Origin of the sequence: Streptomyces sp. NPDC058335 (genome assembly GCF_042723915.1) — a bacterium.
GTDB lineage: Bacteria > Actinomycetota > Actinomycetes > Streptomycetales > Streptomycetaceae > Streptomyces.
Window position 1 is genome coordinate 278521 of the sequence record NZ_JBHXHX010000009.1, and the last position, 55061, is coordinate 333581.

Below are 55061 nucleotides of genomic sequence, written 5' to 3' on the forward strand. Positions count from 1 at the left end.
ATAACACCACCACCCCTTTTTTCACCTTTAGTCGGGTTTGGCGGCGGGTGTTGAGGGGCGGTGGGGGTCGGTGGGGGCCCCCCGTCCCGCTCCGGGGGCCGCCCCCCGACGGCACCGGGTCACTTCCCGGAGAACTTCTCGTACTCCCGCAGGACCTCTTCGGTCGGTCCGTCCATGCGCAGCTCGCCGCGTTCCAGCCACAGCACGCGGTCGCAGGTGTCGCGGATCGACTTGTTGCTGTGGCTGACCAGGAACACCGTCCCGGCCTGCCCGCGCAGTTCCCGGATGCGTTCCTCGGAGCGCTTGCGGAACTTCGCGTCGCCGGTGGCCAGCGCCTCGTCGATCATCAGGACGTCGTGGTCCTTGGCGGCGGCGATGGAGAACCGCAGGCGGGCCTGCATGCCGGAGGAGTAGGTGCGCATGGGGAGGGTGACGAAGTCGCCCTTCTCGTTGATGCCGGAGAAGTCGACGATCTCCTGGTAGCGCTCCTTGATCTGCTCCCGGGACATGCCCATGGCCAGACCGCCGAGGACGATGTTGCGCTCGCCGGTGAGGTCGTTCATGAGGGCGGCGTTCACGCCGAGCAGGGAGGGCTGGCCGTCGGTGTAGACCTTGCCGCTCTCCGGCGGCAGCAGGCCGGCGATGGCCCGCAGCAGCGTGGACTTGCCGGAGCCGTTGGAGCCGATCAGGCCGATGGCCTCGCCGCGGTGGGCGACGAAGGAGACGCCGCGCACCGCGTGCACCTTGCGCACGCCCCGCTCCTCGCCGCCGCGCTTGACGATACGGCTGAGGGCGGCGGTCGCGCTGCCCTTGCCCGTCCGGGCGCCGTTGACGCGGTAGACGATGTGGACGTCCTCGGCGATGACGGTGGGGACCCGGGTGCCCGGCGCCTGCTCAGCCACGGCCGTACCTCTCCTCCGCCTGCCAGAAGTAGACGAAGCCGCCGATCGCGAACAGCGCGGCCCAGCCGCCGGCGACGGCCCACACGTGCTGGGGCAGGTTCTCGGAGCCATACTCGTCGATGAGGGCGAAGCGCACCAGGTCCATGTAGATGGCGGCCGGGTTCCACTGCAGGACGTTCGCCATCCACTGCGGCTTGTCGGCGAGGAAGACGGGGATGGAGAACATGACGCCGGAGGCGTACATCCAGGTCCGCATCACGAACGGCATCAGCTGCGCCAGGTCCGGGGTCTTCGCGCCGGCCCGCGCGAACACCAGCGCCAGACCGGTGTTGAAGCAGAACTGGAGCACCAGCGCCGGGACGATCAGGAGCCAGGAGACGTCCGGGTAGCTGCCGAAGCCGATCACCACCAGGAACAGCACGATCATCGAGTACAGCAGCTGCTGGAGCTGCTGGAGCGCGAAGGAGATCGGCAGGGCGGCCCGCGGGAAGTGCAGGGCGCGGACCAGGCCGAGGTTGCCGGAGATCGCGCGGACACCGCTCATCACCGAGGACTGGGTGAAGGTGAAGACGAACACGCCCGTGACGAGGAACGGGATGTACACCTCCTTCTCCATGCCGCGGCTGGCGTTGAGGATCACGCCGAAGATCATGAAGTACACGGCGGCGTTCAGCAGCGGCGTGGCCACCTGCCACAGCTGCCCCAGCTTGGCCTGGCTGTACTGGGCGGTCAGCTTCGCCTGGGAGAAGGCCAGGATGAAGTGACGGCGCCCCCAGAGCCGGCCGACGTACTCCCGCAGCGGCGGCCGGGCCCCGCTCACGGCCAACCCGTACTTGGCGGCCAGCTGCGCCGCCGTGAGGCCCTCGTCGGGCGACGGCGGCGCACTCACCGCGACTGCGCCGTCATGCGTTGTCTCACTCACCAGTAGGAAACTTTCGTCTTCGGGATGCGCGGCCTGAACCGGGCCGGCACGTGCCGGGGGGCCGCGGAACGGCCCGGGGCCCTCGGGGACGAGCTTGTCAGATGACGGGAGGCCGGCCCAGTCGGGTCAGCCGCCACACCGTACGCCACTTCATGGGCCTGCGCGGTCCGCACGACGTGGTCCACCCTTCCCGGAAACCACCGAACCACGCCTTCAGGGCCGAGCGCGAGGGGCGGCGCAGCAGAGTGAGCAGCAGCCAGACCCCGAGGTAGACCGGGACGAGGGGCGCGGGGAGGTTGCGCCGGGCCAGCCAGACCCGGTTGCGGGCGACCATCCGGTGGTAGACCGCGTGCCGCGAGGGCGCGGTCGTCGGGTGGTGCAGCACCATGTCGGACCGGTAGTCGATCATCCAGCCCGCGTCGAGGGCCCGCCATGCCAGGTCGGTTTCCTCGTGGGCGTAGAAGAACTCGTCCGGGAGTCCGCCGACTTCCGCGAGGACCTGGGTGCGCACCGCGTTGGCGCCGCCGAGGAAGGTGGTGACCCGGGAGGAGCGCATCGGGTCGGCGGCGCGCAGCCGGGGCACGTGGCGGCGCTGGGTGATCCCGGTGTCGGGGTCGGCGATGCGGAAGCTGACGATACCCAGCTCGGGGTCGGCCGCGAAGGCCTCGCGGCACAGCCGTGCGGTGTCGTGCCGGGCGAGCAGTCCGTCGTCGTCGAGGAACATCAGTATGTCGACGTCGCGGCCGCTGGGGCCGAAGGCCGCGATGCCGACGTTGCGGCCGCCGGGGATGCCGAGGTTCTCGGGCAGTTCGACGGTGCGCACGTGCGGGGAGAACTCGGTGACGTCGGGGACCGGGGAGCCGTTGCCGACCACGACCACCTCGACCGGGTCGCCGTCCTGCTTGGCGATCGAGTCGAGCAGCGCGCGCAGCTCCTCGGGGCGGTTGCCCATGGTGATGACCACCGCGCCGACCTTCATGGGCGCGCTCACCGCAGCCTGCTCGACGCGAGGATGGACACCAGGTGCAGCACGGTCTGGAGCAGCGCGATGCCGGCCAGTACGGCGACACCGAGCCGGGAGAAGAAGAGGTCCCCGCGCGTCTGGTCCACGATCGCCAGGACCAGGATGAGCAGCGAGGCCTCCATCCCGAGGACCAGGCGGTGGAACTTGAGCGCGGCGGCGGCCCGGCGGGCCAGCGCCATGCCGGAGGAGCGCGGCTCGGACGCCGTCTCCTTGACCGGCGGCAGTCCGCCCTGGTGACGGGCGACGCCGACGAGGTCGGTCTCCGCCTTGATCAGGATGGCGCCGAGCGCGGCCAGGGTGCCGAGGAAGGCCCACAGCCAGTCGATACGGCCGGTGCCCCACAGGTCGGCGGCGCGCAGGCCGAAGCCCACGAGCACCGCGGCGTCGGTCAGGTAGGCGCCGACCCGGTCGAGGTAGACGCCGCCGAGCGAGTACTGCTTCTTCCAGCGGGCGATCTCGCCGTCGACGCAGTCCAGCAGCAGGTACATCTGGACGCAGACCAGGCCGAGCACGGCGCCCGTGATCCCCGGCACCAACAGGGCCGGGGCCGCGAGCACGCCGAAGACGGTCATCAGGTACGTGAGCTGGTTGGGCGTGACCCTGGTGTTGACCAGGTAGCGGTCGACCCGCAGGGACACCTCACGCATGTAGAGGCGTCCCATCCAGTGCTCACCGCTGCGCCGGTCCTTCACCCCCGCGGGGTGGACGACCGGTCTGAGTTCAGCTACCGATGGCCTTGACATAGTCGGCGTAGGTGTCCTTGATCTGTTCGGTCTTGAGGTCGAGGTGTTCGAGGATCGTGTAGCGGCCGGGGCGGGTCTGCGGGGCGAACTCCACGACCTTGACGAACTCGTCGGTCGTGAAGCCGATCTCGTCGGGCAGCACCGGCAGCCCGTGCCGGCGCAGCACCTCGGCCATGTACGCGGACTCCTCGTGGGCTCCGCGCAGGTACATCGCGAAGGCCGCGCCCAGTCCGCACTGCTCGCCGTGGGCGGCGGCGCGCTTGGGGTACAGCAGGTCGAAGGCGTGGTTGATCTCGTGGCAGGCACCGGAGGACGGGCGGGAGTCGCCGGACACCGACATCGCGATGCCGCTGAGGACGAGTGCCTCGGCGAGCACCTGGAGGAAGTCGGTGTCGCCGATGCCGCCCGGGTGCCTGAGGACCGCCTCGCCGGCCTGCCGGGCGATCGCGGCGGCGAGGCCGTCGATCTTCTCGCCCTTGACGCGGTGGGCCAGCTCCCAGTCGGCGATCGCCGAGATGTTGGAGACGGCGTCGCCGATGCCGGCCCGCACGTAGCGCACCGGCGCCTCGCGGATGACGTCCAGGTCGATCACGACCGCGATCGGGTTCGGCACGCCGTAGGAGCCGCGGCCCGCGTCGTTGTCGAGGGTGGCGACCGGGGAGCACAGGCCGTCGTGCGCGAGGTTCGTCGGTACGGCGACGAGCGGGAGACCCACCCGGGCCGCGGCGAACTTGGCGCAGTCGATGATCTTGCCGCCGCCCAGGCCCACGACCGCGTCGTAGTGGCCGGCCTTTATGTCACCGGCGAGCTGCACGGCGTCGTCGAGGGTGCCGCCGCCGACCTCGTACCAGGTGGCGCCGGGAAGGGAGGGGGTGAGGCGCTCGCGCAGCCGGGCGCCCGAGCCGCCGCTGACGGCGATCGCGAGCTTGCCCGAGTGCGAGATGCGCTCGTCGGCGAGGACGCCCACGAGGTCGTCGAGGGCACCCGGGCGGATGTCGACGACGACCGGCGAGGGGATCAGCCGGGTCAGTACTGGCACGCGATCTCCCGTCCACGGGCGAGATCGTCGTGGTTGTCGATCTCGACCCAGCTGACGTCGCCGATCGGGGCCACGTCGATCCGGAAGCCGCGGTTCACCAGTTCCTGGTAGCCGTGCTCGTAGAACTGCTGCGGGTCGGTCTCCCACACGGTCTTCAGCGCGTCGGCCAGTTCGGGGGCGGCGTCGCCCTCGATGAGGGTGACGCCGATGTACTCGCCGGTGGCCTCGGCGGGGTCCATCAGCTTGGTGATCTTCGTCATGCCCTTCGCGGGGTCGACGACGACCTTCATCTCCTCGTCCGCGAGGGACTTCACGGTGTCGAGGGCGAGGATGATCCTCCTGCCCTCGCCGCGGGCGGCGAGCAGGGTCTTCTCGACGGAGACCGGGTGCACGGTGTCGCCGTTGGCGAGGATCACACCGTCCTTGAGGGCGTCACGCCCGCACCACAGGGAGTAGGCGTTGTTCCACTCCTCGGCCTTGTCGTTGTCGATGAGGGTCAGCTTGAGGCCGTACTTCGCCTCCAGGGCCGCCTTGCGCTCGTACACGGCTTCCTTGCGGTAGCCGACGATGACCGCGACCTCGGTCAGACCGATCTCGGCGAAGTTGCCGAGGGTCAGGTCCAGCACCGTGGGCTCGCCCTCTATGCCCGCGGGCCCCACCGGCACCAGCGCCTTGGGCAGGCTGTCGGTGTAGGGGCGCAGACGCCGTCCGGCGCCGGCCGCCAGCACGAGGCCGATCATGCGGGTTCTCCTTCATCGTGTACGGACGGGGCGCCCGCCCGGTGGGCGGCGACCCAGAAGCGGATGCTCTCGGCGATCACCACGAGGGCGATGGCCACGGCGAGGACGGTGAGCGCGACCGTGAACTGCCCGGCGGTGAGCACCGCGGCCAGGACTGCCACGAGCAGCGTCCGCCCCTCCTGTCCCCCGACTGCGCGCACCAGCCAGGCCGGCGGCGCTCCGGCGTTGCCGCGGATGCGGTACACCGTGTCGTAGTGATGGTAGGCGACGGCGGCAACGAGCCCGAAAGCCGCCGGTAGCGCTCCGTTCACGTCCGCCTTCGCCGCGAGGATCAGCACCGTGCCGTACTCGGCGGCGCGGAACAGCGGCGGGACGAGCCAGTCGAGGGCGCCGTTGAGGGGGCGGGCGACGGCTTCGGCGGACAGCAGCACATAGGCGCCGGCCATCAGCACCACCCACCAGCTCGGTCCCCACAGCCAGGCGCCGAGCGTGACGAGCACGGCGCCGACGGCGGCGCTGAGGGTCGCCGTCGGACGCGCCTCGCCGGGCAGGAAACGGACCAGCAGGCCGGCCGACGGCCCGCTGTCCGCGAGGTCCGCCAGGGCCCGCGCCGCCCGGTCCGTGCGGCGCGCCTTGCGGGTCAGGGAGCGCAGGACGCGGCCCGCCGTGGTGTACGTCGCGGCGAAGCCGCAGCCGACGAGCAGGACGTAGAAGGTGATGCGCGGGGTGGTGGCCGCGGTGAGGACGGCGATCATGGCCCATCGTTCGCCGATGGGCAGGACTATCATCCGGCGCACCCAGACCGTCCAGCCGACGCTGTCCAGCTTGCCGGAGAGGGCGGCGGTGGGGCTGGTGTTGGCCGTGCTGTCGGCGTTCGCCTCGTTGAAGGAGAAGTCCACGACGTGCCGGCAGGTCTGGAGGACCATCGCGCCGAGGGCCAGCGCCCATACGTCGTCGCCGCCGCGGGCCGCTCCGAGGGCGAGGCCGGCGTAGTAGGCGTACTCCTTGGCCCGGTCGAAGGTGGCGTCCAGCCAGGCTCCGAGGGTGGAGTACTGGAGGGAGTAGCGGGCGAGCTGGCCGTCGGTGCAGTCCAGCACGAAGGAGAAGAGGAGCAGCAGTCCGGCGGCGATGTATCCGCCGCGGGTGCCGGTGGCCGCGCAGCCCGCCGCGACCAGCGCGGTGATCAGCGAGGCGGTGGTGACCTGGTTGGGGGTGAGGCCCCGGCGGGCGCACCAGCGGGCGAGGTAGCGCGAGTAGGGGCTGATGCAGAACGTGGTGAAGAAGCCGTCGCGGGCCTTCACGGCCGACTTCAGGCGTACGGCCTCGTCGTCGACGGCGCCGACGGCCTGCCGTGCCTCGTTGCGGGCCTGCGGGTCGGCCGGGACGGCGGCGACCAGGCTGCCCAGCTCGGGCCGGTGCACCTCGCCGCCGTCGGCGTCGAGGGCGGTGACCAGCCGGTCGGCGAGGCTGTCCACGGCGAGGGCGGTGCCGCCGCTCGCGGAGTTCTCGCGGGCCATCGCGCGGGTCAGGGCCTGACGGCCGGCCGGCTGCGCGGTGACGGCACCCGGGACGGCGGCCAGCGGGAAGCGGGGGTCGGTGAGGCCGAGGCGCAGCGCGTGCCGATGCCCCACGAAGCGGGTGTCGACGACGGCGACCCGCTGGTCACCCGGGACGCCGGCGAGGAGCGTCTCCGCGTCGGCGGCATCGGTGGCGGTCCGGACGTCGAAGCCGAGGGACCGCAGGTCTGCCTCGATCGACGAACCGGGGACCGGCTGACCGGTGAGGATGGCGGTCGACAACCGAACTCACTCCCTGGGTCCCGGCGCGTGCGCGCCGGTCGTCTGCATGGTGGGCTCTGCATGGCGGGCGCCCCTTGGCGGCGCCGCGGTGAGGGCACCGGGCGCGGCGTTCGGCAGAGGCTATCGGATGCCGGGAAGGCCGTGTTCACCGGCCGTTCAGGTCCGATCCACACGGTCCGAACCGGCCGTCGCCGAGATCATCATGTGTGATCGGCGGCCCCGCCCACAAACCGCGCTCCCCCGCGGCAGACATCCGGGACATTGCGCACGGACCCGGGGCCTCGGCATAGGGTGGGCGGCCATGACGTGGCTGATCACCGGCGGGGCCGGATACATAGGGGCACATGTGGCGCGGGCCATGACCGGCGCCGGCGAGCGCGTCGTCGTCCTGGACGACCTGTCGGCCGGCGTGCCCGCGCGGCTGCCGGCGGACGTGCCGCTCGTGGCGGGCTCGGCGCTCGACGCGGGCCTGCTGAAGCGGGTGCTGGCCGAGCACGCGGTGACCGGGGTGGTGCACCTGGCGGCGCGCAAGCAGGTCGCCGAGTCGGTGGCGCAGCCCACGCGCTACTACCGGGAGAACGTCGGCGGTCTGGCCACCCTGCTGGAGGCGGTCGCCGAGGCCGGTGTCCGCCGGTTCCTGTTCTCCTCGTCGGCGGCCGTCTACGGCAACCCCGATGTGGACCTCATCACGGAGGACACCCCCTGTGCCCCGGTGAACCCGTACGGCGAGACCAAGCTCGCCGGGGAGTGGCTGGTGCGGGCGGCGGGCGAGGCGCACGGCATCGCGACGACGTGCCTGCGCTACTTCAACGTGGCCGGGGCGGCCGAGCCGGAGCTGGCCGACACCGGCGTCTTCAACATCGTCCCGATGGTCTTCGACCGGCTCACCCGCGACGAGGCCCCGCGGATCTTCGGCGACGACCATCCGACGCCCGACGGCACCTGTGTACGGGACTACATCCACGTCGCCGACCTGGCCGGGGCGCATCTCGCGGCGGCCCGGCGGCTCACCGCGCCGGGCGTGCGCGGCGATCTGACGGTGAACATCGGCCGCGGCGAGGGCGTCTCGGTGCGCGAGCTGGTCACACTGATCGGCGAGGTCACCGGGGACACCCGGCCGGCCCTGGTCGAGGGCCGCCGCCCCGGGGACGCCCCGCGTGCGGTGGCCTCGGCCGCGCTGGCCGCACGGGAACTGGGCTGGACCGCCTCTCGCGGGATGCGCGAGATGGTCGCGTCGGCATGGCGGGGCTGGCAGCTTCACCACGGCGGGTGAGCTGCTGCCTGTCAGGCCGCTGACCTGCACTTCGTTTCCGCAGGTCAGGGCACATGACAACGGTGTTCAGTGCCGCGTTGCCGGATACCCCCCACCCGTAGTTCACTGGGGCCCCGGGCGGATCACAGGAGGCTGTTTCTCATGGGGGCTGGGCACGACCACGGCCACACGCACGCGCCGACCACGGGTACGGCCGCGGCGGCGTACCGCGGCAGACTGCGCGCCGCGCTCTCGATCACGCTCACCGTCATGGTGGTGGAGATCGTCGGCGGTGTGCTCGCCGACTCCCTCGCCCTGGTCGCCGACGCGGCGCACATGGCGACCGACGCGGTCGGCCTGGGCATGGCGCTGCTCGCCATCCACTTCGCGGGCCGCCCGCCGACCGGGAACCGCACCTTCGGGTACGCCCGCGCCGAGATCCTGGCCGCCCTCGCCAACTGTCTGCTGCTGCTCGGCGTGGGCGGGTACGTCGTGTACGAGGCCGTCCAGCGCTTCTTCACGCCGGCCCCGACCGAGGGCGGGCTGATGATCGTGTTCGGTGGGATCGGCCTCGTCGCCAACATGGTCTCGCTGAGCCTGCTGATGCGCGGGCAGGCGGACAGCATCAATGTGCGGGGCGCCTTCCTGGAGGTGGCGGCGGACGCGCTGGGGTCGGTCGCGGTGCTGGTCTCGGCGGTGGTGATCCTGACGACCGGCTGGCAGGCCGCCGACCCGGTCGCCTCGCTCGTCATCGGCCTGATGATCGTGCCGCGGACCGTGAAGCTGCTGCGCGAGACGCTGGACGTGCTGCTGGAGGCGGCCCCGAAGGGCGTCGACATGGCGGAGGTGCGCACCCACATGGTCGCCCTGGACGGCGTGGAGGACGTGCACGACCTGCACGCGTGGACGATCACCTCCGGAATGCCGGTGCTGTCGGCGCACGTGGTGGTGCGCTCGGACGTGCTGGACGCGATCGGCCACGAGAAGATGCTGCACGAGCTCCAGGGCTGCCTGGGCGATCACTTCGACGTGGCGCACTGCACCTTCCAGCTGGAGCCGAGCGGGCACGCGCAGCACGAGGCGCGGCTCTGCCACTGACCGTCCGGCGGCACCGGGTTCGCACATCCGTTCCGGACGGTTCCGGCAGCGCTGTGCCGGGCAAGATCACCCACCGGGCCCCGTTTCCGGTGACGGAGTGGCGGCGGCCGTGGTCGCGCCGGGCGGCGGGACATGCGGGCGTTCGCGTGGAAGTGCCGGGAGTGCCGTGCGCGTACGGCAGACTGGGGGCGCGAGGACCGATGTTAAGGATGGGTATGCCGATCACACCTGCCACCGCGACGACCGGCTCGTCGAACGGCACCGCGGACCCGATTTTGCTGGAACTGGTCGATGAGAACGGCGTGACCATCGGCACCGCGGAGAAGCTCGCGGCCCATCAGGCGCCGGGGCGGCTGCACCGGGCGTTCTCGGTGTTCCTCTTCGACGAGCTGGGCCGGCTGCTGCTCCAGCAGCGGGCGCTCGGCAAGTACCACTCGCCCGGTGTCTGGTCCAACACCTGCTGCGGTCACCCCTACCCGGGTGAGGCGCCCTTCGCAGCGGCGGCGCGGCGCACGTTCGAGGAGCTGGGGGTGTCCCCCTCACTGATGGCGGAGGCGGGCACGGTCCGCTACAACCACCCGGATCCGGCCTCGGGCCTGGTGGAGCAGGAGTACAACCATCTGTTCGTCGGGATGGTGCAGTCCGCACTGCGGCCGGACCCGGAGGAGGTCGGCGACATCGTCTTCGTCACGCCCGCCGAGCTGGCGGAGCGGCATGCGAAGGACGTGTTCTCCTCCTGGTTCATGACCGTGCTGGACGCGGCCAGGCCGGCGGTGCGGGAGCTGACGGGCCCCTCGGCCGGCTGGTGAGCCGGGTGAACTAGCGGATTCCCACGGGTTTGAGCGGCAGGGCGGCCCAGATCACCTTGCCGCCGCTCGAGGTGTGCTCGACCTCGCAGACGCCGCCGGCCTCCCGGGTGATCTCCCGCACCAGCAGCAGTCCCCGGCCGCCCGTCCGGCCGTGATCGGTCTCCAGTGCGGTCGGGCGGTAGGGGTGGTTGTCCTCCACGGACACCCGCACCCACTCGGCCCCGACGGCCACCTCCACCGCGAGCGTCGGCGACAGCAGTGCCGCGTGCCGTACGGCGTTGGTCACCAGCTCGGAGACGATCAGCAGGAGGCCCTGGACCAGGTCGTCCGAGGCCGGCACCGCCTGCCGGTACAGCAGGTCCCGCACGGCGTGTCTGGCCTGCGGGACCGAGGCGTCCTCGGCCGGTGCGGTGAACCGCCAGACGCCTTCGTACGGCAGCGGTCTGGGCATCGCCTGCGGCAGCGGTTGCGGCACTCTGCCGGCCGGGGGGGTCTCCGGGGTTTCGGAAGGTGACCCTGTTTCGCCCTCGGGGCGTGGGCCGGGCCCGCGCCCATGGTTCTCCATCGTCCGGTCGCCGCCCTTGCGCTCGATTGTCACCACACGTCGAGTGTTGGTAACGCGGCGCTTCCCGCCGGATGCCTGAACAGAAGTCAGCCGATATCGAGCATTCACGACCCCTCATGCGGCCTCTTGCCGGAATTGGGACCGCTTCTGTCGCAGACGTGCCCCCTTCGCGCACTATTCGGGTTGTACGGGTTTGGCGGTGCGCTCGCCCGGTTCGCCCCCGGCGCCGGCGTCCCCGGCCATGCGCTCGGAGACCAGGCCCACGATGCGCCGGCCGCCGAAGCCGGTGGCGACCAGCCCGAGGCCGTCGAAGAGCAGGGCGAGGGACAAGAAGCAGCCGATCACGTACTGACTGCTGCTCGGCCAGTCGATCAGCACCAGGATGCCCAGCAGCAGGTCGAAGACGCCCAGCAGGAGCGTCCAGCCGAACTGCGAGCCCCGTACGACCATGCTGCCGACCAGCCGGAAGAGGCCGCCGGTGAGGAACAGCAGGGCGGCGAACATGGTGAGCGCGGCGGCGGCCTCGTCGGGCTTGCTGATGATGACGACCCCGGCGGCGATGTTCAGGGCGGCCACGATGACGCCGAGCCAGAAGAAGCTGGTGCCGCGCGCCTGGACCGCGTGCAGCAGGCCCACCACGCCGCCGATCAGCAGCAGCCAGCCGAAAAGCAGCATCGAGGTCAGGGTGGCCACACCGGTGTAGACGAGCCCCACGAGCCCGGCCACCACCAGGATCACCCCGAGCACGGCGAGCCAGCCGAACCCCCTGCGGAGCTTGGCCGCCTCGCCCTCGGGCCGGGTGGACGTGTCCATGGGCATCTCCTCGCATCGGTTTCCCCTCGAGTCCCCTTTGCCCTCGATGACGTAACGCTCACCCGGACGGGCTCGATCAGGTGTCCGGCCGGACGGTTAGCATCCGGGCCATGGAGCCCGAACTGCTGCACGGTGTCACCGACGCTGTCGCCACCGTCGTCCTGCACCATCCGGCCAAGCGCAACGCCATGACCGCCGCGATGTGGCGGGCGCTGCCGCCGCTGCTGGAGAAACTGGCCGCCGATCCCGGCGTACGGGCGCTGGTGCTGACCGGCGCGGGCGGCACCTTCTGCGCGGGGGCCGACATCTCCACGCTCCAGGGCTCGCCGGACGAGGCCCAGTCGCTGGCCGTCAGGGCCGAGGAGGCCCTCGCCGCCTTCCCCAGGCCGACGCTGGCCGCGGTGAAGGGGCACTGCGTGGGCGGGGGCGCGCAGCTCGCGGCCGCCTGCGACCTGCGGTTCGCCGAGGAGGGCGCGCTGTTCGGGGTGACGCCGGCCAGGCTCGGGATCGTCTACTCGTCCTCCGCGACCCGGCGACTCGTGGCCCTGACGGGTCCGGCCACCGCCAAGTACCTGCTGTTCTCGGGCGAGTTGATCGACACGGAGCGGGCGCTGCGCACGGGCCTGGTCGACGAGGTGCTGCCGGCCGGCGAACTCGACGGCAGGGTCGAGGAGTTCACGCGCGTCCTGGTGTCCCGCTCACGGCTGACGCAGGCCGCGGCGAAGGAGTTCGCGGACGGCCGCACGGACCGCGACGCCCACTGGACGGCACAGGCGCGCGGCAGCGGCGACACCGCGGAGGGGGTCGCCGCCTTCCTGGAGCGCAGGGAACCGCGCTTCACCTGGACTGCGTCAGGCTGAACCGGCTGGTGGCGCGGAACTCCTCGACGAGGTGCGCCGGCGCCTTGTGCGGTGACCCGGCGTCGTAGGGCGGCTGCGGGTCGTACTCGGTCAGCAGCTGGACGGCCTGGGCGTGTTCCTCGCCGGCGATCCGGCCGAGCAGGGTGAGACCCATGTCGATGCCGGCGGAGACGCCGGCCGCGGTGACGTACTTGCCGTCGGTGACGACCCGCTCCTCCGTCGGCTCCGCGCCGAACCGCTTCAGGTGGTCCAGGGCGAGCCAGTGCGAGGTGGCCCGGCGGCCCCGGAGGAGTCCGGCGGCGGCCAGGATCAGCGAACCGGTGCACACCGAGGTCGTCCAGGTGCTGGTGGCGTCGACCGCACGGAGCCAGTCCAGCAGCACGGGGTTGTCCATCTGCGGGGTCTGGCCGGGGCCGCCGGGCACGACCACGAGGTCGGGGCTCGTCACCTCGGCGAGGGTCCGGTCGGCGGTGAGGGCGAGGTTCCCGATGTCGGTGCGCACCGGGCCGGTCCGCTCGGCGACGAAGACGGTCCGCGCGCCGGGAAGGCGGCCGAGGGTCTCGTAGGGGCCGACGGCGTCCAGGGCGGTGAAGCGGTCGAAGAGGACGATGGCGATCTGCATGTGCTGCCTTCCGGAAGTAGCCGGTGAACGTTCAGTGGACGGGGGCGGCGGGGCGGAACCGGCGGCGGTACTCGGCCGGGGAGGCGGCGAGGGCCTTGACGAAGGCGCGACGCATGGCCTCGGGGGTGCCGTAGCCGCTGGCGCGGGAGACCTCCTCGACGCCGTCGCCGGTGTCCTCCAGCAGCCGGCGGGCGTGTTCGAGGCGGACCCGGTCGACGTAGCGGCCGGGCGTCATGCCGGTCTCGGCGCGGAAGGCGCGGGCGAAGTGGCGGGGCGAGAGCAGGGCGCGGGCGGCGAGGGACTCGACGCTCAGGTCGCCGTCGGGGTGTTCGGTGATCCACTGCTGGACCTCGCGCAGCGGCTCCCGCCGGGCGGTCTGCGCGGCGAGCTGGGCGCTGAACTGGGCCTGGTTGCCGGGCCTGCGCAGGAAGACGACCAGGTGGCGGGCGACGCCGAGCGCCACGTCCCGGCCCACGTCCTCCTCGACCAGGGCGAGGGCGAGGTCGATGCCCGCGGTGACGCCGGCCGAGGTGGAGACCGGCCCGTCGCGCACGTAGATGGGGTCGGCGTCGACCTCGATCGCCGGGTGGTTGCGGGCGAGGGTGTCGGAGTACGCCCAGTGGGTCGTGGCGCGGCGGCCGTCGAGCAGGCCCGCCTCGGCGAGCAGGATCGCGCCGGTGCACACGGAGACCAGTCGCTCGGCGCGCGGGCCGTGCTCGCGCAGCCAGTCGGTCAGCCGCGGGTCGGGCGCGCGGGTGCCCTGCCCGCCCGGCACGAGCAGCGTGTGCGGGACGGGCGCGTCGGCGAGAGCCGTGTCGGGTACGAGGGTGAGGCCGCTGGAGGTGCGCACGGCAGCGCCCTCCAGGGAGGCGGTCCGGACCCGGTACGTGCCCGGGACGTGCTTGTCGGCTCCCGCGAAGACCTCCACGGGACCGGTGACGTCGAGGCTCTGGACGTCGTCGAAGAGGACGACGAGGACGGTTCGCTGGGCCATGCGGTCGATTCTTCGCGGCCCGCGCGACGGCCGCAACGACGAGTTCCCCACCTTTTCCGCCACCGCCCGACGCGCACGTGGCATGGTCCGGCGCGGTCGAGGTACCCGGGCGGCCCGGCCGAGCGGCCGGGAGACGAGAGGAGAACTCCGTGTTCCGTGCGATCGCAGACGTACTGCGGCAGATCGGTGGTGCCGTCGCCACCGTCGTGACGCTTCCCTTCCGGGCCCTGGCCCGGCTGTTCGGCGGGGCCTCCTCCACCACGCGAAACGGGAGGGCCTGAGGCCCGCCGGGACGCGCCCTGATCCCCGGGTGTCGGCGCCGCCTGCCACAATTGCCGCGCAACCTCAGTGGAGAAGGCGGTACGGGAATCGTGACGACAGAGCTGCCACCCCTCGCAGGGTCCATCGAAGGCAGGATCGCCGGGGAACTCGGCGTACGGGAGCGGCAGGTGAGGTCCGCCGTGGAGCTGCTCGACGGCGGCTCGACGGTGCCCTTCATCGCCCGCTACCGCAAGGAAGCGACCGAGATGCTCGACGATGCGCAGTTGCGCACGATCGAGGAGCGGCTGCGCTATCTGCGGGAGCTGGAGGAGCGCCGGACGGCGATCCTGGAGTCCGTGCGCGAGCAGGGCAGGCTCAGCGACGAGCTGGAGGCGCGGATCCGGGGCGCCGAGACCAAGGCGCGGCTCGAGGACATCTACCTGCCGTTCAAGCCGAAGCGGCGGACGAAGGCGCAGATCGCACGGGAGGCGGGCCTGGAGCCGCTCGCCGACGGGCTGCTCGGCGACCCCTCGGTGGAACCGCTCGCCGCGGCGGCCGCCTTCGTCGACGCCGAGAAGGGCGTCGCCGATCCGCAGGCCGCGCTGGACGGGGCGCGGGCGATCCTCACCGAGCGGTTCTCGGAGGACGCCGACCTGATCGGCGAGCTGCGCGAGCGCATGTGGGTGCGGGGCCGGCTGGCGGCGAAGGTACGGGAGGGCAAGGAGGAGACGGGCGCGAAGTTCGCCGACTACTTCGACTTCGCCGAGCCGTTCACCGCGCTGCCCTCGCACCGGATCCTGGCGATGCTGCGCGGCGAGAAGGAGGAGGTCCTCGACCTCGTCCTGGAGCCGGAGGAGCCGACGGACGGGCCGTCCTCGTACGAGGGGATCGTGGCGCACCGGTTCGGCATCGCGGACCGCGGGCGGCCGGGCGACAAGTGGCTGAAGGACACGGTCCGCTGGGCCTGGCGAACCCGCCTCCTGGTGCACCTCGGTATCGATCTGCGGCTCAGGCTGCGCACGGCCGCCGAGGACGAGGCGGTGAACGTCTTCGCGGCGAACCTGCGCGATCTGCTGCTCGCCGCCCCGGCGGGCACGCGCGCGACGCTCGGCCTGGACCCCGGCTTCCGTACGGGCGTGAAGGTCGCCGTCGTCGACGCGACCGGCAAGGTCGTCGCCACCGACGTCATCCATCCGCACGTCCCCGCGAACCGGTGGGACGAGGCGATCGCCAGGCTGGCCCGGCTGGCGAAGGAGCACGCGGTCGAGCTGATCGCGATCGGCAACGGCACCGCTTCCCGCGAGACCGACAAGCTCGCCGGTGAACTCATCGACAAGCACCCGGAGTTGAAGGTCACCAAGGTGATGGTGTCCGAGGCCGGCGCGTCCGTGTACTCGGCGTCCGCGTTCGCCTCGCAGGAGCTGCCCGACATGGACGTGTCGCTGCGCGGCGCGGTCTCGATCGCGCGCAGGCTCCAGGACCCGCTGGCCGAGCTGGTGAAGATCGACCCGAAGTCGATCGGGGTCGGCCAGTACCAGCACGACCTGTCCGAGCTGAAGCTGTCGCGTTCGCTGGACGCGGTGGTGGAGGACTGTGTGAACGGCGTCGGTGTCGACGTGAACACCGCCTCGGCCCCGCTGCTCGCCCGGGTCTCAGGCATCACCTCCGGTCTCGCCGAGAACATCGTGGCGCACCGGGACTCCAACGGGCCGTTCACGTCCCGGCAGTCGCTGAAGAAGGTGCCCCGGCTCGGCCCGAAGGCGTACGAGCAGTGCGCGGGCTTCCTGCGGATCCGTGGCGGCGACGACCCGCTGGACGCCTCCAGCGTGCACCCGGAGGCGTACCCGGTGGTGCGGCGGATGGTGAAGTCGTCCGGGCAGGAGGTCGCTTCGCTGGTGGGCAACACGGCGGTGCTGCGTTCGTTGCGGCCGACCGACTTCGTGGACGAGAAGTTCGGTCTGCCGACCGTCTCCGACATCTTGAAGGAGCTGGAGAAGCCCGGCCGCGACCCGCGGCCGGCCTTCAGGACGGCCACGTTCAAGGAGGGTGTGGAGAAGATCTCCGACCTGGCGTCCGGGATGGTCCTGGAGGGTGTCGTCACGAACGTGGCGGCCTTCGGGGCGTTCATCGACATCGGCGTCCACCAGGACGGGCTGGCGCATGTCTCCGCGCTGTCCAGGACGTTCGTCAAGGACCCGCGGGACGTGGTCAAGCCCGGTGACATCGTCAAGGTGAAGGTCCTCGACATCGACATCCCGCGCAAGCGGATCTCGCTGACGCTCCGGCTGGACGACGAGGCGGCCCCGAAGGGCGACCCCTCGGGCGAGGGCCGGCCGCAGCGCGGCGGGCGTCCGCCGCAGCAGCGGCAGCAGGGCGGCGGGCAGCGTCAGCAGGGCGGGCAGCGTGGCGGGGGCGGCGGTCAGCGGGCCGCCGGCGGGCGTCAGGCTCCGCCGCCGGCCAACAGCGCGATGGCGGACGCCCTGCGCCGGGCCGGCCTGGCCGACCCGAAGGGCAAGCGGTGACACGCGCGCATGGGCCCGGTTGCCGCACGCCGCGGGGACCGGGCCCGTCTCGTACAGTGCCGGTATGAGCACCTCGCGTGTACTCACCTGGGACGTACCGGCGAGCCGGGGCTACGAGACCGCCTGGGCCGAACTCGACGGCGGCGTCCTGCGGGCCCGGGGGCGGGCGGTGGGGACCGTGCCGGAGACGTACTGGATCACGTACGAGCTTCAGACGTCGGACGGCTGTGTCACGCGCCTGCTGCGGGTGACGGCCGAGACCGCCGCCCGCGGCCGCAGCCTCGATCTGCGGCACGACGGGCGGGGCGGCTGGACGGCCGACGGCGAGCGGCTGCCCGCCTTCGAGGGCGCGCTCGACTGCGACCTGGGCCTGTGTCCGCTGACCAACACCTGCCGGTGCTGCGGCACGGGCTGCACCGGGCGGCGGGCGAGCGGCGGATGCTGATGGCCTGGGTGTCCGTGCCGGACCTGACCGTACGGCCGTCGTGCCAGACGTACACCCATCTGGCGCGCACGCGTGGCGGCGGGGGCCGGGTGCGGTTCGCCTCCGGAACCTTCCGCAGCGACCTGGACCTCGACGCGGACGGCTTCGTCGTCGACTGTCCGGGGCTGGCCACGCGTATCGCGGGGTGACCGGCTAGCGCTCCGTCACCTTTCCGTCGGCGACCTCCAGGCGGCGGGTGACGTGGACCGCGTCCAGCATGCGGCGGTCGTGGGTGACCAGCAGGAGGGTGCCCTCGTAGGCGTCGAGGGCCGATTCCAGCTGCTCGATCGCCGGGAGGTCCAGGTGGTTGGTGGGCTCGTCGAGGACGAGGAGGTTCACTCCCCTGCCCTGGAGGAGCGCGAGAGCGGCGCGGGTGCGCTCGCCGGGTGACAGGGTGGCCGCCGGGCGCAGCACATGGTCCGCCTTGAGGCCGAACTTGGCCAGCAGGGTGCGCACCTCCGCCGGTTCGGTGTCGGGGACGGCCGCGCCGAACGCGTCCAGCAGCGCCTCGGGGCCGTGGAACAGCTTGCGGGCCTGGTCGACCTCTCCGACCAGGACGCCCGAGCCGAGGGTGGCGTGTCCCGCGTCCAGCGGGACCCGGCCGAGGAGCGCGCCGAGCAGAGTGGACTTGCCCGCTCCGTTGGCGCCGGTCACCGCGACCCGGTCGGCCCAGTCGATCTGGAGGGTCACCGGGCCGAGGGCGAAGCCGCCGCGCCGCACCTCGGCGTCACGGAGGGTCGCCACGACGGCGCCGGAGCGCGGGGCGGACGCGATCTCCATGCGCAGGTCCCACTCCTTGCGCGGCTCGTCGACCACCTCCAGGCGTTCGATCATGCGCTGCGTCTGGCGGGCCTTCGCGGCCTGCTTCTCGCTGGCCTCGCTGCGGAACTTGCGGCCGATCTTGTCGTTGTCGTTGGCCGCCTTGCGGCGCGCGTTCTTCACGCCCTTGTCCATCCAGGAGCGCTGGGTCTGCGCGCGGTCCTGGAGCGCGGCCTTCTTGTCGGCGAACTCCTCGTAGTCGTCACGGGCGTGCCGTCGGGCCACGTCCCGCTCCTCCAGGTAGGCGTCGTAGCCGCCGCCGTAGAGCCTGATCTGCTGCTGGGCGAGGTCGAGTTCGAGGACCTTGGTGACCGTGCGGGTGAGGAACTCGCGGTCGTGGCTGACGACTACGGTGCCGGCGCGCAGGCCGGTCACGAAGCGTTCGAGGCGCTCCAGGCCGTCCAGGTCGAGGTCGTTGGTCGGCTCGTCGAGGAGGAAGACGTCGTAGCGGGACAGGAGGAGGGAGGCGAGGCCCACGCGGGCCGCCTGGCCGCCGGACAGGGAGGTCATCGGCTGGTCCAGGCCGACGCCGAGGCCGAGGGAGCCGGCGACCTCCTCGGCGCGCTCGTCGAGGTCGGCGCCGCCGAGGTCGAGCCAGCGCTCCAGGCTCGTCGCGTACGCGTCGTCGGAACCCGGCGCCCCGTCGACGAGGGCCTGGGTGGCCTCGTCCATGGTCCGCTGGGCCTCGGCGACACCGGTGCGGCGGGCGAGGAAGTCCCGCACGCTCTCGCCGGGGCGGCGCTCGGGCTCCTGGGGCAGGTGGCCGACGGTCGCGGTCGGCGGGGACAGGCGCAGTTCGCCCTGCTCCGGTGCGGTGAGCCCGGCGAGGAGCGTCAGCAGGGTGGACTTGCCGGCGCCGTTGGCTCCGACCAGCCCGATCACGTCCCCGGGGGCGACGACGAGGTCGAGCCCGGAGAAGAGGGAGCGGTCGCCGTGGCCGGCGGCGAGGTTCTTGGCGACGAGGGTGGCAGTCATCAGACGGTAGATCCTAGTCGGCCCCGCGGTGTCGGGGTCACGCCGGTTTCGCCCCGTCGCCCGGGAGGCGGTGACCGGCTACCGTCCGTGCGTGGACACTCAGCGCAGCGGCGATGTGATCGTGGTCGGGGGCGGGGTCGTCGGGCTGACGACGGCGGTCGTCCTCGCCGAGCGGGGCCGGCGGGTCCGGGTGTGGACCCGGGACCCGGTGGAGCGGACCACCTCGGCGGTCGCGGGCGCGCTGTGGTGGCCGTACCACATAGAGCCGATCGCATCGGCGCGGACCTGGGCGCTGCGCTCGCTGGAGGTGTACGAGGACCTGGCGGAGCGGCCCGGGACGACCGGGGTGCGTCTGGTCGACGGAGTGATGGGCGAGACGGACCTGGACGACGTCGAGGGCTGGGCCGTCGGCCGGCTGGCCGGGCTGCGCCGGGCGACGACGGCGGAGTACGCCGGCGGGAGCGCCGTCCGGGCCCGGCTGCCGCTGATCGACATGGCGGCCCATCTGCCCTGGCTGCGGGAGCGGCTGCGGCGTGCGGGCGGCACGGTCGAGGAGCGTACGGTCCGGGACCTGGCCGAGGCGGACGCGCCGGTGGTGGTCAACTGCACCGGCCTGGGCGCCCGCGACCTGGCCGCGGACCCCTCCGTACGGCCGGTGCGCGGGCAGTTGGTCGTCGTGGAGAACCCGGGTGTCCGCACCTGGCTCGTGTCCACCACGGCCGAGGGGGAGATGGCCTACCTCTTCCCGCAGCCGGGGCGGCTGCTGCTGGGCGGTACGGCCGAGGACGACGTGTGGTCCCTGGAGCCGGATCCGGCGGTGGCGGCGGCGATCGTCCGGCGCTGTGCGGCCCTGCGGCCGGAGGTGGCCGGGGCGCGGGTGCTGGAACACCGGGTGGGGCTGCGGCCGGTCCGGCCCGCGGTGCGGCTGGAGCGGGAGGTGCTGCCGGACGGGCGGGTGGTGGTGCACCACTACGGGCACGGCGGGGCCGGGGTGACCGTGGCGTGGGGATGCGCGGAGGAGGCGGCCGGACTGGCCGTCCCCTTCTGACCCGGCGCCCTACGGGACGCGCTGCGTATGCCGTGGGGCTTCTACGCCGTCCAGCGGCCCGGAGTCGGGCGTGGCCGTCGGCGTGCCGGCCGTGGCGGCGGCGAAGGGCCGCACGCCGCCGACGAACGGGACGCGGGCAGGGCGATTGGGTGTCGGCCGGGGCTCAGGTGATGCGGCTCCCCCGGGCCGCGCGGGCGAGAAGGTCCGGCGCCCCGATGGCGTCGGCCTCCGTCGACGGCACCGTGCAGGCGTACGCCCCCGCGATCGCACCGTACTCGGCGCATCGGTGCGGGGGTTCGCCGGTGAGGCGGCCGTAGAGGAAGGCGGCGGCGAAGGCGTCCCCGGCGCCGTTGCTGTCCACCACCGGGGCCGGGGGCGGCGCGGGCGGTACGTGGGTCAGCTCGCCGTCGGCCAGCAGGTACGCGCCCTCGGCGCCGGCCGTGGCGACGACCACCTCGGCGCGGCCCCGTTCGACGATGCGGCGCATGGTCCGCTCGGGGTCGGCCAGGGCCGCCGTGGAGAGGAGGACGATGTCGGCGGTGTGCGCGAACGGCTCGTGGTAGGGGTTCTCGCCGTCCCAGTTGTGCAGGTCGGTGGAGAGGGTCACGCCGGCCTCGCGCAGGACGGGCAGGGCGTGCGCGCAGGGGTGGGTGACGGACACGTGCGCGTGCCGGCTCGCTGCGGCGAGGGTGCGCAGGGTGTCGTCGGGGAACCGGTCGTCGGGGTGGGCGCGGCTCGTGTCGTACAGGGAGAGGCGCCGGCCGTCGGGTCCGACGAGGTTGACGGCGCGTTTGGTGCCGGCGGGCTGCGGGACCGCGGTGAGGGCGATGCCCCTGTCCTCGTGCAGGGCGCGCACCAGGTCGCCCTCGGGGTCGTCGCCGAGGAGGTCCAGGTGGTGGGTGCGCAGGCCGAGGGCGGTCAGGCCGAGCGCGACGAAGTCGCCCGTCTGTCCGGCCCGGGTGCGGACCCCACTGTCGATCATGTAGCTGTCGGCGTACGGGAGCGGCAGCTCCGGCACGTACACGATGGTGTCCACACCCGCGCCGCCCAGCACGAGCACGTCGATGTCCCGGTTCACTTCGCCCCCTCCCCGTGGTCGTAGACCGTGACCGCGATCCCCCGCTCCACCAGCCGCCCGAGGACGAGCGGCTCGACCCGGGACCACTTGCCGCCGGCCAGTCCGCAGCCCATGCGGGGCATGTGGACGGAGGCACCGAGTTCGGTGGCCTCGCCCGCCAGGCGTTCGAGCGCCGTGTCGATGGCCTCGTAGCGCACGGGGACGCCCTTGCTGCCGGTCCTGATGCCGCGCTGGCCGACCATGTTGGCCACCCACACGTACGGCTCGACCTGGACGAGCTGGACGGCGCCCAGCCCGAAGTCGTTCGCCGCGCGCTCGCGGTGCCAGGCGCGGTAGGCCTTCTCCGGCTCGGGCCAGCGGCGCGACAGCGCCAGCACGAAGCCCTTGCCCCATCCCCCGATGTCGTTGCAGACATGGGCGATCACCTTGACGCCCTTCACCGATGGCACGGTGGCGTCACCCCGTACATAAGTGATCTCCGACATGACGCCACCGTAGGCGATGCCACCGACAGTGGCTCAGGCCCGCTGCTTCGTCACTTCTCAGGGGTGATCGTCATGGACGCCCGCGGGTTTCACACCATTGGTGTGACAGCGATACTGCTGCACATGACGATCGAGACCGAGGAGCCGGCCCTCACGGTCGACGAGCTGGCCGCGCGCGCGGGGGTCACCGTGCGGACGGTGCGCTTCTACAGCACCAAGGGGCTGCTGCCGCCGCCGGTGATCGGTCCGCGCCGGGTGGGGCAGTACGGCCCGGAGCACCTCGCGCGCCTCGCGCTGATCGAGGAGTTGCAGCGGCAGGGCCTGACGCTGGCGGCGATCGAGCGCTACCTGGACCGGCTGCCGCCCGGTCTCGACGCCCACGACCTCGCCGTGCACCGGGCGGTGGTGGCGTCCTGGGCGCCGGACAGCGTGGAGACGGTGACGCGCGAGGAGCTCCAGCGGCGGGCGGGGCGGACGCTGGACGAGGAGGACGTGGAGCGGCTCGCCGCGATGGGCGTGCTGGGCGAGCGGGCCGGCGACGGCTCCTACCGCGTCGACGCCGGGCTGCTCAGGCTGGGCGTCCGCCTCCTCGCCGTACCGCTGTCGCAGGAGGCGATCCTCGCGGCCCGCAATGTTCTGGTGGACCATGCGCGGGCCGCGGCCCACGAGTTGTCGCGGCTGTTGCGGGAGGATGTGGCGGAGCGGGACGCGCGGGCGGTGCGGTCGCTGTCGGCGCACATGCAGCCGCTGGTGGTGCAGGCGCTGCTGACGGCGTTCCAGCGGTCGCTCACCCAGGAGGTGCGGGAGTGGCTCGGGGAGCCGCCGGAGTCGGACGGCTCCCCGTGACGGGCGCGGCGGCTCAGCGCCCGTCCGTGAAGGTCTCGCCCTTCTCCGCCTTCTCCACCAGCAGCGCGGGCGGGGTGAAGCGGTCGCCGTAGCGCTCGGCGAGTTCCCGCGCGCGTGCCACGAATCCGGGCAGGCCGCCGTCGTATCCGTTGATGTACTGCAGGACGCCGCCGGTCCAGCCGGGGAAGCCGATGCCGAACAGGGAGCCGATGTTGGCGTCGGCGACCGACGTCAGGACGCCTTCCTCCAGGAGCCTGACGGTGTCGAGGGCCTCGGAGAAGAGCATGCGTTCCTGCATGTCTTCGAAAGGCACCCTCTCGGAGGGGATCCGCGTGTCCTCACGGGTGAAGTGCTCGCGCAGGCCGGGCCACAGGCCGGCCCGCCTGCCGTCCTCGCCGTACTCGTAGAAGCCGGCGCCGCCGCTGCGGCCGGTGCGGCCGAACTCGTCGACCATGCGGTCGATGACGGCCTCGGCGGGGTGGCCGGGCCAGGTGCCGCCGGCCTCCTCGACGGCCCGCTTCGACTCGTTGCGGATCTTGCGTGGCAGGGTCAGCGTCAGCTCGTCCATCAGGGACAGGACCTTGGCCGGATAGCCGGCCTGGGCGGCCGCCTGCTCCACGGACGCGGGCTCGATGCCCTCGCCGACCATGGCGACGCCCTCGTTGATGAAGTGGCCGATCACCCGTGAGGTGAAGAAGCCGCGCGAGTCGTTGACGACGATCGGCGTCTTCTTGATCTGCCGGACCAGGTCGAAGGCGCGGGCGAGGGCCTCGTCGCCGGTGCGTTCGCCCCGGATGATCTCGACGAGCGGCATCTTGTCGACGGGCGAGAAGAAGTGCAGCCCGACGAAGTCGCCCTGCCGCTCGACGCCCTCGGCGAGGACGGTGATGGGGAGGGTGGAGGTGTTGGAGCAGAGCAGGGCGTCCGGCTCGACGATGTGCTGGATCTCCTGGAACACCTTGTGCTTGAGCGAGGTGTCCTCGAAGACGGCCTCGACGACGGCGTCGCAGCCCGCCAGGTCCTGCGGGTCCGCGGTGGGCGTGATGCGGGCGAGCAGCGCGTCCGCCTTCTCCTGGCTGGTACGGCCGCGGGAGACGGCCTTGGCGCAGAGCTTCTCGGAGTACGCCTTGCCCTTGACGGCCGCTTCGAGGGAGACGTCCTTGAGGACGACGTCGATGCCCGCGCGGGCGGCCGAGTAGGCGATGCCGGCGCCCATCATCCCGGCGCCGAGGACGGCCATCCTGCGGACCTGGCGGGGCGCGACGCCCTGGGGCCGGCTGACGCCGGAGTTCACGGCCTGCAGGTCGAAGAAGAAGGCCTGGATCATGTTCTTGGACGTCTGTCCCGCGGCCAGTTCCACGAAGTAGCGGGCCTCGATGACCTGCGCGGTCTCGAAGTCGACCTGGGCCCCCTCGACGGCGGCGGCGAGGATGCTGCGCGGCGCGGGGTAGGGGGCGCCGCCCGTCTGCTTGCGCAGGGTGGCGGGGAAGGCGGGCAGGTTCGCCGCGAACTTGGGGTGGGCGGGGGTGCCGCCGGGGATGCGGTAGCCGGGCCTGTCCCAGGGCTGCTGCGACGCGGGGTTGGCGTCGATGAAGGCGCGGGCCTTCGCGAGCATCTCCTCGTGGGTGTCGGCGACCTCGTCGACCAGGCCGTTCTCCAGGGCGCGCCGCGGGCTGTACTGGGTGCCCTGGAGAAGGACCTTGAGGAGGGCGTCGGCGATGCCGAGCAGACGGACCGTGCGGACGACGCCGCCGCCTCCGGGGAGCAGGCCGAGCGTGACCTCGGGGCAGCCGACCTTCGCGCCGGGGGCGTCCAGGGCGATGCGGTGGTGGCAGGCGAGGGCGAGTTCGTAACCGCCGCCGAGGGCCGCGCCGTTGAGGGCGGCGACGACGGGCTTGCCGAGGGTCTCGATGCGGCGCAGGTTGCGCTTGATCTCCAGGCCGCCGTCGAACAGTTCCTGGGCGGTTTCGGGGGTGACGCGGATCAGGTCGCGCAGGTCGCCGCCGGCGAAGAAGGTCTTCTTCGCGGAGGTGATGATGACGCCCCGGACGGTGTCCTTCTCGGCCTCCAGGCGGTCGGTGACCACCGCGAGGGAGGCGCGGAACGCCTGGTTCATGGTGTTGGCGGACTGGTCCGGGTCGTCGAGGACGAGGGTGACGAGGCCGGTGCGGTCCTGTTCCCAGCGGATGGTGGTGCTCTGTGTCATGACAGGGTCTCCGTAGAAGTCTCTTGGTTCCGCCGGGGTGGTCAGACGCGTTCGACGATCGTGGCGATGCCCATGCCGCCGCCCACACACAGGGTGGCGAGGCCGTAGCGCTTGTCCTGGCGCTCCAGTTCGTCGACGAGCGAGCCGAGGATCATGGCGCCGGTGGCGCCGAGGGGGTGGCCGAGGGCGATCGCGCCGCCGTTGACGTTGACCTTGTCCAGGGACAGGCCCATGTCCCGCACGAAGCGCAGGACGACCGCCGCGAACGCCTCGTTGATCTCGACGAGGTCGATGTCGTCGATGGTCAGGCCGGCCTTGGCGAGGGCCTTGCGGGTGGCGGGCGCGGGGCCGGTGAGCATGATCGTGGGCTCGGAGCCGGAGACGGCCACGGAGACGATCCGCGCGCGCGGGGTGAGGCCGTACCGCTCGCCGACCTCCTTGGAGCCGACCGCGACGAGCGAGGCGCCGTCGACGATGCCGGAGGAGTTGCCCGCGTGGTGGACGTGGTCGATCTTCTCCACCCAGTGGTACTTCTGGAGCGCCACGGCGTCGAAGCCGCCCAGTTCGCCGATGTCGGCGAAGGAGGGCTTGAGCTTGCCCAGGGAGTCGGCGGTGGTGCCGGGGCGCAGGTGCTCGTCGTGGTCGAGGACGACGAGGCCGCTGCGGTCCTTCACCGGCACGATCGAGCGGTCGAAGCGGCCCTCCTTGACGGCGGTGGCCGCGCGCTCCTGGGAGAGGGCGGCGTACTCGTCGACGTCCCGGCGGGAGAAGCCCTCGATGGTGGCGATGAGGTCGGCGCCGATGCCCTGCGGCACGAAGTTCACGGCGAGGTTGGTCATCGGGTCGTTGAACCAGGCGCCGCCGTCGGAGGCCATCGGCACCCGGGACATCGACTCCACGCCGCCCGCCAGGACGAGGTCCTCCCAGCCCGAACGGACCTTCATGGCGGCCAGGTTGACCGCTTCCAGGCCGGAGGCGCAGAAGCGGTTCTCCTGTACGCCCGCCACGGTGTCCGGCAGTCCGGCGGCGATCGCCGCGATCCGGGCGATGTCGGAGCCCTGGTCGCCGACCGGGCCGACGACGCCGAGCACGACGTCGTCGATCGCGGCCGGGTCCAGGCTCGGGAAGCGCTCGCGCAGCTCGTGGATGAGCCCGACGACGAGGTCGATGGGCTTCGTGCCGTGCAGGGCGCCGCCTGCCTTGCCGCGCCCGCGCGGGGTGCGGATCGCGTCGTAGACGTACGCTTCGGTGCTCACGGGGAGGCCTTTCGGTGAGGGTCGGGGAGCTGGGGGTCTCGGGTTTCGGCGAGCCGGGGCACGTCCCAGTCGCGGGCGACGGCGGCCGTGTCGGCGCCTGGCCGCGCGGGCCCGCCGCGCACGGCGGTGGGGGTCGCGGAGAAGCGGGGGGCGGGGGCGGGCTGGGTGATACCGCCGTGGTCGGTGAAGGTGCCGCGGGCGGCGAGGTGCGGGTGGTGCGGGGCCTCGCGAAGCGACAGCACGGGCGCCACACAGGCGTCGGTGCCGTCGAAGACGGCTGTCCACTCGTCGCGGGTGCGGGACGTGAAACCGGCCGCGACGGCCTCACGCAGGTCGCCCCAGCGGGTCGGGTCCGTGCGGGCGTCGTCGAAGCCGTCGATGCCGAGGAGGCGCAGGAACTCGTCGTAGAACCGCGGCTCCAGGGCGCCGACGGCCATGTGGCCGCCGTCGGCGGTCTCGTAGGTGCCGTAGTAGGGGCAGCCGCCGTCGAGGAGGTTGGCGGCGCGGTGGTCCTGCCAGCCGCCGGCCGAGAGCATGCCGTGGATCATGGCGGAGAGGTGGGCGGTGCCGTCCACGATGGCGGCGTCGACGACCTGCCCGGTGCCCGTGGCGCGCGCGTGGTGCAGGGCGGCGAGGACGCCGACGACGAGGTAGAGGGAGCCGCCGGCGTAGTCGCCGAGCAGGTTGGCGGGGGCGGGCGGCGGGGTGCCAGGGGCGCCGATCATGCCGAGGGTGCCGGTGAGGGCGATGTAGGCGATGTCGTGACCGGCCCGCTGGGAGAGGGGGCCGTCCTGGCCCCAGCCGGTCATCCGGCCGTAGACGAGCCGGGGGTTGCGGGCGTGGCAGGCCTCGGGGCCGACGCCGAGGCGCTCGGCGACGCCGGGGCGGTTGCCCTCGATGAGCACGTCGGCGCGGGCGGCGAGGTCGAGCACGCGCGCGGGGCCGTCCGGTGCCTTCAGGTCGACGAGCACCGAGCGCTTGTTGCGGTTGGTGACGTCGTGGGCGGGGTCGATGCCGAGGGAGGAGCCGCCGGGGCGGTCCACCCGGACGACGTCGGCGCCGAGGTCGGCCAGCAGCATGGCCGCGAAGGGGCCGGGCCCGATGCCGGCCAGCTCGACCACGCGCACCCCGGCGAGCGGGCCGTGCCCCGCCGTGTCTGCCGTCGTCGTCATCCAGCCCCCTTGCTGTGACACAACCGATGTAACACCAGTGATGCTAAGAACGTGTTCCAGTGGACACAAGACATGGCGAGCAAGCGCTTGGCCAGGGTGCGCCGGCCGGGTCCCGGTCCGGGAGTCCCGTCCGCCCCCCTCAAGGAGCGTCGAGTTCCGTCGTGCGCCGCTTCGGGGCGATCGTGCGGTAGCTCTCCTCGACCCAGTCGCACAGCAGCTCGGCCGCGGGGGCGCCCTCCCCCGCCAGCGGGACGCTCACCCACCCCGCTCTGCCGAGGCCGTACCCGGCCGGCGCGGCGCCCGGGGAGGCCAGCGCGTGGGCGTGGGCCGTCTCGTCCTTCAGCTTGACCGTGAGGCCGAGCGGGTGGCTGCCGTCGGTGACGCCGAGGAAGACGAACACCTTCCGGTCGACCTTGGCGACGGTCTCACCCCACGGGAACTCCTCGGTCGCACCCGGCAGGCCGAGCGCGAAGCGGCGTACTCTCTCCCATTTCCTCAGGGCGTTCCTGTCCACGGCCACCTGCTGCCTCCGGGCTCGTCGTCGGGCTCCGCACTGCTCACGCTAGCCTCAGCCACCGACAGCGGCGCGGGCTGCGAGACCAAGGGGTGTCATGAGCAGGATGAAAATGACGGACCGTCCGTACGACCTCGTGCTCTTCGGGGCGACCGGCTTCGTCGGGACGCTCACCGCCGAGTACCTCGCGGCCCACGCGCCCGCGGATCTGCGCTGGGCGCTGGCCGGCCGCGACGAGGAGAAGCTGCGGCAGCTGCGGGACGGACTGCCGGGCGGCGCGGAGCCCGGTGTGCTGCGGGCGGACGTGTCCGACCCGGCGTCGCTGCGCGCCCTCGCCGAGCACGCGCGCGTGGTCGCGACGACCGTCGGCCCCTATGTGGCGTACGGCGAGGAACTGGTGGCCGCCTGCGCGGACGCCGGCAGCGACTATCTCGACCTGACCGGTGAGCCGGAGTTCGTGGACCTGATGTACGTCCGGCACGACGCACGCGCGCGGGAGACGGGCGCCCGGCTGGTGCACGCGTGCGGGTTCGACTCCGTCCCGCACGACCTGGGCGCGTACTTCACCGTCCGGCAGCTCCCGGAGGGCGTGCCGCTGACCGTGGACGGCTATGTGAGCGCCGACGCCACCTTCTCCGGCGGCACGTTCGCCTCCGCGCTCGGCCAGTTCGCCCGCGGTCGGCAGATGGTCACCGCGGCCCGCGAACGGCACCGGCACGAACCCCGGCTGGTGGGCCGCCGGGCCACGGCACCGCTGGGGACGCCACGGTTCGCCCCGGAGGTCGATGCCTGGGCGCTCCCCCTGCCGACGATCGACCCGCAGATCGTGCGCCGGTCGGCGCAGGCCCTGGAGCGTTACGGCCCCGACTTCCGCTACCGCCACTACGCGGCCGTACGACGGCTGCCGGTCGCGGTGGGCGGGACCGCGGCCGTCGGTGCGCTGTTCGCCGCCGCCCAGGTGCCACCCGCCCGGCGGTGGCTGTCGGACCGGCTGAAGCCCGGTGCGGGGCCGAGCGCCGAGAAGCGGGCGCGCAGCTGGTTCTCCGTCCGGTTCGTGGGCGAGGGCGGCGGCCGGCGGGTGTGCACGGAGGTCTCCGGCGGGGACCCCGGCTACGACGAGACGGCGAAGATGTTCGCCGAGGCGGCGCTGTCCCTGGCCTTCGACGACCTGCCGGAGACGGCCGGGCAGGTCACGACGGCGGTGGCGATGGGTGACGCGCTGACCGAACGGCTGCGCGCGGCGGGCATCCGCTTCCGGGTGGCGGCGAGCCGCTGACCGAGGGGCCGGTCCGGGTCCCGTCGGCCTAGACCGGCCACTCCACCAGGGTGTAGATCATCCCGGCGATCCAGCCGAGTCCGGCCAGGACGGCGAGGACCAGCGCCGCGTTCACGGCGCGCTCGACGGGCCGGTCGGGGTCGGCGAGGGGCTTCGGGGCTCGGTGCGTCGTCATGCGGCCAGCCTGTCGGCCGCGCACCGGGCGGCACATCCGTACAGGTACTCAGTTCGGCGCACTCGTGCCCCATCCCGTCGACGGCCCCGGCGTGACCCGGATTTGAGACTTCTGACCTCCTTCCCCCCGTGTTTCGGGTGCTGTTGGGACGCAAAGTGCCAAGAAGCACTTCAATGAAACGATGGAAGGGCGCGAGCGGAGGGAGGTGAGCTGCGTGAAGTTCGTTCTCGAAGTCGCCCTGGACGAGGGGGCGTCGGCCCAGGACCGGGCCCGTGAGCTGGGGCGTGTCCTGCGGTACTGGGGCGGGAACCTCGGCCACTACGCCCTGGAGCCCGGCGACGGGTCGCCGGTGTACGACTCGGAGTACCGCGAGGTCGGTCAGTGGCGGGTGGCCGACTCCTGAGGCATCCCCTGAGGCGCCTCCTGAAGGGCTTCCTTCAGCGCCCTGCGGCACAGCGCGTCCGCCCGCCGGGTCGACTCCGGCAGGCGGAACTCCGGGGCGAGGGCCAGGGTGTGGGCGCAGGCGTTGTCCAGGCTCACCCGGTGGCCGACGGACACGAAGACCGGTTTGACGCCCGCACGGGTGCGCAGGGCGCGGCCGACCTCGTCGTCACCGGCGAGCAGCGGTGCCGTCGACCCGCGCGCGGCGGCCGGGTCGGCGTACGTGAAGGTGAACGGGTTCTTGGCGACGCCGATCGTCGGCAGGCCGGTGAGAACCCCGAGGTGGCTGGCCAGGCCGAAGCGGCGGGGGTGGGCGAGGCCGTAGCCGTCGCAGACGACCAGGCCGGGTTCGCAGGGCAGGGCGTCCAGGGCGGCGAGCACGGTGGGGATCTCCCGGAAGGCGAGCAGGCCGGGGACGTACGGGAAGGAGATCCGCCCCACGGCGGTGGCCTCGGCGACCACGTCGAGGCTCGCCGCGTCCAGCACGACGGCGGCCGCCACCACGACGTCGCGCTCGTCGTCGTAGGCGACGTCGACCCCGGTCACGTGCCCGGTGCCGGGCGGCGGCCCGGGTTCGTCCAGCACCAACCCGGCCCGGAGTTCGTCCTGGACGGCGCGGGCCTCTTCCTCGGTGGCGGGCCGGCCCGCCGGAATGCTTACGGTCCTCATGGTGGGGACGAGCCTACGGGGCGGCCCCCGGGCGGCGTAGGCTCGCGATCATGTTCGTACTGGAACTGACCTACACCGCACCGCTCGACGCCGTGGACGCCGTACTCCCGGACCATGTCGCCTGGCTCGAGGAGCAGTACGCGCGCGGGGCGTTCCTGGCGTCCGGGCGCAAGAACCCCCGCGACGGCGGGGTGATCGTCGCCGTCGCGGAGGACCGGGCCCGGATCGAGGAACTCACGGCGGGCGATCCCTTCGTCCTGGCCGGCGTGTGCGCGTACCGGGTCACGGAGTTCGAGGCCACGAAGACGGCGCCCGAGCTGGAGCGGTACCGGGTCACGCCCGGCTGAGCGGGCCGCGCCGTCAGTCCTTGCCGAGGGCGCGTCGCAGCTGGCTCTTGTTCATGTCCGAACGGCCGTGGACGCCGCGCCGCTTGGCCTCCTCGTACAGCTGGTCGTACGTGGGCCCCTGGGAGCCCTTCCCGGACCGCCGGCCGCCCCGCTCGCCGGACGACATGTCCTGCGTGGAGGTGCGGCTCGCGGTCTTCGACTCGCCGGACCGGGCGCGCTCCTTGTTCACCGTGCGGGAGGCGATCTCCTTCGCCCGGCCGGCACTCTCCCCCCGCTCCTGCGCGCTTTCCTTGATGTGCTGGTACTGGCGCTCCCGCTTGGGGCTGGAACCGCGTGGCATGTGCGCTCACTTCCTTTCGTGTCCGCCCCGGCCGGGTACCCAAACGGCTATCGCTCCAGCCGTGCCACCCGCCCCTGTTCGCCGGCGGCCCAGCAGCCACGGTCGGGGGTGCAGTCGACGGTGTCGTACGAGCCGGTGTCGAGCGTGCGCCAGGTGCGGCCGGCGTCCGTGGTCAGGTCGGTGCCGGTCGGGCCGACCGCGAGGGCGGCGGTACGGCTGTGCGGCAGCCAGGCGACGCCGGAGCGGTAGGCGGGCGGGGGCGTGCCGGCGGGCCGCCAGGTGCGACCGGCGTCGCCGGTCGTCGCGGCGGCCGACGGGGAGGGCCGGTCGGCGCGGTGGTCGCCGCCGACCGCGAGGCCGTGGCCGCGGTCGCGGAAGGCGAGTGCGAACACCCCGCGCGCGGGGTCGCCCGCCGGGATCGGGGCGTCGGTGACCGTCCAGGTCAGTCCCCGGTCCGCGGAGTGCAGCACGCGCGCGCGTGCGGCGCCGCCGGTGGCCAGCCACACGTCGCGGGAACCGGCCGACACCAGGCACTGGCCGCTCGCCGCGAAGCCCGCCTCGCCCGGCAGGGCCGACGGCATGCCCGCGTCCGGCAGCACCGTCCAGGAGCGGCCGCCGTCGCTGGTCGACAGGATGCGGAACCGGCCGTCCACGGGGTCGCTCATCGCCAGGCCGTGGCGGCGGTCGAAGAAGGTCAGGCAGTCGTAGAAGGCCCGTGCGTCGGTGTTGCGGAAGGACTCCGTCCAGGTCGCCCCGCCGTCGTCGGTGCGGTACACGCGGGAGGCCTCGCCCTCACCGATGGCCAGCACCACGGCGTGCCGTGCGTCGAACGCCTCGACGTCCCGGAACTGGAGGTCGGCGGCGCCGGGCGGGGAGACGTTCCGCCAGCTCGCGCCGCCGTCCGTGGTGCGCAGGACGGTGCCCTGCGTGCCGGCCACCCAGGCGGTGTCCCGGTCGACCGCGGCCAGCCCGCGGAAACGGACGGCGGGGGTGCCGGTGTCCTTGAGCGCCCACGCGGGCGCGTGGCCTCCGGGCCCGGCCTGGTGGGCCTGCGCGGGTACGGCCGTCAGCACGGCCAGCGCCGCCGCGCAGACCGCTCCCGCCGCGGCCGTCCGCCCCGCGCGCCTCGCCGGTGCCGTCCGTACCGTGCCTGTCCTGCGCCGCGTCTTCCCCAAGGGCCTCATGGCGGGCGAAGCTAGTCCACCGCTTCGGTGGCGTCCAGATGCCCGCGATCACCTCAACGGCCCGACGGGGCACAGCGGGAGAGGTGAGTCACTCCTGTGCATGAAAGGCGGTGACCGAGGTCACTCGGTCTTCGTGTGCACGGATCGGCCGGTTCCGGCGTCTCTTCCAGTGTCCGGCCCCACCCGTCCGCAAGTTCGCCCCGCCGTCACAAGGGAGCAAGGCGTTGTCCATCGTCATCGAGCAGCCCGTCGAGGCGCGCCTGGTCGCCGCCGCGCCTCGGATGCAGAGCATCCCCGCCACACTGCACTACGACCGGCGTGATCCCTTCGCCGTCCGCATGACCTTCCCCGCCCCGGCCACCCTGGAGGGCGTGGACGTCTGCTGGACGTTCGCCCGCGACCTGCTCACCGCGGGCCTGCACGACGCCGAGGGCGACGGAGACGTCCGCGTGCGGCCGTACGGCTACGACCGGACCGTGCTGGAGTTCCACGCGCCCGAGGGCACCGCGATCGTGCATGTGCACTCGTCGGAGATCCGGCGGTTCCTCCAGGCCACCAGCGAGCTGGTGCCGGCCGGTCTGGAGCACCTCCAGCTCGACCTGGACCACGACCTCGCGGAGCTGATGCGGGACGCCTGTTAATCCGTTGACAGCCCTTCCCGGCCGCTCCTACGGTGTGGAACGCATCTGTTGCCGCCGATAGGAGAAGGACGTTGCTCGTCTGAGGTCCTGAGACACCACGCCGCACCCAGGAGGGTGTCGGCGTCGCGTGCGACCTCGGCGTTCGAGCCGTCCTTGCGGAGCAGGGCCTTCCCACGGGTTTCCGTGGCTCCCCCGCTCCCGCGGTGGTCGCCGCCTTCCGGTGTCTCGATACGCGTTGCCCTGACCGCACACGCGACCGCGAGGCCCCCTTGTCATCTTCGATCACCTGTACGTCCCTCTCCTTCGCCTGGCCCGACGGCACCCCCGTCCTCGACGGGCTCGACGTCGCCTTCGGCCCCGGCCGGACCGGCCTCGTCGGCGTCAACGGCTCCGGCAAGTCGACCCTGCTGAAGCTGATCGCCGGCGAACTCACCCCCTCCGACGGCACCGTCCGTCCGGCCGGCGAGGTCGGATATCTCCCGCAGAACGTCACGCTCGACACCTCCCTCCGCGTCGACGAGACCCTCGGCATCGCCGCCCGCCGGGCCGCGCTGCACGCCATCGAGGCCGGGGACGTGTCCGAGGAGCACTTCGAGACCGTCGGCGACGACTGGGACGTCGAGGAACGCGCCCTGGCCACCCTCGGCGAACTCGGCCTCGGCCACATCGACCTGGACCGCACCATCGGCGAGGTGTCGGGCGGCGAGTCCGTCCTGCTGCGGCTGGCCGCGCTGCTGCTGCGCCGGCCGGACATCCTGCTGCTCGACGAACCGACCAACAACCTCGACCTGTACGCCCGGCGGCGGCTGTACGCGGCCGTGACCTCCTGGCCGGGCGTGATGGTCGTCGTCAGCCACGACCGGGAGCTGCTCGAACTCGTCGACCAGATCGCCGACCTGCGCGCCGGGGAGGTCACCTGGTACGGCGGGAACTTCTCCGTCTACGAGGAGGCGCTCACCACCGAACAGGAGGCCGCCGAGCGCATGGTGCGGGTCGCGGAGTCCGACCTGCGCAAACAGAAACGCGAACTGGTCGACGCCCAGGTCAAGCTGGCCCGGCGCAAGCGGTACGGCCAGAAGATGTGGGACCAGAAACGCGAACCGAAGATCGTCATGGGGGCGCGCAAGCGGGCGGCGCAGGAGTCCGCCGGCAAGCACCGCATCATGCACGAGGAGAAGCTCGCCGAGGCCAGGGAGCGGCTCGACGAGGCGGTCGAGGCCGTCCGGGACGACGACGAGATCCGCGTCGACCTGCCGTACACGGCCGTACCGCCGGGCCGTGACGTCCTCACCCTGCTGGATCTGCGGCTCGCGTACGGCGCGCGCGTGGAGGGCGGTCTCGACCTGCGCGGGCCCGAGCGGGTGGCGCTGGTCGGGCGCAACGGCGCGGGCAAGACGACCCTGCTGCGCACGGTCGCCGGGGAGCTGGCCCCGGTCGCGGGCGAGGCACACGCGCATGTGCCGCTCCGTTTCCTGCCGCAGCGGCTGGACGTCCTCGACGACGAGCTGACGGTCGCCGAGAACGTGGCCCGTTTCGCGCCGGACGCCACCAACAACCGGATCAGGGCCCGGCTGGCCCGCTTCCTGTTCAAGGGCGGCCGCGCCGACCAGAAGGCGGCGTCGCTCTCCGGTGGCGAACGGTTCCGGGCGACGCTCGCGGCGCTGATGCTGGCCGAGCCCGCGCCGCAGCTGCTGATGCTGGACGAGCCGACGAACAACCTCGACATGGCGAGCGTCCGCCAGCTCACGTCCGCCCTGGAGTCCTACGAGGGCGCCCTGATCGTGGCCAGCCACGATCTGCCGTTCCTGGAGTCGATCGGGATCACCCGCTGGCTGCTGCTGGACGGGGAGCTGCGGGAGACCTCGGCGGACGAGCTGGCGGATCCGGCGTAGCGCGGCGGGTCTCAGAAGGGCCACAGCCCGGCGGCGGGGTTTTGCCGTCGTGGACGGGCCCTGCATGATGGCTGACCGGCGCCCCTCACGCGGCGCCGGTCAGCCACCGCCGATGCGAAAGACCTGGACGTGCCCAGCAAGAAGGCCCTCATCCGCCGCCCCAGCCCGCGCCTCGCCGAAGGCCTGGTGACGCATGTCGAGCGCGAGGCGGTCGACGTGGGCCTCGCCCTGGAGCAGTGGGAGGCCTACGCCGAGGCCCTGCGGACCAACGGCTGGGAGACCGTCGAGGTCGACCCCGCCGACGACTGCCCGGATTCCGTGTTCGTCGAGGACACGGTGGTGATGTACCGCAACGTCGCCCTGATCGCGCGGTCCGGTGCCGAGTCCCGGCGCGCGGAGACCGCCGGGGTCGAGGAGGCCGTCGCCCGGCTGGGCTGCTCGGTCAACTGGATCTGGGAGCCGGGCACGCTGGACGGCGGCGACGTCCTCAAGGCCGGCGACACCGTCTACGTCGGCCGGGGCGGCCGCACCAACGCGGCCGGGGTCCAGCAGGTCCGGGAGGCCTTCGAGCCGCTCGGGGCGCGGGTCGTGGCCGTCCCCGTCAGCAAGGTGCTGCATCTGAAGTCGGCGGTCACCGCACTGCCCGACGGCACCGTGATCGGCCACATCCCGAAGGTGGACCGGCCGGCGCTGTTCCCGCGGTTCCTGTCGGTGCCCGAGGAGGCCGGCGGCCATGTGGTGCTGCTCGGCGGCCCCAGGCTGCTCATCTCGGCGAGTGCGCCCAAGACCACGGAGCTGCTCGCCGACCTCGGGTACGAGCCCGTCGTGGTCGACATCAGCGAGTTCGAGAAGCTGGAGGGGTGTGTGACATGCCTCTCGGTGCGCCTGCGGGACCTGTACGCCTGACCGGGTGATCGTGTCACCGGTTCGGCCCCGCGACCTGCGTGTCCCGGGGCCCTTCCGGGGTACTGGAAAAGCTCCTGGACGTCCGACGGAACAGTGGCTGATCAGCAGTCTTTACAGCGAACTTAACCTACGGCTACGTAACCTACGGGTTCGTAGCCTACGATCCCGTAAGTTCCGGCGCCCGCCCGCCGGACGTAGTCCGCATTTGATCACGTCCCCCTGGAGCATCCGTGACGACCACCTCCCCGCACCTCGGCAGTCCCTCCGCCGTCTGGACCGACGCCCGGCTGCTGTACGCCTTGGAGGAAGTGGTCGAGACCGAACTCAACCGGCATCTGAAGGTCACCAAGGACTGGATGCCGCACGAGTACGTGCCGTGGAGCGACGCCCGCAACTTCCCCGGCTTCTTCGAGGACGGCCAGTCCTGGGACAAGGAGCAGTCCAAGGTCACCGAGATCGGCCGGATCGCCCTCGTGGTGAACCTGCTCACCGAGGACAACCTCCCCAGCTACCACCACGAGATCGCCTCGCTGTTCGGCCGTGACGGCGCCTGGGGCACCTGGGTGCACCGCTGGACGGCGGAGGAGGGCCGGCACGGCATCGTGATGCGCGACTACCTGCTCGCCTCGCGCGCGGTGGACCCGGACAAGCTGGAGCAGTTCCGCATGGTCCACATGAGCGAGGGCTTCGAGTCGGACAACCGCCACTCGATGCTGCACTCGGTGGCCTACGTCGCCTTCCAGGAGCTGGCGACCCGCGTCTCGCACCGCAACACCGGCCACCAGTCGGGCGACCCGGTCTGCGACCGCATGCTGGCACGCATCGCGACCGACGAGAACCTGCACATGGTCTTCTACCGGAATCTGCTCAAGGCGGCGTTCGAGCTCGCGCCCGACCTGACGATGCAGGCGGTGCGCGACGTGATCGTGAACTTCCGGATGCCCGGACACGGCATGCCCGGCTTCGAGCGGGCCGCCGCGCAGATGGCGATCGGCGAGATCTACAACATGCGCATCCACCACGACGACGTCATCCAGCCCGTCCTGCGCTACCTGAAGGTCCTGGACATGGACGGTCTCGGCCCGGAGGGCCTCAAGGCGCAGGAGGAACTCGGCCTGTACTTGGGCGGCCTGGACGCGGAGGCGTCGAAGTTCGACGAGAAGCTGGCGGCCCGCAAGGCCCGCATGGCGGCCCGCGCCGCGGGCTGACCCACCGGCCACCACCGCGCCGCACGCGAACGGCTCGCACAGGGAAGCGAATTCCCGGTGCGGGCCGTTCGCGGCCTGCGGCATCATTCCGCCATGCACTACAGCCACACGGTCCGGCAGGCGCTCGGCTTCCTGCTCGGTCCGACCGACGAGGACGCCGCCGTCCGGATCCGGGAACCGGATCGCGCTCCCCACCCCCGAACCCGACGGACCCGAGGCGGTCCAGAGCAGGCCTAACCGGGTGTGGAGCCGGCGGAACGTGCCGTCCTCGGTGGTGCTGTGGATCCTGGAGGAGGACGATCCCGAGCTGAACGCCGTGGTGTGGCGCCACCTCGGCACCGACGCGGGTCTGCGCCGGGCCGTCGCCCGCGGCGTCCCCTTCGGACCCGGCCGCACGCGGCCGGTCCGGGTGCACAGGGTGCCGGGCGAGGAACCCGAGGTCCCCGGGAGCTACGTCCGCCTCGGCCTCGTCGGTGCCCTGCGCGAGGCCGGCACCATGGCCGCCGCACGGTCCGCCGCGTCCATGGTCCTGACCCGGGACGACTGGCGGACGGTCACCGAAGCGGACGCCGAGCGCCCACTGCCCGGCTACACGCGCTGGGCACTGTCCGTACGCCCCGACTGCCCGCCGGCGCTGCGCGCGCGGGCGTCGACCTGCCGGTAGGGCGACTTGCAGACGTAGCAGGTACGCGGGCGGTGGAAGACGCCGGTGCGGCCGGCGCCGTCCAGCGGCACGTCCTCGCGGCGGTCCGGGGCGCCGGTCGCGGTCGCGGCCATCGCCGCGGCGTCGGCGGCCGACACCTCGGCGGCACGCGCCTTGCGCCGCCGCAGCCGCCCGTCGCGGGCGAAGGAGGCGGCGACCTGCTCGGCCCGCAGCCGTACGGGATCGTCGACGGGCAGGGCCCGCAGCTTGCCCACGACCTCGCGGAAGACGGCCGTCTCCGCGTCGGAGACGGACCCGTTCGCCTCGTCCATGTTTTCCCGCCCGCCCGCACCCGTGCCCGCCGTGCCGTGGTCCCGACCGGATTCGAACCGGCGTGTCCGCCCTGACAAGGCGGTGAGTCCGCCTCTGCTCCACGGGACCGCGCACGCCTGCGGACGGCCGGATTCGAACCGGCGTGACGTGCCTGTGCAGGGCACCGCGACTGCCTCTGCGCTACGTCCGGAAGCGCTCCCGGATCTTAACCGCACCCCCGCGATGCGGTCGTACATATTTGCGGGTTCCGGGCGACCTGTCGGCTCAGTTCGTACGGCGCAGCTGGAGGCGTTCCTTCTCGGACAGGCCGCCCCATACGCCGAAGCGTTCGTCGTGGGCGAGGGCGTAGTCGAGGCACGCGGTCCGCATCTCGCACATGCCGCAGATGCGCTTGGCCTCCCGGACCGAGCTGCCGGGCTCCGGGAAGAAGAAGTCCGCCCCGGTCTGGGCGCACAGCGCCTCCCGCTGCCAGGCGAGGTCGGGCGTGGGGATCGTGTCGGTGTACATGGCCAGAATCGTGACGCGCGGCGAAAAACGTTCCATCAACGCCGGATATACGCGGCTCGGCAGGGCCCCCGGCCGCACTGATGGTGCCCCCGGGACCGACCATGGCGCACGGCGGCGCGCCGGGCCCGTCCCCCGCGCTCCGGCAGCGGTTGTCGGTGGGCGGTGCAAGACTCGGCAGTGCTGCGAAGCAGTGCAGAGAACGGGACTTCCGAGGAGGAGGGCGAAGATGCTCACCACCCGTTTCGTCAACGGCGCTCCGAACTGGCTCGACATCGGCACGTCCGACATCGACCGCGCCTCCGCCTTCTACGGCGCCCTCTTCGGCTGGCGATTCGTGTCCGCGGGCCCCGACGCCGGCGGCTACGGCTTCTTCCAGCTGGACGGGAGGACCGCGGCGGGCGGTATGCAGTCGGCGCCCGAGCAGGGCCCTCCGTCGTGGACCGTCTACTTCCGGACGACGGACGCGGACGCCACCTGCAAGCGGGCCGAGCAGGCGCACGGCAGGGTGCTGTTCCCGCCGATGGACGTCATGGGCCAGGGCACGATGGCGATCATCGCCGACCCCGCCGGAGTGCCCTTCGGCGTCTGGCAGCCGGGCCGGCTCGAGGGCGTGGACGTGGCGGGTGAGCCGGGCTCGCTGTGCTGGGTCGAGCTGTACACCCCGGACATCGCCGCGGCGGCCGCCTTCTACCACGCCACGCTGGGCCTGGAGACCTCGGGCGTCCCCTTCCCCGGGGGTACGTACACCTGTGTGAACCCCGTCGGGGCCGGCGAGGATTCGATGTTCGGCGGGGTCGTCCCGCTGGCCGACGACCCCACGGAGGCGCCCTACCCGGCGCACTGGCTGCCGTACATCGAGGTGACGGACGTGGACGCGGTCGTGGCGCGGGCCGAGGAGCTGGGCGGCACCGTCCGGATGGCCGCGACGGACGTCGAGGGCGTCGGCCGCATCGCCAGGCTGGCCGACCCGGACGGGGCCCGCTTCGCGGTGATCAGGAGCGAGCCGCGGGAGGCGTGAGAGCACCCCCGCTATGCGGAAGCCCGGCGCACCAGGGTGGTCGGCAGGACGGTCGGCAGGACCGGACCACCCGGGGCGGTGGGCCGCACCGGGTCCGGGGCGGCCTCGCCGGTGTTGCGCCGGTCGAGGCTGCTCAGCAGGAGGCGGGTCATGATGCGGCCCATCTCCTCGATGTCCTGGCGGACCGTGGTGAGGGGCGGGTCGGTCTGTTCGGCGACCGGCACCATGTCGTCGAAGCCGACCACGGCGACGTCCTCGGGCACCCGCCGCCCGTGTTCCCGCAGGACCCGCAGGACACCCGAGGCGGTGAGGTCGTTGGCGGCGAACACGGCGTCCACGTCCGGGCAGCGGTCGAGGAGGTCCCGCATGGCCCGCTCGCCGCCGCCGGGGGTGAAGTCGCTCTCCACGACCAGCCGCGGGTCGGCGTCTCCCATCACGTCCCGGTAGCCCTGGAGGCGGTCCGCCGCGGAGGTCTGGTCGAGCGGGCCGGTGATGTGCGCGACCCGGGTACGGCCGAGGCCGACGAGATGGCGTACGGCCGCACGCGCGCCGCCGCGGTTGTCGCTGTCCACGTACACGACGTCGCGGGTGCCGTCGCCCCAGCCGGGGCGGCCGCCGAACACCGTCGGCACTCCGGCGCCCTGGATCAGTCCGGGCAGCGGGTCGTCGACATGGAGGGAGAAGACGAGGGCGCCGTCGACATGGCCGCCGGCAAGGTACCGGGCGACCCGGGTGTGGTCGTCGCGGCCCTCGGTGAGGAGCAGCACCAGTTGGTTGTCGTGGGCGGTCAACTCCTTGCTGATGCCGCGCAGTTGGAGGGCGAAGAAGGGGTCGGCGAAGACGCGGGTCTCCGGTTCGGCGATGACGACGGCGACGGCGTCGTGCCGTCTCGTGACCAGGCTGCGCGCGGCCTGGTTGGGCACGTACCCGAGTTCCTCCACGGCCCGCCGGACCCGCTCGACGAGGGGCTCACGGACCCCGTCCCCGCCGTTGACGACCCGTGAGACGGTGGCCCGGGAGACCCCCGCCCGTGCGGCCACTGCCTCCAACGTGGGACGCGGCACTGTGTCGCTCACTTCGGGGCTCCTCCTCCGTGCGGTGCGGCTCAGGATAGCCGCGCAGGAGGGAGAGGTGAGAGCGCTCTCGGCGCTGGGCGAGGGTGCGCGTGCCGCTACGCCTCGCGCCGGGCCCGTGGCCTCGCCGCCGGGCGGTCCGGGCGTGAGCGTCCTCGTCTTCCACGGCTCCGCCGCCGGGGACGAGTCGCCGGTCGTCGACGCCGGGATCGAGGCGATCGAGGACATCGGCCCTGCGCGTGCCGCTACGCCTCGCGCAGGGCTTCCGGGCAGACGAGGACGTCCGTCACCCCTCAGTGCTCGTGGGGTTCGTGCGGCTCGTGGCCAGGGATCGTGCCGTCCCGTTTCTTCACCAGGAACAGGCCCACCATTCCCATGTCGGAGTGGCTCTGCACATGGCAGTGGTACATCCACGCGCCGGCGCCCACGCCCTCCCCCGCGATCACCTGGAAGCCGAAGGAGTCGGCCGGGCCGACGATCTTGTTGTCGATGACCTGGCTGGGGTCGTCGGGGCCGGTGAGTGTGCCGGTGCGGTTGTCGGCCCAGCGATGTCCGTGCAGGTGGAAGGTGTGGTAGTACTCGCCGTGCGTGATCATCACGAACTCGACGCGATCGCCCACCGTGGCCTCGAAGTCGGGGCCGCTGTGGGCGGGCCTGTTGTTGATCGTCATGTCGTTGAAGACGATCGTGTGGGTCGCGTCGGGCAGGACGTCGCCCTTGCGGCGGACGATCACCGGGCCGTAGAGGCCCTTGCGGATGCCGCCCGTGCCGTGTTCCGTGCCGACGACATGGTCGTGGTAGTGCCAGTAGCCCGCGCTGCCGGCGCGCCAGGTGCCGTCCGCGCGGCGGCCGGGGGCGTGGGTGCGCCAGGTGTAGGTGCGGGTGCCGCCCGGTTCCACGTCGCTGCGGTTCATCGCCGTGCCGTCGCTGGAGATCTCGTAGTCGAGGCCGTGCACGTGCAGGCTCGCCGCCACGTCCAGGGTGTTCTCGAACTCGATGTGGACGGTGTCGCCCTCGTTCACCTCGATCAGCGGGCCCGGGATCGTTGCCCCGCCCTTCTCGAAGCCGTAGCCGAACTGCCCGTCGGGGAGCTTCTCGGCGTACAGCTTGAGGTGCCTCACCTGGCCGCCGACGGGGGCCGCCGCGGCCGTGGGTCCGGCGCCGGAGGCTTCGGACGCCGCCAGTGATAACGATGTCGCGGCGGCGGCGCCGCCGAGCAGCACCCGCCGGTTGAAACCACGTCTGTCCATGCGGAACTCCCACCCTGATACGGGACTTGACCGGGCGTACCTGTGATGAGCCGGTGCGACGGTACCGGGCGTTCCGCCGTTCATCCACACCCAGGACAAAGTTCGTGCCATTGCGGTGATAGGTATTGGCGAGCCGGGCAAAGGGGTCTAGCTTCCTTGGCGCTGCCGCCGTGACCAAGGAGGTGCCCATGCACTTACGAGGGTTGAGCACGAGAAGCGCGAAGAGTGCGAGACGCGACGTACGCCGCAGGCGACGGGCCAGAGTGGCCGCCGTGGCCGCCGGGGTCGTCACCGCCGGGCTGCTGTCGGGACCGGCCGTGCAGGCGCGCCCGGCGCCCGAACCAGCCCTGACAACGATGTCCGTGGCCTCGCCGCCGGGCGGTCCGGGCGTGAGCGTCCTCCTCTTCCACGGCTCCGCCGCCGGGGACGAGTCGCCGGTCGTCGACGCCGGGATCGAGGCGATCGAGGACATCGGTCTCACCGGCGCGACGGACGAGCGCTTCGAGGTCGAGGCCACCGACGACGCCTCGGTCTTCACCGACGGGCCACGGCTGGGCCGCTACAACGCCATCGTGTTCCTGACCGGGGGCGGAGACGTTCTCGACCCCGATCAGGAGGCGGGCCTGGAGGCCTACATGGAGGCCGGCGGCGGCTTCGTCGGCCTCCACGACGCGGCGCGCGCGGAACCGTATTCGGACTGGTTCACCGGCCTGATCGGCGCCCGCCCGGCGGCGAACGGTCCGACGGCCGTGCAGCGGGCCACCGTCGAGGTGGGCGACCGCCGGCATCCGGCCGGAAAGGACCTCCCCGTCGAGTGGAAACGGCCCGACCGGTGGCCCAACTGGACGCGCAACCCCTCCGGCACGGTGCACACCGTCGCCCGGGTGCGCGAGTCGACGTATCAGCCGGGGACGAGCGCCAACGGCGCGGACCATCCGATCAGTTGGTGCCGGGACTACGACGGCGGCCGGTCCTTCTACACGGGCATGGGCGGCACGGTGTCCTCGTACGACGAGACGGACTTCCGCGCGCATCTGCGGGGTGCGCTGTTGTGGACGACCCGGCTGACGCAGGCCGACTGCAAGGCGACCATCGCGGCCAACTACAAGGCCGAGCGGCTCACACAGCCCAATCGCCCCGGCCTGAACGACCAGATCGGCGAGCCGCACGGGCTGGTCACGGCACCCGACGGCCGGGTGCTCTACATCGGCCGCGGCGGTGCCGACTCCTCGCAGCCGGTGATCACCGACTGGAACGACCCGGACATCGGCAAGGGCAAGGGCGAGGTCCATGTCTACGACCCGGCGACGAAGAAGGTCACCCTGGCCGGCGCGTTGACCGTTTTCGGGAACAAGGGCGGCGGTGACGAGCTGGTGAAGGTCGAGGAGGGCCTGCTCGGCATCGAGCTGGACCCGCGTTTCGAGCAGAACGGCTGGGTGTACCTCCACTACACGCCCCACTCGGGGGTCGACCGCGAGAAGCGGATGGCCGAGCGGCGCGTCTCCCGGTTCACGCTCGGCCTCACCACGAACAAGCTGGACCTCGGCAGCGAGAAGGTGCTGCTGAAGTGGCCGGTGCAGGTGCACAGTTGCTGCCACGCCGGCGGTGGGATGGCCTGGGACTCGCGGGGCAACCTGTACATCGCGACCGGCGACAACAACTCAAGCGGTTTCAGCGACGGTTACTCCGGAAACAACCCGCAACCGAACTACAAGGGCGTTTCCTTCGCCGACGCGCGCCGCACCGCCGGTAACACGAACAACCTGAACGGCAAGATCCTGCGCATCCACCCGGAGCCGGACGGGACGTACACGCTCCCCGAGGGCAATCTCTTCACGGGCCGGGAGAGCGACGAGGGCGGCGGCAAGACGCGCGGCGAGATCTATGTGATGGGGGTCAGGAACCCGGCCCGCATCTCCGTCGACCGGCGGACCGACATCCTGTACGCGGGCTGGGTCGGTCCGGACGCGGGCGTCCCCTCCACGACCTGGGGTCCGGCCAAGTACGACACGTTCGCCGTCATCACCGAGGCGTCCAACCGGGGCTGGCCGTACTGCATGGGCAACAAGCAGCCCTACCGCGACCGCAATCTGCCGGACCCGACGAAGCCGCTCGGCTGGTACGACTGCGACCACCCGAGGAACGAGTCGCCGAACAACGACGGCCTGGTGAACCTGCCGCCGGTCACCGCGAACAACATCTGGTACTCGCCGCAGGGCGGCGCCCCGGACTATCCGCGGGACGCGAGCGGTGTCCCGTCCTACAAGCAGGAGGAGGCCCGCTACCTGCTGCCCTGGCTGAAGGGCGGCGGCCAGGCCGCGATGAACGGGCCGGTCTACCGCTACGACGCGGCGAGCGCGAGCACGGCAAAGTGGCCCGCCTACTGGGACGGCAAGTGGTTCGTCGGCGACTTCTACGACGCCGACCAGCCGCGCAACGCCGTCCTGATGAACCCGGCGACGCAAGGTGACGGGGGCCTGCCGGTGCACTCCGAGTCGCTGAAGAAGATCGTGCCGGTCGGCAACGACGGCATCAGGAACCTCATGGACTGGAGGTTCGGTCCGGACGGCGCCCTCTACGTCCTCGACTACGGGCGCGGATTCTTCACCTCCGACGCCAGGTCGGCGCTGTGGCGGGTCACTTACACCGGCGGCGGGCCGACCCCGGCCGCCGGACAACTCGCGAGGGGGACGCGGTGACACGTCGGCGAAGAGTGTGGACGGCCCTGCTGGCCGCCGTACTGATGGTGCTCGGGTTGCAGGCCGCGCCCAGCGCGGCGCGTCCTGAGCAGCAACCGGTTCCCGCTGTCGCTCCGGCCGCAGCCGAGCAGGTGCTGACCTGGACGGCCGGTGATGACATCACCAGGTACACGACGGTGCCGACGACCGCGGTGGCGGGCCCGGCGACGATCGTCTTCGAGAACAGCGCGGCGACGGACAACACCACGGGGATGCCGCACACGTTGACGTTCGTGACGAGCGATCCCGAGTTCAACGGCGATGTCGAGCTGAACATCCTCGCCAACCCGAACGACGACATGGGCGGCCGTCACACCGCCGAGGTCACGCTCTCTCCGGGCCGGTACTTCTACCACTGCACGATCCCCGGCCACGGGCAGATGCAGGGCATCCTCGTGGTGTCCGAGGGCAGCGGGGAGGACACCACCGCCCCGGAGACGTCCGCGCGGGTCAGCGGCGTGCAGAACGCGCAGGGCGAGTACGTCGGGTCGGCGAGCGTGACGGTCGCGGCGACCGACGAGGCCGGCGGGTCGGGGGTCGACAGGATCCAGTACGCCGTCGACGCCACGGGCGACTGGCTACCGTATACAGCACCCGTGGTCGTGGACCGGGTCGGCAGCCACACGATCCGCCACCGCGCCTTCGACAGGGCCGGCAATGTCTCGGCCGAGAAGACCGAGGCGTTCAGCGTGGTCCCACCGGCCTCCGACGACACCACTCCGCCTGAGACCTCGGCGACGGTGAGCGGTGAGCAGAACGCCGACGGGACGTACGTCGACATGGCGACCGTCACCGTCACGGCATCCGATACGGGGTCGGGTGTCGACCGTATACAGTATGCGGTCAGCGCGGCGGGCGACTGGATCCCCTACACCGCCCCCGTCATGGTCCACCAGGTCGGTACCCACGCCGTCCGCTACCGGGCCGTCGACAAGGCGGGCAACGCCTCGGCCGGGAAGAGCGTCACCTTCACGGTGGTCGCCGCACCCCCGCGGGACACCACTCCCCCGGTGACCGGCGTGACGGTCGAGGGCACCGGCAACTCGGCGGGCGCCTACGTCGGCAGCGCCCGTGTGACGGTCGGCGCCAGCGACGAGGGCGGGTCGGGGGTCGCGGGCGTCGAGTACTCGCTCGACGGCGGGCCCTACCTGGCGTACACCGCTCCCGTGGTCGTCGACCGCGCCGGCACCCACACCGTGGCGTACCGGGCGACCGACAAGGCGGGCAACACCTCGGCGGCGCGCGACGTGAGTTTCACGGTGGCGGCCGGCGGCGGCGTGCCCGCGCCCAACTGCCCGGAGTGGGACGAACGGTTGACCGTGATCGTCGGGACGGTCGGCACCGGGGTCCAGAACCGGGTGACCGACAACCGGTGCCGGATCAACGAGTTGATCGAGGACGAGCGGGAGTGGACGTCCCACGCCCTGTTCCTCAAGCATGTGAGGACCGTCCTGGACGGGCTGTTCCGCAACGGGGTCGTCGACGAGCGGGAGTACGACACCGTCCTCGATGCGGCCGGCGCTTCCGGGATCGGCAAGCCCGGCCAGACCGAGGGCTACCGCACGATCATGGACGGCAGCACCGCGTCCTTCGCCCGGTGGGAGCACGTGGGCGGCGGCTCCTTCGCCCCGAACGGCGACGGCTCGATCACCTCGGGCACGACGAGAGCCGGCCTCGGCATGCTGTGGTTCCCGCAGCGCAAGTACGCCGACTTCTCGCTGCGTCTGCAGTGGCGGGACGACGCACCGGGCACCGGCAACGCCAACTCCGGGCTGTTCGTGCGGTTCCCGTGGATCCACGGCCATGCCGAGGAACCGCGTCCGGAGTGGGCGGCCATCAAGTACGGGCACGAGGTGCAGGTACTGGACCGGCCCGACGGCGACATGTACAAGACCGGCTCGGTCTACGGCTTCGACCGGGTGGGCCTCGCCGGGGCCGGCGTGACGCAGAAGGGCACCTGGAACGACTACGAGATCCGGGTGGTCGGCCAGCACTACTCGGTGTTCCGCAACGGCGTGCTGATCAACGAGTTCGACAACACCGGCGGCCAGGAGTTCTCCCCGCCGCGCGCGGACGATCCGGGCACGGACGGGAGGCGGTTCGCCTCCGGCTATGTGGGCCTCCAGGTGCACGGCACGACCGACGTGGTGTCGTACCGGGACATCCGCATCATGGAGTTGTAGGCGTCGACGAACGGTACCGGTCAGGGAGTTGTAGGGGCCGGCCCGTCCTTGCGGGCCCGGCTCGGCTGTACCCGCCTGGGTTCGCCCGGCATCTTCGGATACTCGGGCGGGTACGGCAGATCACCGAGCCCGTGGTCGTGTTCGTCACGGCGGGCCAGTTCCAGGAGCGCGTCGAGGGAGAAGGCGTGCTCGTCCATGTCGGCGTGGACGTCGCCGAGTTCGGCGTAGCGGGCCGGCATGGTCACGATGTCGAAGTCGACGGGGTGGGCCACGCCGACCTCCTCCCAGCGCAGGGGCGCCGACACGGGGGCGTGCGGGCGGGGCCGTACGGAGTAGGCGGAGGCGATGGTGCGGTCGCGGGCGGTCTGGTTGTAGTCGACGAAGATGCGTTCGCCCCGTTCCTCCTTCCACCACTTGGTGGTGACCCGGTCCGGCATCCGGCGTTCCAGCTCGCGGCCGGCGGCGATGGCGGCGCGGCGGACCTGGGTGAAGGTCCAGCGGGGCTCGATCGGCACGAACACGTGCAGGCCGCGTCCGCCGGAGGTCTTGGGCCAGCCGCGCAGACCGCCGAACTCCTCGAGTACGGCTCGCAGTTCGTGGGCGGCGTGGACGGCGTCGTCGTAGTCGGTGCCGGGCTGCGGGTCGAGGTCGATGCGGAGTTCGTCGGGGCGGTCGACATCGCCGCGGCGCACGGGCCAGGGGTGGAAGGTGAGCGTGCCGTACTGGGCGGCCCACAGCACGGCGGCCTGTTCGGTGGGGCACATCTCGTCGGCGCTGCGGCCGCTGGGGAAGGTGATGTGGGCGCGCGGGATCCAGTCGGGCATGTTCTTCGGGGCCCGTTTCTGGAAGAAGGACTCGCCGGTCACGCCGTCCGGGTAGCGCTCCAGGGTGGTGGGGCGGTCGCGCAGGGCGCGCAGGATGCCGGGGGCGACGGCCTGGTAGTAGCGGGCGAGGTCCAGCTTGGTGTAGCCGCGCTCCGGGAAGAAGATCTTGTCGGGGCTGGACAGCCGTACGGTCCGGCCGGCCACCTCGAGTTCCACCGCATCGCCCATGCGAGCCACGGTAGGCGTACCTCGCACAGCTCGCACACCGGGCGGCTTCGGCCGTTTCCGAGCAGAATCGGACCCATGGATCTGCCCGTCATGCCGCCCGTGAAGCCCATGCTCGCCAAGTCGGTGGCGGCGATTCCGACGGGGATGCAGTACGAGGCGAAGTGGGACGGCTTCCGGGCGATCGTGTTCCGCGACGGCGCCGAGGTAGAACTGGGAAGCCGTACCGGCAAGCCGCTCACCAGGTACTTTCCCGAGCTGGTGGCGGCGCTGCGGGAGCGGGTGCCCGAGCGGTGCGTGCTGGACGGGGAGATCGTGATCGCGCGCGAGGGCCGGCTGGACTTCGACGCGCTGACCGAGCGGATCCACCCGGCGGACTCACGGGTGCGCACGCTCGCCGAACGGACGCCGTCCTCCTTCGTGGCCTTCGACCTGCTGGCGCTGGACGACGAGTCGGTGCTGGACGTCCCCCAGAGCGACCGCCGGGCGCTGCTGGAGCGGGCGCTGGACGGGGTGACGCCGCCGGTGCATCTGGCGCCGTCGACGACGGACATCGAGGTGGCGCGGCGGTGGTTCGAGGAGTTCGAGGGCGCGGGCCTGGACGGGGTGATCGCCAAGCCGCTGACGTTGGCGTACCGCCCGGACGAGCGGGCCATGTTCAAGATCAAGCATGAGCGGACCGCGGACGTGGTGGTGGCCGGATACCGGTTTCACAAGAGCGGGCCGGTGGTCGGTTCGCTGCTGCTGGGTCTGTACGACGACCGGGGTGCCCTGCAGCACGTCGGTGTGTCGGCCGCGTTCGCGATGAAGCGCCGCGCCGAGCTGGTCGAGGAGCTGGAACCGCTGCGCATGGGCGACGTGGCGGGGCATCCCTGGGCCGCCTGGGCGGAGGAGGCGGCTCACGAGAGTGCCCGGCTGCCCGGTGCGCCGAGCCGCTGGTCGGGCAAGAAGGACCTGTCCTGGGTGCCGCTCAGGCCGGAGCGGGTGGCCGAGGTGGCGTACGACCACATGGAGAACGGGGCACGCTTCCGGCACACGGCCCGTTTCCGCCGCTGGCGCCCGGACCGGACACCGGAGAGCTGCACGTACGCGCAGTTGGAGGAGCCGGTGCGCTACGACCTCGCGGAGATCCTGGGGGCGCCGCCACGGACCGCGCCCTCCTGACACCGGTGCCCGTCGCCCGGCGCCCGTCGCCGACGCCGGGTCGCCGACGCCGGAGTCGGGGCATCCGTCTCACGGCGTCATGAGGATCTTCACCGCACCGTCCCGCTTCTGCTGGAACATCTCGTACGCCTCCGGGGCCTCCGACAGCGGTATGCGGTGGGTGGCGAAGTCGTCGACGCCGAGCGGGTCCTCGTCGGTGAGGTAGGGGAGGATGTCGTCGCTCCAGCGGCGCACATTGGCCTGGCCCATCCGGATCTGGAGCTGCTTGTCGAACATGGTGAGCATGGGCAGCGGGTCGGCCGTGCCGCCGTAGACGCCGACGAGGGAGAGCGTGCCGCCGCGGCGCACCAGTTCGACGGCGGTGTGCAGGGCGGCGAGCCGGTCGACGCTGAAGCGTTCGGCGAGGGGGCCGCTGACCTTGCGCGGCAGCAGGGCGGACGCGTTCTGGATCATGCGGGCGACCGCGCTGCCGTGCGCCTCGGTGCCGACGGCGTCGATCACGGCGTCCGGGCCGCGCCCGTCGGTCTCGTCACGGATCGCGTCGACCAGTTCCTTCTCGCTGTCGAAGTTCCTGAGGTCGTACGTCTCGACGCCGCGCGCGTGGGCCCGGCGCAGCCGGTCACCGACCAGGTCCACGCCGAACACCCGCCCGGCGCCGCGCACCTGGGCGACGCGGCAGGCCATGTCGCCGATGGGACCGAGGCCGAGCACGGCGACGCTGCCGCCCTCGGGGATGCCGGCGTAGGCGACGGCCTGCCAGGCGGTGGGCAGGACGTCGGAGAGGTAGACGAAGCGGTCGTCGGGCGGGCCCTGGGGCACCTTGATGGGGCCGTACTGGGCCTGCGGGACGCGCAGGTACTCGGCCTGGCCGCCGGGCACCGCGCCGTACAGGCGGGTGTAGCCGAACAGCGCGGCGCCCATGCCCTCGGCGGTGACCTGGGTGGTCTCGCACTGGGTGGGCAGGGAGTTGAGGCACATCCAGCAGTCGCCGCAGGCGATCTGGAAGGGCACGACGACCCGGTCGCCGACGCTGAGGTCGATCACCCCGGCGCCGACCTCCTCGACGATGCCCATGGGTTCGTGGCCGATGATGTCGCCCGGGGTCATGAACGGGGTGAGCACCTCGTAGAGGTGCAGGTCGGAGCCGCACAGTCCGGTGGACGTGACGCGGATGACGGCGTCCGTGGGTTCCTGGATCGTCGGATCGGGCACGGACTCCACCCGTACGTCCCGCTTCCCCTGCCAGGTCACTGCCTTCATCGTGCCGCGCTCCCTCCACCGAGTTCGGGGGGCCCGCCGTGCCGGGCCGGGTCCCGGGGTGCTGCCCGGGTACCCGAGGCCCCGGCTCCGAACCGCGCACCCGCGCACCCGCCCACCGCATGTACCGCAGGCACCGCACGTACGGGCGTGGGCCGATCGGCCCAGTCGACGCGGACAATCAGGATCGATCGGGTATGGCCACCAGCGAACCGATAAGCGCACAATCAGGGCACGGAACGGGGTGGCGATGGTGGACATGGCAACGGTGGACGGTGCGACGGTCCGGAGTCCCCGCAGGCGGTTCCGGGCCTCACACGGACGGCGGCCCGCCCGGCGAGGGGCACGTCCCGGCCGCGGGGCGGCGACGGTGTCCGCGCTCGCCGCGGCGCTCGCGCTGTCGCTGGCGGCCGGCTGCACGAGCGGCCCCGGACCGGCCGACGACGGCCGCGGCACCGACCGCCCGCCGAGCCGCACCGACACGGGCACCGTCGGGCAGATCCTCGCCGTGAAGATCGACAACGTCCGCGCGGCACGCCCGCAGACCGGTCTGGACGCCGCGGACATCGTCTACGTCGAACAGGTCGAGGGCGGTCTGAGCCGGCTCATGGCGGTGTACGCGACGCGGCTGCCGAAGACCGTCGGGCCGGTGCGCAGCGCCCGCGAGTCCGACCTGGAACTGCTGCGCCAGTTCGACCGGCCGGTCCTCGCCTTCTCCGGCGCGCAGGGCAAGCTGCTGCCGGTGATCGACAAGGAGCCGTTGGAGGGCGTCACTCCGCAGGACGCGGAGGACGCCTACTACCGGGACACCGGCAAGACCTCCCCGCACAACCTCTATCTGCGCCCCGGCCGCGTGCTGCCGTCCGCGCCGGGCGAGGCCGCGCTGACCACCGGCTTCCGCTACGGCCCCGCGCCCGACGGGGGCACACCCGCGGCCTCGCGGGCCGTGCGCTATCCCTCGGCCCGCTTCACGTTCACCTGGTCGCAGGAGCGGCGGGGCTGGGAGGTCACGACGGACGGGACACCGACGGTGACCGCCGACGGGCGGCGGCTCGCACCGGCGACGGTGGTCGTGCAGTACGTGAACGTGCGCAGGTCCGGCTACCACGACGTGCTCGGCAACCACACGCCGTACACGGAGACGGTCGGCTCGGGGACGGCCGAGGTGCTGCGCGACGGGACCTCCCACGACGTGCGGTGGCAGCGTCCGACGGCGGCGGACGGCACGCGGTTCACGACGCGGGACGGCAAGCCGGTCGCGTTCGCCGAGGGCCAGGTGTGGGTGGTGTTCGCGCAGGCGTCGTAACGCCCGGAAACCGCCTTCGGTGGTGTGCGCGGGCGTCGTAACGCCTGGAAACCGCGTTCGACGGTGTTCGCCCGGACGGTAACGCCCGGAAACCGCGTTCGACCGTGTTCGCCCGGACGGTAACGCCCGGAAACCGCGTTCGACCGTGTCGACGGTTCTCCCCGAAGCCCTACGTGCTCGCTCCCCGGCCGACCAGCGGCTCCGCCGGGTTGCGCAGTCCTTCCGCCGCGTCCGCCACCCGGCGGATCAGGTCGAAGAAGACCTTCTGCTCGTCACCGGAGAGCGGGGCGAGGAAGACCTGGCTCATCCGGGCCGCGCGCACGGCGAGCCTGCGCTGGGTGCGGACGCCGTCGTCGGTCAGACGCAGCAGGAACCTGCGGCCGTCCTGCGGGTCGCGCACCTTGTCGAGGAGTTCGCGGCGGATCAGCCTGCTGATCACCTCGGCGACGGTGGAGCGGTCCAGTCCCACCCGCTCCCCCACCGTGCGCTGGTCGAGGCCCGGCTCGGCGACGAGCGCGTTGAGGACGGCGAACTGCGGGGAGGTGATCTCCTCGGAGACCATCGCGTTCCACAACAGGTAGTGCGCCTGCTGGAGCCGCCGGGCCAGGTGTCCGGGATGGGTGTTGAGGTCCACCGCAGCCATGCGCGCTCCCGAAGTAGAATCGTACGTGCACTGAACAATACCCGGAGAGAAGGCAGCTGTCTGCCCGCCCTCCGCCCGACTGACCTCACTCTTCTCCGACCTCTTGACGCCCCGGCCCGCCAGTGGCAGCGTGAAGGACACCTCGCCAAAATAGTCAGTGCCCTGATTAATTGAGGGCTGGGGCGCACGGAAAGAGATGGGGCTGCACGCATGGACAAGGTGGTCGCCACGGCCCTGGAGGCGGTGGCCGACGTGCCGGACGGCGCGTCGCTGGCAGTGGGCGGTTTCGGACTGAGCGGCGTGCCGGGCGTTCTCATCCACGCCCTGTACGAGCGGGGCGTCACCGGGGTGTCGGTCGTCTCCAACAACTGCGGGGCGATGGAGTCGGGCCTCGCCGTGCTGCTGGCCGCCGGGCGGATCGCCCGGGTGACCGGTTCCTACATCGGGGCGAACAAGGAGTTCGCGCGCCAGTACCTGTCCGGTGAGCTGGAGGTCGAGCTGATCCCGCAGGGCACGCTCGCCGAACGTCTGCGGGCCGGCGGCGCCGGCATCCCCGCCTTCTACACCCCGGCCGGGGTGGGCACCCAGGTAGCCGAGGGCGGACTGCCCTGGCGCTACGACGGTGAGGGCGGGGTCGCGCTCGCCTCGCCGCCGAAGGAGGTGCGGGAGTTCGACGGCACCGAGTACGTGCTGGAGCGCGCCATCCGTACCGACTACGCACTGGTCAGGGCGGCGAAGGGGGACCGGCACGGCAACCTCGTCTTCAACAGGTCGAGCCGCAACTTCAACCCCCTCGCCGCGATGGCCGGGCGGATCACGATCGCCGAGGTCGAGGAGCTGGTCGAGCCCGGCGAGATCGACCCGGACGCCGTGCACCTGCCGGGCGTCTTCGTGCAGCGGGTGGTGGCCCTGACGCCCGAGCAGGCCGCCGACAAGAAGATCGAGCAGCGGACCGTCTCGGCGCCCGCGACGAAGGAACGGGTGAACGGCTGATGGCCTGGACACGCGAGGAGATGGCGGCCCGCGCCGCGCGCGAGCTGAAGGACGGCCAGTACGTCAATCTCGGCATCGGTCTGCCGACCCTCATCCCCAACTACCTCCCCACGGACGTCGAGGTGGTCCTGGAGAGCGAGAACGGCATCCTGGGCACCGGCCCCTACCCGACCGAGGACCAGGTCGACCCGGATCTGATCAACGCCGGCAAGGAGACCGTCACGGTCCTGCCGGGCGCCTCCTTCTTCGACTCGGCGCTCTCCTTCGGCATGATCCGCGGCGGCCACATCGATGTCGCCGTGCTCGGCGCGATGCAGGTGTCCGAGAAGGGCGACCTCGCCAACTGGGCGATCCCCGGCAAGCTGATCACCGGCATCGGCGGGGCGATGGACCTCGTCCACGGCGCCCGTACGGTCGTCGTCGTCATGACGCACACCGCGAAGGACGGCAGCCCGAAGATCCTCGCCGAGTGCGCGCTGCCCCTGACCGGCAAGGGCTGCGTGAACCGGATCATCACCGACCTCGGTGTCCTCGACGTCACCGGGGACGGACTGGTGCTCGTCGAGACCGCGCCCGGCGTGGGCGTGGACGAGATCATCGCGAAGACCGATGCCAAGGTTCGCGTCCCGGAGGAGACCCAGCCGTGAAGAGCGTCTACATCGTCGACGCCGTCCGCACCCCGGTCGGCCGCTACGACGGCGGTCTGGCCTCGGTGCGCCCCGACGACCTCGCCGCCCACGCGATCCGCGAACTCCTCGCGCGTACGCCCGCGTTGGACCCGTCCCGGATCGAGGACGTGTACTTCGGCAACGCCAACGGCGCCGGTGAGGAGAACCGCAACGTGGGCCGGATGGCCGCGCTGCTGGCGGGCCTGCCCACCTCCGTGCCGGGCGTGACCGTCAACCGGCTGTGCGCCTCCGGCCTGGAGGCGGTGATCCAGGCGGCCCGCGCGATCGCCGTCGGGGACGCCTCGATCGCCGTGGCCGGCGGGGTCGAGTCGATGACCCGTGCGCCGTACGTGCTGCCCAAGAACGACCGGCCGTTCCCGGCGGGCCACGCGGAGCTGTACTCGACCACGCTGGGCTGGCGGATGGTCAACCCGCGGATGGAGCCGGAGTGGACCATCCCGCTCGGCGAGAGCGCGGAGCTGATCGCCGACAAGCACGGAATCAGCCGTGCGCAGCAGGACGAGTTCGCGCTGAACAGCCACCGCAAGGCGGCGCTGGCCCAGGAACAGGGCCTGTTCGACGCCGAGTTGGCGCCCGTCACGATCCCCCGCCGCAAGGGTGACCCACTGGTCGTCGCCGCGGACGAGTCGGTACGGCCGGACGCCTCCCTGGAGGCGATGGCGAAGCTCAAGCCGTCTTTCCGTACGGAGGACGGCACGGTCACCGCCGGGAACGCGTCGCCACTGAGCGACGGCGCGGCGGCCCTGCTCCTCGTCGACGAGGAGGGTCTGGCGGCCGTCGGCCGTGAACCCCTCGCCCGGGTGAGCGCCACCGGGGTGTCGGCGCTGGACCCGCAGTACTTCGGGCTCGCTCCCGTCGAGGCGGTCAACCGGGCCCTCGCCAGGGCGGGCAAGGGCTTCGACGACCTGTCCGTGCTCGAACTCAACGAGGCGTTCGCCGCCCAGGTGCTGGGCTGCGTGGCCGAGTGGCCCGGCTTCGACCCGGCGATCCTCAACCCGCAGGGCGGCGCCATCGCCCTCGGCCATCCACTGGGCGCCTCCGGTGCCCGCCTCGCCGGCACCGTCGCCCACCAGCTCGCCCGCCGCGGCTCCGGTGTCGGTGTCGCCACCCTCTGCATCGGCGTGGGCCAAGGCCTCGCCCTCGTCCTCGAACGTCAGTGACCCCGGGACTCCTCATGACTCTCACGCAGGCCGACATCGACCAGGAGATCGCGGCCGAGCACGCCGCGTACGAGAAGCGGCTCGCCGACGGCGCCCCCGTCGAGCACCACCCGCGCCGCGACTACGCG

54 protein-coding genes, 2 tRNA genes and 1 pseudogene (1 of these 57 running past the window's edge) are annotated in these 55061 nt (G+C 72.3%); 26 read left to right on the top strand and 31 right to left on the bottom strand.

Annotated elements, in window-relative coordinates; translation table 11 throughout:
* Window positions 1-119: 119 nt before the first annotated feature.
* The 7 genes from ACFWJX_RS20180 to ACFWJX_RS20210 form a co-directional block, all read right to left on the bottom strand.
* A complete protein-coding gene (locus tag ACFWJX_RS20180) occupies window positions 120-902 on the bottom strand; it encodes an ABC transporter ATP-binding protein (RefSeq protein ID WP_252548857.1) in 783 nt (260 codons plus the stop codon).
* The gene (locus ACFWJX_RS20185) at window positions 895-1824 is read right to left on the bottom strand and encodes an ABC transporter permease (RefSeq protein ID WP_383244749.1); all 930 of its coding nucleotides are present in this window, start codon (window positions 1822-1824) and stop codon (window positions 895-897) included. The genes ACFWJX_RS20180 and ACFWJX_RS20185 overlap by 8 nt, the downstream gene beginning before the upstream one ends.
* A 97-nt stretch (window positions 1825-1921) precedes the next feature.
* The gene (locus ACFWJX_RS20190; RefSeq protein ID WP_383244752.1) at window positions 1922-2815 is read right to left on the bottom strand and encodes a glycosyltransferase family 2 protein; all 894 of its coding nucleotides are present in this window, start codon (window positions 2813-2815) and stop codon (window positions 1922-1924) included.
* Window positions 2812-3591 carry a CDP-alcohol phosphatidyltransferase family protein gene (locus ACFWJX_RS20195; RefSeq protein ID WP_073495870.1) on the bottom strand — a complete coding sequence of 260 codons (780 nt, stop codon included), beginning with the start codon at window positions 3589-3591 and terminating at the stop codon, window positions 2812-2814. The genes ACFWJX_RS20190 and ACFWJX_RS20195 overlap by 4 nt, the downstream gene beginning before the upstream one ends.
* Window positions 3569-4630 (bottom strand): iron-containing alcohol dehydrogenase family protein, encoded by a 1062-nt coding sequence (locus tag ACFWJX_RS20200; RefSeq protein ID WP_383244756.1) that lies wholly within the window; start codon window positions 4628-4630, stop codon window positions 3569-3571. The genes ACFWJX_RS20195 and ACFWJX_RS20200 overlap by 23 nt, the downstream gene beginning before the upstream one ends.
* Entirely contained in the window at window positions 4618-5370 is a 753-nt protein-coding gene (locus ACFWJX_RS20205; protein ID WP_383244759.1) for a sugar phosphate nucleotidyltransferase, read from the bottom strand. Before ACFWJX_RS20205 ends, ACFWJX_RS20200 begins: the two co-directional genes overlap by 13 nt.
* A complete protein-coding gene (locus ACFWJX_RS20210) occupies window positions 5367-7169 on the bottom strand; it encodes a DUF5941 domain-containing protein (RefSeq protein ID WP_383244762.1) in 1803 nt (600 codons plus the stop codon). The genes ACFWJX_RS20205 and ACFWJX_RS20210 overlap by 4 nt, the downstream gene beginning before the upstream one ends.
* Before the next feature lie 301 nt (window positions 7170-7470).
* On the opposite strand from ACFWJX_RS20210, the gene galE reads away from it, so the two are divergent.
* The 3 genes from galE to idi all read left to right on the top strand — a co-directional run bounded on the left by galE (window position 7471) and on the right by idi (window position 10328).
* Window positions 7471-8442, top strand: a complete 972-nt coding sequence (galE, locus tag ACFWJX_RS20215) for a UDP-glucose 4-epimerase GalE (protein WP_383244765.1) — start codon at window positions 7471-7473, stop codon at window positions 8440-8442.
* A 141-nt stretch (window positions 8443-8583) separates the two neighbouring features.
* Window positions 8584-9519 (top strand): cation diffusion facilitator family transporter, encoded by a 936-nt coding sequence (locus ACFWJX_RS20220; RefSeq protein ID WP_383244768.1) that lies wholly within the window; start codon window positions 8584-8586, stop codon window positions 9517-9519.
* A gap of 215 nt (window positions 9520-9734) precedes the next feature.
* Window positions 9735-10328 (top strand): isopentenyl-diphosphate Delta-isomerase, encoded by a 594-nt coding sequence (gene idi / locus ACFWJX_RS20225; protein ID WP_383244770.1) that lies wholly within the window; start codon window positions 9735-9737, stop codon window positions 10326-10328.
* Between the two features lie 10 nt (window positions 10329-10338).
* Here the strand turns inward: idi and ACFWJX_RS20230 are convergent, their stop codons facing one another.
* Window positions 10339-10893, bottom strand: coding sequence for an ATP-binding protein (locus ACFWJX_RS20230; RefSeq protein ID WP_383245048.1), 555 nt, complete (start codon window positions 10891-10893; stop codon window positions 10339-10341).
* 174 nt (window positions 10894-11067) lie between these two features.
* Window positions 11068-11706, bottom strand: coding sequence for an HdeD family acid-resistance protein (locus tag ACFWJX_RS20235; protein WP_383244773.1), 639 nt, complete (start codon window positions 11704-11706; stop codon window positions 11068-11070).
* Window positions 11707-11816: 110 nt separating this feature from the next.
* Between ACFWJX_RS20235 and ACFWJX_RS20240 the strand changes: the two genes are divergently transcribed.
* Window positions 11817-12566: an enoyl-CoA hydratase/isomerase family protein gene (locus tag ACFWJX_RS20240; RefSeq protein ID WP_383244775.1), complete on the top strand. Its 750-nt coding sequence runs from the start codon at window positions 11817-11819 to the stop codon at window positions 12564-12566.
* Here the strand turns inward: ACFWJX_RS20240 and ACFWJX_RS20245 are convergent.
* Window positions 12544-13188, bottom strand: coding sequence for a DJ-1/PfpI family protein (locus ACFWJX_RS20245; RefSeq protein ID WP_383244778.1), 645 nt, complete (start codon window positions 13186-13188; stop codon window positions 12544-12546). The genes ACFWJX_RS20240 and ACFWJX_RS20245 overlap by 23 nt on opposite strands.
* 31 nt (window positions 13189-13219) lie before the next feature.
* Window positions 13220-14182: a GlxA family transcriptional regulator gene (locus ACFWJX_RS20250; protein ID WP_383244781.1), complete on the bottom strand. Its 963-nt coding sequence runs from the start codon at window positions 14180-14182 to the stop codon at window positions 13220-13222.
* Between the two features lie 149 nt (window positions 14183-14331).
* Here ACFWJX_RS20250 and ACFWJX_RS20255 point away from each other — a divergent pair, with 149 nt between their 5' ends.
* The 3 genes and pseudogenes from ACFWJX_RS20255 to ACFWJX_RS20265 all read left to right on the top strand — a co-directional run bounded on the left by ACFWJX_RS20255 (window position 14332) and on the right by ACFWJX_RS20265 (window position 17598).
* Complete coding sequence (locus ACFWJX_RS20255) at window positions 14332-14463, top strand: LPFR motif small protein (protein ID WP_383244784.1); 132 nt, start codon at window positions 14332-14334, stop codon at window positions 14461-14463.
* 90 nt (window positions 14464-14553) lie between these two features.
* Window positions 14554-16965, top strand: coding sequence for a Tex family protein (locus tag ACFWJX_RS20260; protein WP_383244787.1), 2412 nt, complete (start codon window positions 14554-14556; stop codon window positions 16963-16965).
* A gap of 64 nt (window positions 16966-17029) precedes the next feature.
* Window positions 17030-17598, top strand: a pseudogene (locus tag ACFWJX_RS20265) (putative glycolipid-binding domain-containing protein).
* A gap of 4 nt (window positions 17599-17602) precedes the next feature.
* Here ACFWJX_RS20265 and ACFWJX_RS20270 read toward each other — a convergent pair.
* Entirely contained in the window at window positions 17603-19243 is a 1641-nt protein-coding gene (locus tag ACFWJX_RS20270) for an ABC-F family ATP-binding cassette domain-containing protein (RefSeq protein ID WP_383244790.1), read from the bottom strand.
* A 91-nt stretch (window positions 19244-19334) separates the two neighbouring features.
* Between ACFWJX_RS20270 and ACFWJX_RS20275 the strand changes: the two genes are divergently transcribed.
* Window positions 19335-20291, top strand: a complete 957-nt coding sequence (locus ACFWJX_RS20275) for an FAD-dependent oxidoreductase (RefSeq protein ID WP_383244795.1) — start codon at window positions 19335-19337, stop codon at window positions 20289-20291.
* A gap of 163 nt (window positions 20292-20454) precedes the next feature.
* Here ACFWJX_RS20275 and ACFWJX_RS20280 read toward each other — a convergent pair whose 3' ends face one another.
* Entirely contained in the window at window positions 20455-21369 is a 915-nt protein-coding gene (locus ACFWJX_RS20280) for a PfkB family carbohydrate kinase (protein WP_383244798.1), read from the bottom strand.
* Window positions 21366-21854: a macro domain-containing protein gene (locus ACFWJX_RS20285; RefSeq protein ID WP_383244801.1), complete on the bottom strand. Its 489-nt coding sequence runs from the start codon at window positions 21852-21854 to the stop codon at window positions 21366-21368. Before ACFWJX_RS20285 ends, ACFWJX_RS20280 begins: the two co-directional genes overlap by 4 nt.
* Before the next feature lie 123 nt (window positions 21855-21977).
* Here ACFWJX_RS20285 and ACFWJX_RS20290 point away from each other — a divergent pair, with 123 nt between their 5' ends.
* Entirely contained in the window at window positions 21978-22700 is a 723-nt protein-coding gene (locus ACFWJX_RS20290; RefSeq protein WP_383244803.1) for a MerR family transcriptional regulator, read from the top strand.
* A 13-nt stretch (window positions 22701-22713) separates the two neighbouring features.
* Here ACFWJX_RS20290 and ACFWJX_RS20295 read toward each other — a convergent pair whose 3' ends face one another.
* The 4 genes from ACFWJX_RS20295 to ACFWJX_RS20310 all read right to left on the bottom strand — a co-directional run bounded on the left by ACFWJX_RS20295 (window position 22714) and on the right by ACFWJX_RS20310 (window position 27854).
* Complete coding sequence (locus ACFWJX_RS20295) at window positions 22714-24906, bottom strand: 3-hydroxyacyl-CoA dehydrogenase NAD-binding domain-containing protein (RefSeq protein ID WP_383244806.1); 2193 nt, start codon at window positions 24904-24906, stop codon at window positions 22714-22716.
* 41 nt (window positions 24907-24947) lie between these two features.
* Window positions 24948-26162, bottom strand: coding sequence for an acetyl-CoA C-acetyltransferase (locus ACFWJX_RS20300; protein ID WP_383244809.1), 1215 nt, complete (start codon window positions 26160-26162; stop codon window positions 24948-24950).
* Entirely contained in the window at window positions 26159-27334 is a 1176-nt protein-coding gene (locus ACFWJX_RS20305; protein WP_383244812.1) for a CaiB/BaiF CoA transferase family protein, read from the bottom strand. The genes ACFWJX_RS20300 and ACFWJX_RS20305 overlap by 4 nt, the downstream gene beginning before the upstream one ends.
* 139 nt (window positions 27335-27473) lie before the next feature.
* Window positions 27474-27854 (bottom strand): MmcQ/YjbR family DNA-binding protein, encoded by a 381-nt coding sequence (locus ACFWJX_RS20310; RefSeq protein ID WP_383244814.1) that lies wholly within the window; start codon window positions 27852-27854, stop codon window positions 27474-27476.
* A gap of 91 nt (window positions 27855-27945) precedes the next feature.
* Between ACFWJX_RS20310 and ACFWJX_RS20315 the strand changes: the two genes are divergently transcribed.
* Window positions 27946-29124 (top strand): saccharopine dehydrogenase family protein, encoded by a 1179-nt coding sequence (locus ACFWJX_RS20315; RefSeq protein ID WP_383244817.1) that lies wholly within the window; start codon window positions 27946-27948, stop codon window positions 29122-29124.
* Between the two features lie 28 nt (window positions 29125-29152).
* Here ACFWJX_RS20315 and mmpA read toward each other — a convergent pair whose 3' ends face one another.
* Window positions 29153-29299 (bottom strand): morphogenic membrane protein MmpA, encoded by a 147-nt coding sequence (mmpA, locus tag ACFWJX_RS20320; RefSeq protein WP_094102551.1) that lies wholly within the window; start codon window positions 29297-29299, stop codon window positions 29153-29155.
* Window positions 29300-29513: 214 nt separating this feature from the next.
* On the opposite strand from mmpA, the gene ACFWJX_RS20325 reads away from it, so the two are divergent.
* Window positions 29514-29702: a hypothetical protein gene (locus tag ACFWJX_RS20325; RefSeq protein WP_086771178.1), complete on the top strand. Its 189-nt coding sequence runs from the start codon at window positions 29514-29516 to the stop codon at window positions 29700-29702.
* Here ACFWJX_RS20325 and ACFWJX_RS20330 read toward each other — a convergent pair.
* On the bottom strand, window positions 29678-30409 hold the full coding sequence (locus tag ACFWJX_RS20330) for an endonuclease V (protein WP_383244822.1): 732 nt from the start codon (window positions 30407-30409) through the stop codon (window positions 29678-29680). The genes ACFWJX_RS20325 and ACFWJX_RS20330 overlap by 25 nt on opposite strands.
* A 50-nt stretch (window positions 30410-30459) precedes the next feature.
* On the opposite strand from ACFWJX_RS20330, the gene ACFWJX_RS20335 reads away from it, so the two are divergent.
* Window positions 30460-30756, top strand: coding sequence for a YciI family protein (locus tag ACFWJX_RS20335; RefSeq protein WP_383244825.1), 297 nt, complete (start codon window positions 30460-30462; stop codon window positions 30754-30756).
* Between the two features lie 13 nt (window positions 30757-30769).
* On the opposite strand, the gene ACFWJX_RS20340 is transcribed toward ACFWJX_RS20335, so the two are convergent.
* Together ACFWJX_RS20340 and ACFWJX_RS20345 are read right to left on the bottom strand one after the other, a co-directional pair.
* Complete coding sequence (locus ACFWJX_RS20340) at window positions 30770-31096, bottom strand: plasmid stabilization protein (RefSeq protein ID WP_383244828.1); 327 nt, start codon at window positions 31094-31096, stop codon at window positions 30770-30772.
* A gap of 47 nt (window positions 31097-31143) precedes the next feature.
* Window positions 31144-32280: a WD40/YVTN/BNR-like repeat-containing protein gene (locus tag ACFWJX_RS20345; protein WP_383244831.1), complete on the bottom strand. Its 1137-nt coding sequence runs from the start codon at window positions 32278-32280 to the stop codon at window positions 31144-31146.
* Window positions 32281-32504: 224 nt separating this feature from the next.
* Between ACFWJX_RS20345 and ACFWJX_RS20350 the strand changes: the two genes are divergently transcribed.
* The 5 genes from ACFWJX_RS20350 (at window position 32505) to ACFWJX_RS20370 (ending at window position 37591) form a co-directional block, all read left to right on the top strand.
* Window positions 32505-32921: an SsgA family sporulation/cell division regulator gene (locus ACFWJX_RS20350; RefSeq protein ID WP_383244834.1), complete on the top strand. Its 417-nt coding sequence runs from the start codon at window positions 32505-32507 to the stop codon at window positions 32919-32921.
* A 269-nt stretch (window positions 32922-33190) separates the two neighbouring features.
* Complete coding sequence (locus ACFWJX_RS20355) at window positions 33191-34813, top strand: ABC-F family ATP-binding cassette domain-containing protein (RefSeq protein ID WP_383244837.1); 1623 nt, start codon at window positions 33191-33193, stop codon at window positions 34811-34813.
* A 129-nt stretch (window positions 34814-34942) separates the two neighbouring features.
* Window positions 34943-35719: a dimethylargininase gene (ddaH, locus tag ACFWJX_RS20360; protein ID WP_383244840.1), complete on the top strand. Its 777-nt coding sequence runs from the start codon at window positions 34943-34945 to the stop codon at window positions 35717-35719.
* Window positions 35720-35949: 230 nt separating this feature from the next.
* Window positions 35950-36927 (top strand): acyl-ACP desaturase, encoded by a 978-nt coding sequence (locus ACFWJX_RS20365; protein ID WP_383244843.1) that lies wholly within the window; start codon window positions 35950-35952, stop codon window positions 36925-36927.
* A 259-nt stretch (window positions 36928-37186) separates the two neighbouring features.
* Window positions 37187-37591, top strand: a complete 405-nt coding sequence (locus tag ACFWJX_RS20370; RefSeq protein WP_383244846.1) for a hypothetical protein — start codon at window positions 37187-37189, stop codon at window positions 37589-37591.
* Here the strand turns inward: ACFWJX_RS20370 and ACFWJX_RS20375 are convergent.
* From ACFWJX_RS20375 to ACFWJX_RS20390, 4 genes are all read right to left on the bottom strand, one after another.
* Entirely contained in the window at window positions 37516-37902 is a 387-nt protein-coding gene (locus ACFWJX_RS20375; RefSeq protein WP_383244849.1) for a hypothetical protein, read from the bottom strand. The two genes, ACFWJX_RS20370 and ACFWJX_RS20375, sit on opposite strands and share 76 nt — an antisense overlap.
* A 37-nt stretch (window positions 37903-37939) precedes the next feature.
* Window positions 37940-38011: transfer RNA gene (locus ACFWJX_RS20380), tRNA-Asp, on the bottom strand.
* A gap of 9 nt (window positions 38012-38020) precedes the next feature.
* Window positions 38021-38092 (bottom strand) — tRNA-Cys (locus ACFWJX_RS20385).
* Between the two features lie 75 nt (window positions 38093-38167).
* On the bottom strand, window positions 38168-38410 hold the full coding sequence (locus tag ACFWJX_RS20390) for a WhiB family transcriptional regulator (protein ID WP_383244851.1): 243 nt from the start codon (window positions 38408-38410) through the stop codon (window positions 38168-38170).
* A gap of 226 nt (window positions 38411-38636) precedes the next feature.
* On the opposite strand from ACFWJX_RS20390, the gene ACFWJX_RS20395 reads away from it, so the two are divergent.
* Complete coding sequence (locus ACFWJX_RS20395; protein ID WP_383244855.1) at window positions 38637-39428, top strand: VOC family protein; 792 nt, start codon at window positions 38637-38639, stop codon at window positions 39426-39428.
* A gap of 11 nt (window positions 39429-39439) precedes the next feature.
* On the opposite strand, the gene ACFWJX_RS20400 is transcribed toward ACFWJX_RS20395, so the two are convergent.
* Both ACFWJX_RS20400 and ACFWJX_RS20405 read right to left on the bottom strand, forming a co-directional pair.
* On the bottom strand, window positions 39440-40504 hold the full coding sequence (locus ACFWJX_RS20400) for a LacI family DNA-binding transcriptional regulator (protein ID WP_383244857.1): 1065 nt from the start codon (window positions 40502-40504) through the stop codon (window positions 39440-39442).
* A gap of 290 nt (window positions 40505-40794) precedes the next feature.
* Window positions 40795-41751, bottom strand: coding sequence for a multicopper oxidase domain-containing protein (locus ACFWJX_RS20405; protein WP_383244860.1), 957 nt, complete (start codon window positions 41749-41751; stop codon window positions 40795-40797).
* A gap of 188 nt (window positions 41752-41939) precedes the next feature.
* On the opposite strand from ACFWJX_RS20405, the gene ACFWJX_RS20410 reads away from it, so the two are divergent.
* Together ACFWJX_RS20410 and ACFWJX_RS20415 are read left to right on the top strand one after the other, a co-directional pair.
* The gene (locus tag ACFWJX_RS20410; RefSeq protein ID WP_383244863.1) at window positions 41940-44450 is read left to right on the top strand and encodes a ThuA domain-containing protein; all 2511 of its coding nucleotides are present in this window, start codon (window positions 41940-41942) and stop codon (window positions 44448-44450) included.
* 44 nt (window positions 44451-44494) lie between these two features.
* Window positions 44495-46672 carry an OmpL47-type beta-barrel domain-containing protein gene (locus tag ACFWJX_RS20415; protein WP_383245051.1) on the top strand — a complete coding sequence of 726 codons (2178 nt, stop codon included), beginning with the start codon at window positions 44495-44497 and terminating at the stop codon, window positions 46670-46672.
* 20 nt (window positions 46673-46692) lie between these two features.
* Here ACFWJX_RS20415 and ligD read toward each other — a convergent pair whose 3' ends face one another.
* Window positions 46693-47724, bottom strand: a complete 1032-nt coding sequence (gene ligD / locus ACFWJX_RS20420) for a non-homologous end-joining DNA ligase (protein ID WP_383244865.1) — start codon at window positions 47722-47724, stop codon at window positions 46693-46695.
* A 75-nt stretch (window positions 47725-47799) separates the two neighbouring features.
* On the opposite strand from ligD, the gene ACFWJX_RS20425 reads away from it, so the two are divergent.
* Entirely contained in the window at window positions 47800-48885 is a 1086-nt protein-coding gene (locus ACFWJX_RS20425; protein WP_383244868.1) for an ATP-dependent DNA ligase, read from the top strand.
* A gap of 69 nt (window positions 48886-48954) precedes the next feature.
* Here ACFWJX_RS20425 and ACFWJX_RS20430 read toward each other — a convergent pair whose 3' ends face one another.
* Window positions 48955-50145: a zinc-dependent alcohol dehydrogenase gene (locus ACFWJX_RS20430; RefSeq protein ID WP_383244870.1), complete on the bottom strand. Its 1191-nt coding sequence runs from the start codon at window positions 50143-50145 to the stop codon at window positions 48955-48957.
* 367 nt (window positions 50146-50512) lie between these two features.
* Here ACFWJX_RS20430 and ACFWJX_RS20435 point away from each other — a divergent pair, with 367 nt between their 5' ends.
* Complete coding sequence (locus ACFWJX_RS20435) at window positions 50513-51448, top strand: DUF3048 domain-containing protein (protein WP_383244873.1); 936 nt, start codon at window positions 50513-50515, stop codon at window positions 51446-51448.
* 169 nt (window positions 51449-51617) lie between these two features.
* Here the strand turns inward: ACFWJX_RS20435 and ACFWJX_RS20440 are convergent, their stop codons facing one another.
* Window positions 51618-52091, bottom strand: a complete 474-nt coding sequence (locus ACFWJX_RS20440; RefSeq protein WP_383244876.1) for a MarR family winged helix-turn-helix transcriptional regulator — start codon at window positions 52089-52091, stop codon at window positions 51618-51620.
* 210 nt (window positions 52092-52301) lie between these two features.
* Between ACFWJX_RS20440 and ACFWJX_RS20445 the strand changes: the two genes are divergently transcribed.
* The 4 genes in view from ACFWJX_RS20445 to pcaH are tightly spaced (at most 14 nt apart) and all read left to right on the top strand, a layout consistent with a single transcriptional unit that may run on beyond the window.
* Window positions 52302-53084, top strand: coding sequence for a CoA transferase subunit A (locus ACFWJX_RS20445; RefSeq protein WP_383244879.1), 783 nt, complete (start codon window positions 52302-52304; stop codon window positions 53082-53084).
* Window positions 53084-53731, top strand: coding sequence for a CoA transferase subunit B (locus ACFWJX_RS20450; RefSeq protein ID WP_383244882.1), 648 nt, complete (start codon window positions 53084-53086; stop codon window positions 53729-53731). Before ACFWJX_RS20445 ends, ACFWJX_RS20450 begins: the two co-directional genes overlap by 1 nt.
* Window positions 53728-54933 (top strand): thiolase family protein, encoded by a 1206-nt coding sequence (locus tag ACFWJX_RS20455; protein ID WP_383244885.1) that lies wholly within the window; start codon window positions 53728-53730, stop codon window positions 54931-54933. The genes ACFWJX_RS20450 and ACFWJX_RS20455 overlap by 4 nt, the downstream gene beginning before the upstream one ends.
* A 14-nt stretch (window positions 54934-54947) precedes the next feature.
* A protein-coding gene (gene pcaH / locus ACFWJX_RS20460; protein ID WP_383244887.1) for a protocatechuate 3,4-dioxygenase subunit beta crosses the window boundary here: on the top strand, window positions 54948-55061 show its start. 660 nt of this gene lie beyond the right edge of the window; the window shows 114 of its 774 coding nt (coding positions 1-114); its start codon is at window positions 54948-54950; its stop codon lies off the right edge, out of view.

Excerpts from the sequence above, each read along its gene's own strand:
- ACFWJX_RS20425 (WP_383244868.1), top strand. The coding sequence starts at position 47,800 with ATGGATCTGCCCGTCATGCCGCCCGTGAAGCCCATGCTCGCCAAGTCG.
- ACFWJX_RS20375 (WP_383244849.1), bottom strand. The coding sequence starts at position 37,902 with ATGGACGAGGCGAACGGGTCCGTCTCCGACGCGGAGACGGCCGTCTTC.
- ACFWJX_RS20330 (WP_383244822.1), bottom strand. The coding sequence starts at position 30,409 with ATGAGGACCGTAAGCATTCCGGCGGGCCGGCCCGCCACCGAGGAAGAG.
- ACFWJX_RS20285 (WP_383244801.1), bottom strand. The coding sequence starts at position 21,854 with ATGTCGGAGATCACTTATGTACGGGGTGACGCCACCGTGCCATCGGTG.
- ACFWJX_RS20270 (WP_383244790.1), bottom strand. The coding sequence starts at position 19,243 with ATGACTGCCACCCTCGTCGCCAAGAACCTCGCCGCCGGCCACGGCGAC.
- ACFWJX_RS20290 (WP_383244803.1), top strand. The coding sequence starts at position 21,978 with ATGACGATCGAGACCGAGGAGCCGGCCCTCACGGTCGACGAGCTGGCC.
- galE (WP_383244765.1), top strand. The coding sequence starts at position 7,471 with ATGACGTGGCTGATCACCGGCGGGGCCGGATACATAGGGGCACATGTG.
- idi (WP_383244770.1), top strand. The coding sequence starts at position 9,735 with ATGCCGATCACACCTGCCACCGCGACGACCGGCTCGTCGAACGGCACC.
- ACFWJX_RS20245 (WP_383244778.1), bottom strand. The coding sequence starts at position 13,188 with ATGCAGATCGCCATCGTCCTCTTCGACCGCTTCACCGCCCTGGACGCC.
- ACFWJX_RS20235 (WP_383244773.1), bottom strand. The coding sequence starts at position 11,706 with ATGGACACGTCCACCCGGCCCGAGGGCGAGGCGGCCAAGCTCCGCAGG.
- mmpA (WP_094102551.1), bottom strand. The coding sequence starts at position 29,299 with ATGACGACGCACCGAGCCCCGAAGCCCCTCGCCGACCCCGACCGGCCC.
- ACFWJX_RS20450 (WP_383244882.1), top strand. The coding sequence starts at position 53,084 with ATGGCCTGGACACGCGAGGAGATGGCGGCCCGCGCCGCGCGCGAGCTG.
- ACFWJX_RS20240 (WP_383244775.1), top strand. The coding sequence starts at position 11,817 with ATGGAGCCCGAACTGCTGCACGGTGTCACCGACGCTGTCGCCACCGTC.
- ACFWJX_RS20390 (WP_383244851.1), bottom strand. The coding sequence starts at position 38,410 with ATGTACACCGACACGATCCCCACGCCCGACCTCGCCTGGCAGCGGGAG.
- ACFWJX_RS20410 (WP_383244863.1), top strand. The coding sequence starts at position 41,940 with ATGCACTTACGAGGGTTGAGCACGAGAAGCGCGAAGAGTGCGAGACGC.
- ACFWJX_RS20295 (WP_383244806.1), bottom strand. The coding sequence starts at position 24,906 with ATGACACAGAGCACCACCATCCGCTGGGAACAGGACCGCACCGGCCTC.
- ACFWJX_RS20415 (WP_383245051.1), top strand. The coding sequence starts at position 44,495 with ATGGTGCTCGGGTTGCAGGCCGCGCCCAGCGCGGCGCGTCCTGAGCAG.
- ACFWJX_RS20445 (WP_383244879.1), top strand. The coding sequence starts at position 52,302 with ATGGACAAGGTGGTCGCCACGGCCCTGGAGGCGGTGGCCGACGTGCCG.
- ACFWJX_RS20335 (WP_383244825.1), top strand. The coding sequence starts at position 30,460 with ATGTTCGTACTGGAACTGACCTACACCGCACCGCTCGACGCCGTGGAC.
- ACFWJX_RS20315 (WP_383244817.1), top strand. The coding sequence starts at position 27,946 with ATGAGCAGGATGAAAATGACGGACCGTCCGTACGACCTCGTGCTCTTC.
- ACFWJX_RS20345 (WP_383244831.1), bottom strand. The coding sequence starts at position 32,280 with ATGAGGCCCTTGGGGAAGACGCGGCGCAGGACAGGCACGGTACGGACG.
- ligD (WP_383244865.1), bottom strand. The coding sequence starts at position 47,724 with ATGGGCGATGCGGTGGAACTCGAGGTGGCCGGCCGGACCGTACGGCTG.
- ACFWJX_RS20405 (WP_383244860.1), bottom strand. The coding sequence starts at position 41,751 with ATGGACAGACGTGGTTTCAACCGGCGGGTGCTGCTCGGCGGCGCCGCC.
- ACFWJX_RS20305 (WP_383244812.1), bottom strand. The coding sequence starts at position 27,334 with ATGACGACGACGGCAGACACGGCGGGGCACGGCCCGCTCGCCGGGGTG.
- ACFWJX_RS20395 (WP_383244855.1), top strand. The coding sequence starts at position 38,637 with ATGCTCACCACCCGTTTCGTCAACGGCGCTCCGAACTGGCTCGACATC.
- ACFWJX_RS20440 (WP_383244876.1), bottom strand. The coding sequence starts at position 52,091 with ATGGCTGCGGTGGACCTCAACACCCATCCCGGACACCTGGCCCGGCGG.
- ACFWJX_RS20430 (WP_383244870.1), bottom strand. The coding sequence starts at position 50,145 with ATGAAGGCAGTGACCTGGCAGGGGAAGCGGGACGTACGGGTGGAGTCC.
- ACFWJX_RS20205 (WP_383244759.1), bottom strand. The coding sequence starts at position 5,370 with ATGATCGGCCTCGTGCTGGCGGCCGGCGCCGGACGGCGTCTGCGCCCC.
- ACFWJX_RS20230 (WP_383245048.1), bottom strand. The coding sequence starts at position 10,893 with ATGGAGAACCATGGGCGCGGGCCCGGCCCACGCCCCGAGGGCGAAACA.
- ACFWJX_RS20250 (WP_383244781.1), bottom strand. The coding sequence starts at position 14,182 with ATGGCCCAGCGAACCGTCCTCGTCGTCCTCTTCGACGACGTCCAGAGC.
- ACFWJX_RS20220 (WP_383244768.1), top strand. The coding sequence starts at position 8,584 with ATGGGGGCTGGGCACGACCACGGCCACACGCACGCGCCGACCACGGGT.
- ACFWJX_RS20340 (WP_383244828.1), bottom strand. The coding sequence starts at position 31,096 with ATGCCACGCGGTTCCAGCCCCAAGCGGGAGCGCCAGTACCAGCACATC.
- ACFWJX_RS20195 (WP_073495870.1), bottom strand. The coding sequence starts at position 3,591 with ATGTCAAGGCCATCGGTAGCTGAACTCAGACCGGTCGTCCACCCCGCG.